The organism is Nocardia sp. NPDC005998 (genome assembly GCF_040614395.1).
Classification (GTDB): Bacteria; Actinomycetota; Actinomycetes; order Mycobacteriales; family Mycobacteriaceae; genus Nocardia.
The window spans coordinates 1-52,431 of record NZ_JBEXUI010000052.1 but is presented as its reverse complement, the minus strand read 5'-3'; the positions used below and the strand labels follow the sequence as shown (position 1 = coordinate 52,431).

At 67.1% G+C, this 52,431-nt stretch carries 44 protein-coding genes and 1 pseudogene; 33 read left to right on the top strand and 12 right to left on the bottom strand.

The window, feature by feature from the left end:
- The first annotated feature begins 409 nt into the window (after window positions 1–409).
- The 22 genes from mraZ (at window position 410) to ABZ293_RS38260 (ending at window position 26,836) form a co-directional block, all read left to right on the top strand.
- Window positions 410–841, top strand: coding sequence for a division/cell wall cluster transcriptional repressor MraZ (gene mraZ / locus ABZ293_RS38365; RefSeq protein WP_330253784.1), 432 nt, complete (start codon window positions 410–412; stop codon window positions 839–841).
- A 216-nt stretch (window positions 842–1,057) separates the two neighbouring features.
- Window positions 1,058–2,035 carry a 16S rRNA (cytosine(1402)-N(4))-methyltransferase RsmH gene (gene rsmH / locus ABZ293_RS38360; RefSeq protein WP_355188992.1) on the top strand — a complete coding sequence of 326 codons (978 nt, stop codon included), beginning with the start codon at window positions 1,058–1,060 and terminating at the stop codon, window positions 2,033–2,035.
- Window positions 2,032–2,835, top strand: a complete 804-nt coding sequence (locus ABZ293_RS38355) for a hypothetical protein (protein WP_355188990.1) — start codon at window positions 2,032–2,034, stop codon at window positions 2,833–2,835. Before rsmH ends, ABZ293_RS38355 begins: the two co-directional genes overlap by 4 nt.
- Window positions 2,836–2,984: 149 nt before the next feature.
- Window positions 2,985–4,745 (top strand): penicillin-binding protein 2, encoded by a 1,761-nt coding sequence (locus ABZ293_RS38350; protein WP_355189006.1) that lies wholly within the window; start codon window positions 2,985–2,987, stop codon window positions 4,743–4,745.
- 114 nt (window positions 4,746–4,859) lie between these two features.
- Window positions 4,860–6,587, top strand: a complete 1,728-nt coding sequence (locus ABZ293_RS38345; protein ID WP_355188988.1) for a UDP-N-acetylmuramoyl-L-alanyl-D-glutamate--2,6-diaminopimelate ligase — start codon at window positions 4,860–4,862, stop codon at window positions 6,585–6,587.
- Complete coding sequence (gene murF, locus ABZ293_RS38340) at window positions 6,584–8,173, top strand: UDP-N-acetylmuramoyl-tripeptide--D-alanyl-D-alanine ligase (RefSeq protein ID WP_355188986.1); 1,590 nt, start codon at window positions 6,584–6,586, stop codon at window positions 8,171–8,173. The genes ABZ293_RS38345 and murF overlap by 4 nt, the downstream gene beginning before the upstream one ends.
- On the top strand, window positions 8,170–9,246 hold the full coding sequence (gene mraY / locus ABZ293_RS38335; RefSeq protein ID WP_354958028.1) for a phospho-N-acetylmuramoyl-pentapeptide-transferase: 1,077 nt from the start codon (window positions 8,170–8,172) through the stop codon (window positions 9,244–9,246). The genes murF and mraY overlap by 4 nt, the downstream gene beginning before the upstream one ends.
- A gap of 49 nt (window positions 9,247–9,295) precedes the next feature.
- Window positions 9,296–10,741: a UDP-N-acetylmuramoyl-L-alanine--D-glutamate ligase gene (gene murD, locus ABZ293_RS38330; protein ID WP_355189004.1), complete on the top strand. Its 1,446-nt coding sequence runs from the start codon at window positions 9,296–9,298 to the stop codon at window positions 10,739–10,741.
- 86 nt (window positions 10,742–10,827) lie between these two features.
- Window positions 10,828–12,279, top strand: coding sequence for a putative lipid II flippase FtsW (gene ftsW / locus ABZ293_RS38325; protein WP_355189002.1), 1,452 nt, complete (start codon window positions 10,828–10,830; stop codon window positions 12,277–12,279).
- Window positions 12,276–13,388: an undecaprenyldiphospho-muramoylpentapeptide beta-N-acetylglucosaminyltransferase gene (gene murG, locus ABZ293_RS38320; protein ID WP_355188984.1), complete on the top strand. Its 1,113-nt coding sequence runs from the start codon at window positions 12,276–12,278 to the stop codon at window positions 13,386–13,388. The genes ftsW and murG overlap by 4 nt, the downstream gene beginning before the upstream one ends.
- Window positions 13,389–13,483: 95 nt before the next feature.
- Window positions 13,484–14,923, top strand: a complete 1,440-nt coding sequence (gene murC, locus ABZ293_RS38315) for a UDP-N-acetylmuramate--L-alanine ligase (RefSeq protein ID WP_355189000.1) — start codon at window positions 13,484–13,486, stop codon at window positions 14,921–14,923.
- A 111-nt stretch (window positions 14,924–15,034) separates the two neighbouring features.
- Window positions 15,035–15,634, top strand: coding sequence for an FtsQ-type POTRA domain-containing protein (locus tag ABZ293_RS38310; protein ID WP_355188982.1), 600 nt, complete (start codon window positions 15,035–15,037; stop codon window positions 15,632–15,634).
- Window positions 15,635–15,999: 365 nt separating this feature from the next.
- Window positions 16,000–17,238, top strand: a complete 1,239-nt coding sequence (gene ftsZ / locus ABZ293_RS38305; protein WP_354958024.1) for a cell division protein FtsZ — start codon at window positions 16,000–16,002, stop codon at window positions 17,236–17,238.
- A 195-nt stretch (window positions 17,239–17,433) separates the two neighbouring features.
- A complete protein-coding gene (gene pgeF, locus ABZ293_RS38300) occupies window positions 17,434–18,144 on the top strand; it encodes a peptidoglycan editing factor PgeF (RefSeq protein ID WP_355188998.1) in 711 nt (236 codons plus the stop codon).
- Window positions 18,145–18,206: 62 nt separating this feature from the next.
- Entirely contained in the window at window positions 18,207–18,926 is a 720-nt protein-coding gene (locus tag ABZ293_RS38295) for a YggS family pyridoxal phosphate-dependent enzyme (protein WP_355188996.1), read from the top strand.
- Window positions 18,927–19,061: 135 nt separating this feature from the next.
- Window positions 19,062–19,838, top strand: coding sequence for a cell division protein SepF (locus ABZ293_RS38290; protein WP_354958022.1), 777 nt, complete (start codon window positions 19,062–19,064; stop codon window positions 19,836–19,838).
- Between the two features lie 124 nt (window positions 19,839–19,962).
- Window positions 19,963–20,253 (top strand): YggT family protein, encoded by a 291-nt coding sequence (locus ABZ293_RS38285; protein ID WP_354958021.1) that lies wholly within the window; start codon window positions 19,963–19,965, stop codon window positions 20,251–20,253.
- A gap of 80 nt (window positions 20,254–20,333) precedes the next feature.
- A complete protein-coding gene (locus ABZ293_RS38280; RefSeq protein WP_355188980.1) occupies window positions 20,334–21,197 on the top strand; it encodes a DivIVA domain-containing protein in 864 nt (287 codons plus the stop codon).
- An 89-nt stretch (window positions 21,198–21,286) separates the two neighbouring features.
- Window positions 21,287–21,487, top strand: coding sequence for a hypothetical protein (locus ABZ293_RS38275; RefSeq protein WP_354958019.1), 201 nt, complete (start codon window positions 21,287–21,289; stop codon window positions 21,485–21,487).
- A gap of 295 nt (window positions 21,488–21,782) precedes the next feature.
- Window positions 21,783–24,947 carry an isoleucine--tRNA ligase gene (gene ileS, locus ABZ293_RS38270; RefSeq protein ID WP_355188978.1) on the top strand — a complete coding sequence of 1,055 codons (3,165 nt, stop codon included), beginning with the start codon at window positions 21,783–21,785 and terminating at the stop codon, window positions 24,945–24,947.
- A 306-nt stretch (window positions 24,948–25,253) separates the two neighbouring features.
- Window positions 25,254–25,823 (top strand): NlpC/P60 family protein, encoded by a 570-nt coding sequence (locus tag ABZ293_RS38265; protein ID WP_355188977.1) that lies wholly within the window; start codon window positions 25,254–25,256, stop codon window positions 25,821–25,823.
- A gap of 95 nt (window positions 25,824–25,918) precedes the next feature.
- On the top strand, window positions 25,919–26,836 hold the full coding sequence (locus ABZ293_RS38260; RefSeq protein ID WP_355188975.1) for a hypothetical protein: 918 nt from the start codon (window positions 25,919–25,921) through the stop codon (window positions 26,834–26,836).
- Window positions 26,837–27,063: 227 nt separating this feature from the next.
- On the opposite strand, the gene ABZ293_RS38255 is transcribed toward ABZ293_RS38260, so the two are convergent.
- Window positions 27,064–27,939 carry a UTP--glucose-1-phosphate uridylyltransferase gene (locus ABZ293_RS38255; protein ID WP_355188973.1) on the bottom strand — a complete coding sequence of 292 codons (876 nt, stop codon included), beginning with the start codon at window positions 27,937–27,939 and terminating at the stop codon, window positions 27,064–27,066.
- Window positions 27,940–28,298: 359 nt separating this feature from the next.
- On the opposite strand from ABZ293_RS38255, the gene ABZ293_RS38250 reads away from it, so the two are divergent.
- The 5 genes from ABZ293_RS38250 (at window position 28,299) to ABZ293_RS38230 (ending at window position 34,363) form a co-directional block, all read left to right on the top strand.
- On the top strand, window positions 28,299–29,846 hold the full coding sequence (locus ABZ293_RS38250) for a DNA polymerase IV (protein WP_355188971.1): 1,548 nt from the start codon (window positions 28,299–28,301) through the stop codon (window positions 29,844–29,846).
- A gap of 96 nt (window positions 29,847–29,942) precedes the next feature.
- Window positions 29,943–30,446 carry a hypothetical protein gene (locus ABZ293_RS38245; protein ID WP_355188969.1) on the top strand — a complete coding sequence of 168 codons (504 nt, stop codon included), beginning with the start codon at window positions 29,943–29,945 and terminating at the stop codon, window positions 30,444–30,446.
- A 161-nt stretch (window positions 30,447–30,607) separates the two neighbouring features.
- Entirely contained in the window at window positions 30,608–33,865 is a 3,258-nt protein-coding gene (locus tag ABZ293_RS38240; RefSeq protein ID WP_355188967.1) for an arabinosyltransferase domain-containing protein, read from the top strand.
- 97 nt (window positions 33,866–33,962) lie between these two features.
- Entirely contained in the window at window positions 33,963–34,130 is a 168-nt protein-coding gene (locus ABZ293_RS38235) for a type II toxin-antitoxin system HicA family toxin (RefSeq protein WP_355188965.1), read from the top strand.
- Window positions 34,131–34,141: 11 nt separating this feature from the next.
- Window positions 34,142–34,363 (top strand): type II toxin-antitoxin system HicB family antitoxin, encoded by a 222-nt coding sequence (locus tag ABZ293_RS38230; protein ID WP_355188963.1) that lies wholly within the window; start codon window positions 34,142–34,144, stop codon window positions 34,361–34,363.
- A 13-nt stretch (window positions 34,364–34,376) separates the two neighbouring features.
- Here ABZ293_RS38230 and ABZ293_RS38225 read toward each other — a convergent pair.
- Window positions 34,377–34,625 (bottom strand): annotated as a pseudogene (locus tag ABZ293_RS38225) (ADP-ribosylglycohydrolase family protein); the annotation flags it as partial.
- Window positions 34,626–34,632: 7 nt separating this feature from the next.
- Window positions 34,633–35,565, bottom strand: a complete 933-nt coding sequence (gene rarD / locus ABZ293_RS38220; RefSeq protein WP_355188961.1) for an EamA family transporter RarD — start codon at window positions 35,563–35,565, stop codon at window positions 34,633–34,635.
- Between the two features lie 34 nt (window positions 35,566–35,599).
- Between rarD and ABZ293_RS38215 the strand changes: the two genes are divergently transcribed.
- Together ABZ293_RS38215 and ABZ293_RS38210 are read left to right on the top strand one after the other, a co-directional pair.
- A complete protein-coding gene (locus ABZ293_RS38215) occupies window positions 35,600–38,023 on the top strand; it encodes an HAD-IC family P-type ATPase (RefSeq protein ID WP_355188959.1) in 2,424 nt (807 codons plus the stop codon).
- 79 nt (window positions 38,024–38,102) lie between these two features.
- Window positions 38,103–38,921: a PhzF family phenazine biosynthesis protein gene (locus ABZ293_RS38210; protein ID WP_355188957.1), complete on the top strand. Its 819-nt coding sequence runs from the start codon at window positions 38,103–38,105 to the stop codon at window positions 38,919–38,921.
- Between the two features lie 52 nt (window positions 38,922–38,973).
- On the opposite strand, the gene ABZ293_RS38205 is transcribed toward ABZ293_RS38210, so the two are convergent.
- The 3 genes from ABZ293_RS38205 to lspA all read right to left on the bottom strand — a co-directional run bounded on the left by ABZ293_RS38205 (window position 38,974) and on the right by lspA (window position 41,327).
- Complete coding sequence (locus ABZ293_RS38205; RefSeq protein WP_355188955.1) at window positions 38,974–39,639, bottom strand: hypothetical protein; 666 nt, start codon at window positions 39,637–39,639, stop codon at window positions 38,974–38,976.
- A complete protein-coding gene (locus ABZ293_RS38200) occupies window positions 39,632–40,558 on the bottom strand; it encodes an RluA family pseudouridine synthase (protein WP_355188953.1) in 927 nt (308 codons plus the stop codon). The genes ABZ293_RS38205 and ABZ293_RS38200 overlap by 8 nt, the downstream gene beginning before the upstream one ends.
- A 64-nt stretch (window positions 40,559–40,622) precedes the next feature.
- Window positions 40,623–41,327, bottom strand: a complete 705-nt coding sequence (gene lspA, locus ABZ293_RS38195; RefSeq protein ID WP_355188994.1) for a signal peptidase II — start codon at window positions 41,325–41,327, stop codon at window positions 40,623–40,625.
- Between the two features lie 77 nt (window positions 41,328–41,404).
- On the opposite strand from lspA, the gene ABZ293_RS38190 reads away from it, so the two are divergent.
- Both ABZ293_RS38190 and ABZ293_RS38185 read left to right on the top strand, forming a co-directional pair.
- Window positions 41,405–42,358, top strand: a complete 954-nt coding sequence (locus tag ABZ293_RS38190) for a hypothetical protein (protein ID WP_355188951.1) — start codon at window positions 41,405–41,407, stop codon at window positions 42,356–42,358.
- 124 nt (window positions 42,359–42,482) lie between these two features.
- Window positions 42,483–42,950 carry a VOC family protein gene (locus ABZ293_RS38185; RefSeq protein ID WP_355188949.1) on the top strand — a complete coding sequence of 156 codons (468 nt, stop codon included), beginning with the start codon at window positions 42,483–42,485 and terminating at the stop codon, window positions 42,948–42,950.
- A gap of 64 nt (window positions 42,951–43,014) precedes the next feature.
- Here ABZ293_RS38185 and ABZ293_RS38180 read toward each other — a convergent pair whose 3' ends face one another.
- The 4 genes from ABZ293_RS38180 to ABZ293_RS38165 form a co-directional block, all read right to left on the bottom strand.
- A complete protein-coding gene (locus ABZ293_RS38180; RefSeq protein ID WP_355188947.1) occupies window positions 43,015–43,461 on the bottom strand; it encodes a Rieske (2Fe-2S) protein in 447 nt (148 codons plus the stop codon).
- Window positions 43,462–43,483: 22 nt separating this feature from the next.
- A complete protein-coding gene (locus ABZ293_RS38175; protein WP_355188945.1) occupies window positions 43,484–44,068 on the bottom strand; it encodes a DUF6529 family protein in 585 nt (194 codons plus the stop codon).
- Window positions 44,058–44,714, bottom strand: coding sequence for a hypothetical protein (locus tag ABZ293_RS38170; protein WP_355188943.1), 657 nt, complete (start codon window positions 44,712–44,714; stop codon window positions 44,058–44,060). The genes ABZ293_RS38175 and ABZ293_RS38170 overlap by 11 nt, the downstream gene beginning before the upstream one ends.
- Before the next feature lie 386 nt (window positions 44,715–45,100).
- On the bottom strand, window positions 45,101–48,910 hold the full coding sequence (locus ABZ293_RS38165) for a BTAD domain-containing putative transcriptional regulator (protein ID WP_355188941.1): 3,810 nt from the start codon (window positions 48,908–48,910) through the stop codon (window positions 45,101–45,103).
- A 110-nt stretch (window positions 48,911–49,020) separates the two neighbouring features.
- Between ABZ293_RS38165 and ABZ293_RS38160 the strand changes: the two genes are divergently transcribed.
- Window positions 49,021–49,920: an alpha/beta hydrolase gene (locus ABZ293_RS38160; protein ID WP_355188939.1), complete on the top strand. Its 900-nt coding sequence runs from the start codon at window positions 49,021–49,023 to the stop codon at window positions 49,918–49,920.
- Entirely contained in the window at window positions 49,917–50,537 is a 621-nt protein-coding gene (locus tag ABZ293_RS38155; protein WP_355188937.1) for an NAD(P)H-dependent oxidoreductase, read from the top strand. The genes ABZ293_RS38160 and ABZ293_RS38155 overlap by 4 nt, the downstream gene beginning before the upstream one ends.
- Here the strand turns inward: ABZ293_RS38155 and ABZ293_RS38150 are convergent.
- Both ABZ293_RS38150 and ABZ293_RS38145 read right to left on the bottom strand, forming a co-directional pair.
- The gene (locus ABZ293_RS38150; protein WP_355188935.1) at window positions 50,534–51,478 is read right to left on the bottom strand and encodes a PHB depolymerase family esterase; all 945 of its coding nucleotides are present in this window, start codon (window positions 51,476–51,478) and stop codon (window positions 50,534–50,536) included. The genes ABZ293_RS38155 and ABZ293_RS38150 overlap by 4 nt on opposite strands.
- Before the next feature lie 116 nt (window positions 51,479–51,594).
- Window positions 51,595–52,431, bottom strand: an 837-nt coding sequence (locus ABZ293_RS38145; protein ID WP_355188933.1) for an AMP-binding protein, incomplete at its 5' end; no start/stop codon positions are given.

Here is a 52,431-nt window from a genome sequence, read left to right as displayed (position 1 = left end):
GCACCTAATAGGTGCGACGGCGCATTCGCATGCGTGAGCCATCCGGCTGCTGGGTGATCTCCGTGAGCGGTTCCCCACAACGCCCCACGATCTTCCTCCACCATGCCCCACCATCCACCCGCGCGGCCGCCCATGATCGGCCGGAATGGGGTGCACCAGGGCGTTTGCTGGTTGTTGTCGGGCGATCGTCTCGCCGTGTGGCGCGTGTCGCCAGAACACGGAAAAAGTTCTCCACCACCGTGATAGCTGGGATGACCTGCGTAATCGATGACGCGGGGAGCCAGATCACCCTGAGTTTCGATTGAAAGTGGGGGAAAGTGGGGTAATGTGGAGCGCGCACTAGAGGAAGGGCATACATCCGAGGTGATCGTGCTCCCCGCGCGGCGGGGTTCATCCAGGAGGTAGCGGGATGTTTCTCGGTACCTACACACCTCGGTTGGATGACAAGGGGCGACTGACGTTGCCTGCGAAGTTTCGAGACGATCTGGCGGGAGGGTTGATGGTCACGAAGGGTCAGGACCACAGCCTTGCCGTATATCCCAAGGAAGAGTTCACCGCGCTCGCTCGGCGAGCCGCGGCGGCATCTCGAAGTAATCCGCAGGCGCGCGCGTTCGTCCGGGCACTCGCGGCCGGAACGGATGAACAGCGTCCGGACGCCCAAGGCCGGATCGTGTTGTCGGCCGATCATCGTCGCTACGCGAACCTTTCGCGGGACTGCGTGGTGATCGGATCGGTCGACTTCCTCGAAATATGGGATAAGCAGGCGTGGGAGTCCTACCTCGCCGAGCACGAGGAGGACTACGCCGAAGCGAGAGACGAGTCGCTGGGCGGCATCTTCTAGCCCTGAGCGAACGAGTGCCACGCGGCCTCTGCCCGGACGCGCGGACCCTGACGTACTTCCCCGACGCCAGGTGCCGAGGCTCCGGTCAGAGACCCCGCGGCATTCGTATTTTCCAAAGCAGCTGTCTAACAAGGCGACCCGTGAGCGGGCGTAACGAGCGACCCATTGGCACGGCTCGGTGCGCGACGACGCGAGGCACGATTCCGGGAGGACGAGGTGAACCGTGAACAGGACGGCCCTCGCCATGTTCCGGTTCTGCTCCAGCGGGCAGATGCGCTGCTCGGCCCGGCATTGTCCGAACCCGGCGCCGTCTATGTAGACGCGACGCTGGGTTTGGGTGGCCACGCCGAACATTTCCTACGGACGTATCCGAACATTCGTCTCGTCGGACTCGACCGGGATACCAACGCACTGGCGCTGGCGGGTGCACGACTCGCCCCGTTCGCGGATCGAATCACCTTGGTGCACATCCGATATGACGGAATCGCCGTCGCGCTGACGCAGGCTGGACTGCCGACCACCGGTTCGGTGAGCGCCATCCTGATGGATCTCGGTGTTTCCTCGATGCAACTCGACGAGGCCGAGCGCGGATTCGCCTATTCCGTCGACGCGCCGCTGGATATGCGGATGGACCCGACCACCGGCATCACCGCCGCGGATGTGCTCAATACCTACAGCCACGGCGATTTGGCGCGCGTGTTGAAAACCTATGGCGAGGAACGCTTCGCGGGCAAGATCGCCGCCGCGGTGGTGCGCCGTCGGCAGCAGAAGCCGTTCACCACCAGTGCCGAACTCGTCGAATTGCTTTACGCGACAATTCCGGCCGCGACCAGGCGGACCGGCGGTCATCCAGCCAAGCGGACCTTCCAGGCGCTGCGGGTGGAGGTCAACGGCGAGTTGGATTCGTTGCGGGCCGCATTGCCCGCCGCACTCGACTCGCTGCGGATCGGCGGCCGGATTGTGGTCATGTCGTATCAGTCGCTCGAGGATCGGGTGGTCAAACAGGAGCTGTCGGCGCGGACCACATCACGGACACCGGTCGACCTGCCGGTCGAATTGCCCGGTATGGGACCGGAATTCAGGCTACTGACCCGCGGGGCCGAGAAGGCGACGGAACAAGAGATCGAAGAGAACCCGAGGGCGGCTCCCGTGCGGATGCGCGCGGCGGAGCGAATCGAGGAGGGGACAGCATGAGTGTGCGCACGCGTACCGCCGAGGCGCCGGGCCGGATCGCCCGCCGAGTTCAGGCCGCCGAGCGGGTGAAATCGGGTGCTGCACAACGGGCCTACGCCAAGCGCCGGATGCGCGCGGAACAGTCGGGGGATCACCAGGAGCTGCCGAAGCAGCGCGCCTCGGCGATGGCCGGGCGAATTCCGTTCGTAGCGGCCATCATTGCGATGCTCGGCTGCGGCCTCGCGCTCACCCTGCTGCTCACCACCCGCTCGGCGGAGGACAGCTATCAGCTCGGCGACGCCAGGGCGACCAACCGCAAGCTGGCCGACGAACGGGCGGCACTGCTGCGGGAAGTGGAGGCCGCCGATTCCCCGCCCGAACTCGCAGCGCGGGCCCGCGAACTCGGCATGATCCCGGCCAAGGATCCGGCCCGCCTGGTGGTCGGACCGGACGGCGGCGTGACGGTGATCGGCAAGCCGACGCCCGCACAGGGGGCGCCGGTGCCGCCGCTCAACCCCTCGCCGAGCGCGCCCACCACCACGCCGGCCAATAACGCGCAGGCGCGCGGCGAGCGGGTGATTCCGGTGACGCTCACGCCGCCGCCGCAGACTGCCCAGCCGACCACCGGTCAGCCCGCGAACACCGGTCAGGCGAATGCCGTCGCTGTACCGGGTAGTTCGCAGCCGAGTCCGACACCGGCCACTCCGCTGCCGACGCCGAGCCCGGTCGCGCAAACCCCGGTGGAGACACCACAGCCCGTGGCACCCCAGGCGGAAGCGGTGCAACCCGAGCCACCCGCCCCGGATGGGGGCGCCAGATGACCATGCGCCAGACCCGGCCCGCGTCGCGCCAGCGCCGCGGGCCCGCGGCGTCCAAGGCGGGTTCATCACGGGCGACCGGCGCCGCCAGACCACGGACGGCAGCTGACAACCGGCCGCTGCGCCTGCGCCTCGGTGTCGGCCGGGTGATCATGCTGGTCGCGCTGGCGGTCGTGGCACTCCAATTGCTCTGGGTGCAGAGTATTTCCGCGCCGAGCCTGTCCGCGCAGGCGGCCGACCAGCGCACCACCCGCAAGATCGATACGGCGACTCGCGGCCCGATCACCGACCGCAATGGCAAGTCCCTCGCCTTCACACTGAGCGCGCAGGCGCTGAACTTCCAGCCGCTGGTGGTGCGCAAGCAACTCGCCGATGCGAAGGCCAAATCGGCCAAGGCACCGGATCCGGAGGACCGGCTGAAGGCCATCGCGAAGGCCATTCACGACAAACTCGGCAAGGACGCGCCCGCCGAAGCCGAACTGCTCGACAAGATGAAGAGCGACACCACCTTCGTCTACCTCGCCCGCAATGTCGACCCGCGCATCGCCTCCGATATCACCGTGCTCTATCCCGAGGTGGGCGCCGAACGCCAGGATGTGCGCGAATATCCGGGCGGATCGCTGGCCGCCAATGTGCTCGGCACCACCGGCTGGGACGGACACGGCCAAATGGGGTTGGAATCGTCGCTGGACTCGCTGCTGGCGGGCACCGACGGCTCGCACACCTACGACCGCGGATCCGATGGTGCGGTCATTCCCGGCAGCTGGCGTGATAAGCAGCCCGCGGTGAACGGCTATGGCGTCGAGTTGACCCTGGATTCGGATCTGCAGTACTACGTGCAGCAGCAGGTCCAGCAGGCCAAGGAGATGTCCGGTGCGAACGCCGCGTCGGCCGTCGTGCTCGACGCAAAGACCGGCCAGGTGCTGGCGATGTCGAATGACAACACCTTCAACCCCGCACTGGGACCCCAGCATTGGGGCAATGCCGAGATGCAGAACCCCTCCGTGCAGGATCCGTTCGAACCCGGCTCGGTCAACAAGATCGTGACCGCGGCCGCGGCCATCGAATACGGATTGACCAACCCGGATGAGGTGGTGCAGGTTCCGGGTGAGATCCGAATGGCGGGTGTCACCGTGCACGACGCCTGGGAGCACGGCACCGCGTCGTATACCACCACCGGCATATTCGGTAAGTCCTCCAATGTCGGCACGCTGATGCTGGCACAGCGGGTCGGAGAGGACCGGTTCGCGGATATGGTCAACCGGTTCGGTCTCGGTCAGCGCACCGGTGTCGGGCTGCCGGGCGAGAGTCCGGGGCAGGTACCGGCGCGCGACCAGTGGTCCGGCGGTACCTTCGCGAATCTGCCCATCGGACAGGGCCTTTCGATGACCACCCTGCAGATGACCGGGATGTATCAGGCCATCGCCAATGGCGGCGTGCGGATTCCGCCGCGCATCGTCAAGGCCAAGACCGCGCCGGACGGCACCCGTACCGAGGAGCCGCAGCCCGAAGGCGTGCGGGTGGTCAGCGCGCAGACCGCGGCGACGCTGCGCACCATGTTCCAGGCGGTCGTGCAGCGCGATCCGATGGGCGTGCAGATGGGCACCGGTTCGCCAGCGGCGATCGATGGCTACCAGGTGGCGGGTAAGACCGGCACCGCACAGAAGGTCGACCCGAGCTGCCACTGCTATTCGACCTCGTCGTTCTACATCACCTTCGCCGGCATGGCGCCCGCGGACAATCCGCGCTATGTCATCGGCCTGATGCTCGACGCGCCGATTCGCAGCTCCGATGGCAGCGGCGGCGGGTCGGTGGCGCCCCTGTTCCACAACATCGCCTCCTGGGCGTTGCAGCGTGACCGGATCCCGCCCTCGCCCGAGCCTTCCCGACGATTCGTTCTGCAGGCTTCATAAGATTGGAGCCACGTTGTCCGGCCGTGAGCCGACGTCGGTAACCTGACTCGACGTTCCCTGCCTTCCCAATGATCTACTCAGCCCTTATCCGTGTCGATTCCCGAGAGGAGCCCTGTGCCCGCGCAGTCCAGCCAGCACGCGCTCCGGCCGACCCACCCGAGGTCGACGTCGTTGTCCACCGTGCTGGCACTGACCGGTGCCAGCTCGTCGCGCGCGGATCTCTCGCAGATCCAGGTCACCGGCATCGAGCAGCGCTCGAATGCGGTGCTGCCCGGTGATCTGTTCGCCGCGCTGCCCGGCGCGCAGTCGCACGGGGCCAGGTTCGCGCGCGACGCCGTCGAGCGGGGCGCCGTCGCAGTGTTCACCGATCCGGCGGGTGCCGAACTGATCGGTGAACTCGAGGTACCGGTGCTGGTCCGCGAGCAGCCGAGGTCGGTGCTCGGCGAGCTGTCGGGCGAGCTCTACGGCAATCCGTCGCAGCGGCTGCGCATAGTCGGCATTACCGGCACCTCCGGCAAGACCACCACCGCATATCTGGTGGAGGCCGGATTGGCGGCCGCTGGCCTTTCCACGGCGCTGATCGGCACCATCGAGACCAGAATCGGCGGTCGCCGGGTGCCGAGCGCGTTGACCACGCCAGAGGCGCCGCAGCTGCACGCGATATTCGCGCTGATGGTCGAGCAGGGTGTGGACGCGGTGGTGATGGAGGTCTCCAGTCACGCGCTCGCGCTGGGCCGGGTGGACGGGGTGCGCTTCACGGTGGGCGCGTTCACCAATCTCTCGCAGGACCACCTGGACTTCCACGCCGACTTCGAGGACTACTTCGCCGCCAAGCGCAGGCTTTTCGAAGCGGTGTCGCCGGTCGCTGCGCGCACCGCTGTCATCTGCGTCGATGACGAGTGGGGACAGCGCCTGGCGGCGGACCTCGCGGACCCGATCACCGTATCCACCACCGGTTCCGGCACCTGGCAGCTCACCAGCGAGGTAATCGCGCACGGCGGCGAGCAGGAGTTCAGCGTCGCCGGACCGGACATGAATGTCGATGTGCGCCTGCGACTTCCGGGCCGCTACAACGTCGCCAACGGACTGCTCGCGGTCGCGGTGTGCGCGGCCGCGGGAGCCGATCCCGCCGTCGCCGCACCCGCGCTGGCCACCGTCGACGTGCCGGGCCGGATGCAGCGGGTCGAGCGGGGGCAGGATTTCCTGGCGATCGTCGACTACGCGCACAAACCCGCCGCGGTGGAGTCGGTGATCGCAACGCTGCGGGAACATCTCACCGCGGCGGGCCCAGAGGCACCCGGTGCGGGCCGCCACGGCGATACCCCGCAACGAGGAATGCACGCGCACGCAGGGCACCGCGAGCGCAGCACCTCAGATACCGCCGGTCGGTTGGCCGTGGTCGTCGGCGCGGGTGGTGACCGGGATGCGGGCAAGCGAGCTCTGATGGGTGCCGCCGGTGCGCGTGGCGCCGATCTGCTGATCATCACCGATGACAATCCGCGCACCGAGGATCCCGCGGCGATCCGCGCCGCATTGCGCGCGGGCGCGCTCGGGGTTGCGCAGGCCGAACGCGGTGAGGTGCGCGAAATCGGGGACCGGGCCGCGGCCATCGCCGCCGCCGTCGACTGGGCTGGTCCCGGTGACGTGGTGCTGGTGGCGGGTAAGGGCCATGAGGCCGGGCAGGAGATCCAGGGTGTGAAGCATCCGTTCGATGACCGCGAGGTGCTCGCGGCGGCGTTGGAACGACGGCAGCGGGGCCTGCGTGGCGACCAGACGACGCAGGACGGCAACACTGAGCAGAGTCCGCAGGGGTCGGACGCGGAGGACTTGACGGTTTCATGATCGAGATGACACTGCGGGAGATCGCGGAGGCCGTCGGTGGCACGCTGCACGACGCCCCCGACCCGGCGGCGACGGTAACGGGTTCCGTCGAATTCGATTCGCGCCGAATCGGTTCCGGTGATCTGTTCCTGGCCCTGCCCGGCGAGCACGCGGACGGCCACGACTACGCGAAGGCGGCGATCGACGCCGGTGCGGTCGCGGTGCTCGCGGCCCGTCCGGTCGGCGTGCCCGCCATCGTGGTGACCCCGAGTCCGGGCACCGTGCCCGCGAAATCCGTTGCGCTGGCCGGTGATTCGGATGGGTCGGGGGCCGCGGTGCTGGCCGCGCTCGCTACGCTCGCCCGAGTGAGTGTCGAACGTCTTGCCGCCGCGGGAGCGACGCGCCCAGAGGCGGTAGCGGAGCCCAACCACGGAGGGCGCCGCGAGGGCGGCCGATCGGACACCGCGGCAGGTGGACTCACCGTCGTAGGGGTGACCGGCTCTTCGGGCAAAACCTCGACCAAGGATCTGCTCGCGGCCGTACTCGCGCCGCTGGGGCCGGTCGTTGCCCCGCCCGGATCGTTCAACAATGAACTCGGCCATCCGTGGACCGCGCTGCGCGCCGATGCCGAAACCCGCTTCCTGGTACTGGAACTGTCCGCACGCGGCCCCGGACATATCGCCGCACTCGCGCGGGTCGCACCGCCGAAGATCGGCGTTGTGCTCAATGTCGGCACCGCCCATCTCGGCGAATTCGGCAGCCGTGAGGCCATTGCGCAGACCAAGGGCGAACTCGTCGAGGCGCTGCCGCCGACCGGACTCGCCGTGCTCAACGCCGATGATCCGCAGGTGGCCGCGATGGCCGCGCGCACGAATGCCCGCGTGGTGACGGTCGGCCAGGCGGCGAACGCCGAAATCCGGGCCACCGACGTCCAACTGGATGCCGAGGCCCGCGCGGGTTTCACGCTGCACACCGGCAAGGGCAGCATTGCGGTGCAATTGGCCGTACACGGCGAGCACCAGGTCGGCAACGCACTGGCCGCGGCGGCGGTCGCGCTCGAATGCGGCGCCGACCTCGAAACCGTTGCGCGGGCACTGTCCGGTGCGCACGCCGCATCGGCGCGCCGCATGGATGTGCGGACCACCGCCGACGGCATCACCGTGGTCAACGATTCCTATAACGCCAATCCGGATTCGGTGCGCGCCGCCCTCAAGGCCCTGGTGACCATGTCCCGCGCGGGCGGCACTCCGCGCCGCAGCTGGGCCGTGCTCGGCGAAATGGGCGAACTGGGCGAGGAATCTGTCATCGAACACGACCGGATCGGCCGCCTCGCAGTGCGTCTGGATGTCTCCCGGCTGATCGTCGTCGGCACCGGAAGGCCATCCCACGCGATGCATCAGGGTGCGGTAATGGAAGGCTCTTGGGGCGAGGAGTCGATCCTCGTGCCCGATATCGGTGCGGCCATCGCACTGCTCGACAGCGAGGTCGGGTCGGGCGATGTGGTGCTGGTCAAAGCGTCCAAGGCGGTCGGCCTGTGGGAGGTCGCCGAACATTTGACCGGCGCGGAGCGTGCGGGAACTAGGGGTAGCACGGAGGCGCTTGGATGAGGCAGATTCTGTTCGCGGCGGGGATCGCGCTTGCGGTCTCCATTCTGCTGACGCCGCTGTTGATACGGATCTTCGCCAGGCAGGGCTTCGGCCAGGAGATCCGGGTCGACGGTCCGGCCAGTCATCAGGCCAAGCGCGGCACCCCGACTATGGGTGGTGTGGCCATCCTGGTCGGCATGTGGGCGGGTTACCTCGGCTCACATCTGATCGGCATCGGCTACGACGCCGACGGGCCGTCCGCATCGGGCATCCTGGTGCTCGGGCTGACCACCGCACTCGGTGTGGTCGGCTTCCTCGACGACTTCATCAAGCTGCGCAAACAGCGCAATCTGGGGCTGTCGGCCGCGGGCAAGTACATCGGTCAGATCAGCGCCGCGGTCATTTTCGGCGTGCTCGCCCTGCAGTTCCGCGGCGGCAACGGGTTGACTCCGGCGAGTAAGCATCTGTCCTACGTCCGCGATATCACCACGGTATCGATGGGCGTGATCATCTTCCTGTGCTGGGTCTGCCTGCTGGTCGTCGCCTGGTCGAATGCGGTGAACCTGACCGACGGTCTGGATGGTCTGGCTGCGGGTTCGATGAGCCTGGTGCTCGGCGCCTACGTGATCATCACGTTCTGGCAGTACCGCAATGCCTGCGCGACAATTCCGGAGGCGGGCTGCTACAACGTGCGCGATCCGCTGGATCTGGCGCTGGTATGTGCCTCGGCCGCCGCTGCGTGTGTGGGCTTCCTGTGGTGGAATGCCGCACCGGCCAAGATTTTCATGGGCGATACCGGTTCGCTGGCCCTCGGCGGCATGCTCGCCGGACTCTCGATCACCACCCGGACGGAATTGCTGATGGTCGTGATCGGCGCGCTGTTCGTCGCCGAGACCGCCTCGGTGGTGCTGCAGGTCGCGGTGTACCGCACTACCCGCAACCGGCTATTCAAGATGGCGCCGTTCCACCATCACTTCGAACTCAGCAAATGGGCCGAGACTACGGTGATCATCCGGTTCTGGCTACTGGCGGCCATGGCGTCGGCGGTCGGACTCGGCCTGTTCTATAGCGAATATCTCTCAGCGGTCGGGTGAAGTAGCGATGGTCGAACATTCTCCGAGGGCCCTGCGGACACCGGGGCCCATGCTCGAATTCCTGCGCGGCCGTGACGTTCTGGTGGCCGGATGGGGTGTATCGGGTCGCTCGCTGATCGAGCCGCTGCGCGATATAGGCGCGCACCCGGTGGTCACCGACGGCGGCGCGGCCGCACTGGCAGAGGCGGCCGGGCTCGGCCTCGACATCGCGACCTGCGCCGAACTGGAATCCGCGGACTGGAGCCGGTTCGCGCTGGTCATCACCAGTCCGGGCTGGCGACCGGACTCACCGGTGCTGGCCGCGGCGGTGACCGAGGGCACCCCGGTCTGGGGCGATGTCGAATTCGCCTGGTGGGTCGATCAGGCCAGAATCTACGGTCCGGTCCGTAAATGGCTGGTGGTGACCGGGACCAATGGCAAGACCACCACCACCTCGATGGTGCATTCGATCCTGCGCGCGGCGGGAGTCGCCAGTGTCGCCTGCGGCAATATCGGGCTGCCGATTCTGGACGCGTTGCGTCGCAATCCCGGTCCACAGGTGCTCGCGGTCGAACTGTCCTCGTTCCAATTGCATTGGGCGCCTTCGGTGCGGCCCGAGGCCGGTGTGGTGCTGAATGTGGCCGAGGACCATCTGGATTGGCACGGCGGCCTCGATGCCTATGCCGCCGCCAAGTCCAGGGCGCTGTACGGCCGCGTCGGTGTCGTCGGACTCGACGATCCGGTGGCCGCCTCGCTGGCCCGGCGCAGTAGGGCGCGCCGGACGGTCGGCTTCCGGATCGGCGTGCCCGCCGACGGCGAACTCGGCGTCGTGGACGGCAAACTGCTCGACCGCGCCTTCACCAAGGCCGCGATCCTCGCCGAAGTCGGCGATATCAGCCCCAAGGGACCGGCCGGTGTCGCCAACGCGCTCGCGGCCGCCGCGCTGACCAGGGCCATCGATATCGCACCGCAGTTCGTGCGGGAAGGTCTCATCGAGCACAAGGTCGGTCCGCATCGGTCCGCATTCGTCCGTGAGCTGGCCGGGGTCGAATTCATCGATGACTCCAAGGCCACCAACCCGCATGCCGCACGCTCATCGATTCTCGGCCACCCGCAGGTGGTCTGGATTGCCGGTGGGCAATTGAAGGGTGCCTCGGTCGAGGATCTGGTCGAGGAGATCGCCGACCGGCTCGCCGCCGCCGTACTGCTCGGCGCCGACGCGCCGGTGATCGCGGCGGCTTTGGCGCGACACGCGCCCGAGGTCCCGGTCATCGAGGTCCGTGCGGGAGACCATGCAGGCATGGGTGACGCTGGGACCGATGATGCCGCGAGCGCCGACGCCGTCATGGCGCGTGCCGTTCGCGCCGCGGCCGGGCTCGCCCGTCGCGGTGACACCGTGCTACTGGCCCCGGCCGCGGCCTCCTTGGATATGTTCGCCGACTACACCCACCGCGGGCGCAGCTTCGCCGCCGCGGTGGCCGCCCTGGAAGACGGTGACATCGGGCGGCAACTATGACCGAGACCCCGCGGCGGAGACGGCAGCGGAGCGTGACCACGGAGGGTTCCGGGAGCGCCGCCGATCGGACACCGCGGCGGAATCGGCTGGCCGCCACCAAATTCGGCGCCTGGCTGGCGCGCCCGCTCGCGTCCTTCCATCTCGTCGTCACGATCGCGACGCTGCTCACCGTGCTCGGCCTGGTCATGGTGCTCTCGGCGTCGAGCGTCGAGGCGTATGTCGTTGGTGGCTCGGCGTATTCGCTGTTCATCCAGCAGGCCATGTTCGCCGCGATCGGTGCGGTGCTGTTCTATCTCGCGCTGCGGATTTCGTTGCGGCGGTTACGGCAGTGGTCGTTTCCGCTGTTCGCGATCTCGGTGCTCGCGCTGGTGCTGGTCTTGATCCCGGGCATCGGCTCGCAGGTACAGGGCGCGCGTCGCTGGTTCTTCCTCGGCCCGATCTCGGTGCAGCCCTCGGAGATCGTCAAGGTGACCCTGGTGGTGTGGGGTGCGCATCTGCTCGCCTCGCGTCGCTCCGAACAGGCGAGCCTCAAGGAAATCCTGGTGCCGCTGGTACCCGCCGGTCTGCTGGTGTGCCTGCTCGTGGTGCTCGAGCCGAATCTGTCGACCACGATCGCGCTCGGCATCGTGCTGGCCGCGCTGCTGTGGTTCGGCGGGCTGCCGGTGCGACTGTTCGTCACCATCGCGATCTCGGGTGTTATCGCCGCGGGCGTACTCGCGCTGTCCGCGGGCTACCGCTCGGACCGCATGCGCGCGTTCTTCAATCCGGGCGACGATCCGCAGGGCATCAATTACCAAGCGCGCCAAGCGTTGTACTCACTGGCCGATGGCGGCATCTGGGGCCGTGGTCTCGGGCAGAGCCGGGCCAAATGGCAGTACCTGCCGAATGCGCACAACGACTTCATCTTCGCCATCATCGGCGAGGAACTCGGCTTCCTCGGCTGCGCACTGGTTTTGGGGCTGTTCGCGCTGTTCGTCTACACCGGCCTGCGGATTGCGAGCCGCTCGGTCGATCCGTTCCTGCGGCTGCTCACCGCGACCGCGACGACCTGGATCACCGGTCAGGCGCTGATCAATATCGGCTATGTGGTCAACTTGCTCCCGGTGACCGGGCTGCAGCTGCCGCTGGTCTCGGCGGGCGGCTCGTCGCTGGCGATCACGCTGTTCATGTTCGGCATCATCGCCAATGCGGCCAGACATGAGCCCGAGGCGATCGCGGCGCTGCAGGCCGGACAGGACGGCCGATTCAGCCGACTGCTGCGACTGCCCAAGCCGGAGGTGTACTCACCGGCCAAGGCGGATGCGGCGCGGGCGCGCACGGCCGCGGCCAAGGCCAAGGCCGCCGAACAGCGGGCGCGGGCCGAGCGGGCCAAGGCCGAGCGGGCGCGGGCGGCACTGCCGCCGAGCCGACGGCCGCAAGCCGACTCGGGGCGCCGCCGCGTGCCGGAGAGCCGGGGGACGAGTTCCCTGCGGGCGACCAGGGCGTGGGAGCCGAGCTATCCGATAAACCATGCGAGAGATCGGGGAAGATCCAGGTGAGTGACCCACTGTCGGTGATCGTCGCTGGCGGTGGCACCGCGGGCCATATCGAGCCCGCGCTGGCCGTCGCCGACGCACTGAAGCGACTCGACGATTCGATCCGGGTCACCGCACTCGGCACCGAACGCGGACTCGAGACCAAACTGGTGCCCGAGCGCGGCTATCCGCTCGAGTTGATCCCGCCGGTTCCGTTGCCGCGCAAGCCGACCGCGGATCTGCTGCGCCTGCCCGGTCGGGTGCGCGCCTCGGTGGCCAGGACCCGAGCGGTCATCGATGCGGTCGGGGCCGATGTGATCGTCGGCTTCGGCGGCTATGTCGCGCTGCCCGCCTACCTCGCCGCGGGCCGGGGCTTGTCGGGCCGCAGGCGCGCGGTGCCGGTGGTGGTGCACGAGGCGAATGCCAAGGCGGGCATCGCCAATAAGGTCGGCGCCAGGCGCGCCGCCCGAGTGTTTGCCGCCGTACCCGATTCCGGGCTCGTCAACGCCGAGGTCATCGGCATTCCGGTGCGCGGCTCCATTACGGCACTGGACCGGGCCGCACTGCGAGCCGAGGCCCGCGCGCACTTCGGGCTGCCCGCCGAGGGGCCGGTGCTGCTGGTCTTCGGCGGATCTCAGGGCGCGGTGTCATTGAACAACGCCGTCTCCGGCGCGGCGGCACAGCTGGCCGCCGCGGGTGTATCGGTACTGCACGCGCACGGCCCCAAGAACACCCTCGAAGTGCAGGAATCGGGTGAAGGAGGGGTGCGCTATCTCGCCGTGCCGTATCTTTCCCGAATGGACTTGGCCTATGCCGCCGCGGACGCGGTCGTCTGCCGCTCCGGCGCGATGACCGTCGCCGAAGTGTCGGCGGTTGGCCTGCCCGCGTTCTATGTGCCGCTGCCGCACGGCAACGGCGAGCAGGAACTCAATGCCAGGCCGATCGTCCGCCAAGGGGGTGGCAGAATCGTCCCCGATGCCGAGCTGACCCCGAAATACGTGATCGACGAGGTGATACCGCTGCTGACCGACCGCGCACGGCTGATCCAGATGGGCCTGTCCGCCGCAGGCGCCGGGCATCGCGATGCCGCCGACGAGCTGGCGCGCATTGTCGTGGAGGTGAGCGGCCGGTGACCACGGGTGCCGAGGCCACCGAATCCGGGGCGATCGAGTCCGGGGCCGCCGACGAGGCGCGCTCGGCTTTGCCGCCCGAATTGGCGCGCGTGCACATGGTCGGGATCGGCGGGGCCGGAATGTCCGGAATCGCCCGCATCCTGCTCTCGCGCGGCGGCTCGGTCTCCGGTTCGGATGCCAAGGAGAGTCGCGGTGTACTCGCGTTGCGGGCCCGTGGCGCCCAGGTGCGCATCGGTCACGACGCCAGTGCCCTCGATCTGCTGCCCGGTGGCCCGACCGCGGTGGTCACCACCTACGCCGCCATCCCGAAGACCAATCCCGAACTGGTCGAGGCGAATCGGCGCGATATTCCGGTGCTGCTGCGCCCCGCCGTGCTCGCATCCCTGATGCAGGGGCACCGAACCCTGCTGGTCTCCGGTACGCACGGCAAGACCTCCACCACCTCGATGCTGATCGTGTCGTTGCAGCACTGCGGATTCGATCCGTCCTTCGCCGTCGGCGGTGAACTCAATGAGGCGGGCACCAATGCCCACCACGGCACCGGTGAGATCTTCGTCGCCGAGGCCGATGAGAGCGATGGCTCACTGCTGCAATACGACCCGGATGTCGCGGTGGTCACCAATATCGAATCCGATCACCTGGACTTCTTCGGTACCGATGAGGCCTACGTCCAGGTCTTCGACGATTTCGCCGATCGCCTCGCCCCGGGCGGCCTGCTGGTGGTGTGTCTGGACGATCCCGGTTCCCGCGCGCTGGCCGAGCGGATCGGTCCGCGCTTGGCGCAGAAGAATGTCCGGGTGCTCGGCTACGGCTCGGGTGAACTGCCCGACGCGCCGGTGCCGGTCGGGGTGCGACTGCACAGCTGGGAGCCGCGCGATGTCGGCGGACTCGCGCAATTCCAACTCGCCGACGAGGCGGCCCCGCGCACGCTGCGACTATCGGTACCCGGTCGGCATATGGCACTCAACGCGCTGGCGGCGCTGCTCGCTGCGCGAGCCGCGGGTGCCGATGTGGACGAAATCGTCCAGGGGCTGGAGGGTTTCGGCGGTGTGCACCGCCGATTCCAGTTCGCGGGCCGGGAAAACGGTGTGCGGGTCTTCGACGATTACGCCCACCACCCGACCGAGGTGCGCGCGGTGCTCGGCGCCGCCGCCGAGTTGGTGCAGCAGGAGGCCCGCGACGGCGCCCGCTCTCGGCAGGGCCGGGTCATCGTGGTGTTCCAGCCGCACCTCTACAGTCGTACCGCCACCTTCGCCCAGGATTTCGGTGCGGCGTTGAGCCTGGCCGACGAAGTCGTTGTGCTGGATGTCTATGGCGCGCGGGAGAAGCCGCTGCCGGGCGTCAACGGCGCACTGGTCGCCCAGGCCGTCACCAAACCCGTGCACTACCAGCCGGATATGTCGCGGGTCGGCCGCCAGGTCGCCGGACTCGCACTGCCCGGTGATGTCGTGATCACCATGGGCGCCGGCGATGTGACGATGCTGGGCAGCCAGATCCTCGACGGCCTGCGAGCGCGTCCGCAATACGGCCGGTGACCCTCGGTGCGAATCGCGGGTGACTGGTTCGAACAGTGGGCCCGGCTGAGTCGTTCCGGCCGCTTCCGACTGGGGAGTTTGCTCGCCGTGTGCGTCGTTACAGTTCTTGCGGTGCTGGCTTGGTTCACCCCGGTGCTGTCGGTGAGCACCGTGGAGATCGACGGGCTGGCCACGGTGCCCGAACAGCAGGTGCGCGACAAACTCGAGATCCCCTCTGGGCGCTCGATGTTGCGCATCGACACCGATGCGATGGCCCAGCGGGTGGTGAGCATTCCGAAGGTGCGCAGCGCGCGGGTGCAACGGGTATTTCCGTCCAAGGTCAAGGTGACGGTCGTGGAGCGCACGCCCGTATTGTTCTGGGACAGCCCGCAGGGCGCGCATCTGATGGATGCGGACAGTGTCGAGTTCGCGATCGACGAACCGCCGATCGGTGTGCCGAAGCTCGATACCGCCGATCCCGGCGGCGGCGATCCGGTGACCCGCGCGGCGGTCTCGGTATTGTCGGTGCTGCCTGCGGCGCTGGTCATTCAGGTGGACGAGGTTGTCGCGCGGTCGATTTCGAATATTTCACTGAACCTGCGCGATGGTCGCACGGTACTGTGGGGTGGAACCAATGACGCGGAACGCAAGGCGGCAGTGGTAATGCCGTTGTTGACCCGCGATGGAACGGTGTTCGATGTTTCGAGTCCGAATCTGGTCACGGTAAAGTGATCGATACCCATTGTGCCCAGGGGATTTTCGATGGAACTGTGACCGCAGTGGGAACAGGCCAGCGAGACCGGGGGTTCGGGGGCAACCGTCCACGATACGGCGTGTCGTGCGGCGAGACGAGAGGGATCACACAAGATTCTGTCAGTCGTTTCGGCGCGCCTGCACGCCTATCGCGGCGGCTGCGAATAGCGTTCCGCAGCAGTCGGATACTTGACATAACGCTAACCCTATGGTTGAGGTTTAGGGTTTGCTCGGGCAGTGGCGCACCTCGCGAAACTGCCGGAGCAAAACAACCGGGGTTTCCACGGGCTGAATGTCGAGAATCCGAAAACGACAGACTTTAGATCGAAGGAAGGCGAGAGCCCATGACGCCCCCGCACAACTACCTTGCTGTGATCAAGGTCGTCGGTATCGGCGGCGGCGGTGTCAATGCCGTCAACCGGATGATCGAGCAGGGACTCAAGGGAGTCGAGTTCATCGCGGTCAACACCGACGCGCAGGCGCTGCTGATGAGCGATGCCGACGTCAAACTCGACGTCGGCCGTGAGCTCACGCGCGGTCTGGGCGCCGGTGCCGACCCGGAGGTCGGCCGCAAGGCCGCCGAGGATCACAAGGACGAGATCGAAGAGGTGCTCAAGGGCGCCGACATGGTCTTCGTCACCGCGGGCGAGGGCGGTGGCACCGGTACCGGTGGCGCGCCCGTCGTGGCCAGCATCGCGCGCAAGCTCGGCGCCCTCACCATCGGCGTGGTGACCAGGCCGTTCTCCTTCGAGGGCAAGCGGCGGGGCAACCAGGCCGAAGTGGGCATCAACCTGCTGCGCGAATCCTGCGACACGCTCATCGTCATTCCGAACGATCGGCTGCTGCAGCTCGGTGACGCCGCGGTCAGCCTGATGGATGCCTTCCGTTCCGCGGACGAGGTACTGCTCAACGGTGTGCAGGGCATTACCGATCTGATCACCACCCCCGGTCTGATCAACGTCGACTTCGCCGATGTGAAGAGCGTGATGTCCGGTGCGGGTAGCGCTTTGATGGGTATCGGTTCGGCGCGCGGTGAGGGCCGTTCGGTCAAGGCCGCCGAGTCGGCGATCAACTCGCCACTGCTCGAGGCATCGATGGATGGTGCGCACGGCGTGCTGCTCTCGATCGCGGGTGGTTCGGATCTGGGTCTGTTCGAAATCAATGAGGCCGCCTCGCTGGTGCAGGAGGCCGCGCATATCGAGGCCAATATCATCTTCGGTACCGTCATCGACGATTCGCTCGGCGATGAGGTTCGCGTCACGGTGATCGCCGCCGGTTTCGACGGCGGCGGCCCGGCCCGGCGCACGTTCGAGGCGGGCCGCGGCGCGATCGGGTCGGGCCGGGCCGGTGAGATCGGTCCAAGCAGCAGGACCAGCGAGATCGCCGCATCCGCGCGCACCGAAACCGCTTCCGCCGCAGGTCAAACCAGCTCCACCCGGGGCGCGGCGCCCAGCTACCGCGATACCGAGCGGCCCCGCACACTGGCCGAGCCGACAGTGGCACACAACTCGCGCTCGCATATCGAACCGCCCGATTCCGATGACGATGACGACGTCGATGTGCCCTCGTTCATGCGTCGGTAGGTCACGAGCAATCGATAGGCCGGACTGGCACACTGGGCGGTATGCCCACGCAACAACAGATCTCGTACGTACATGGGTAACTCGTCGGGCACGACCAGCACCCAGCCAAGCACACGACCTTCGGCCCGCGACGGCGCCGTCGACGCGCTCGACGACCGGCAAAAGTTCCGGGGAGGCGGGGGAGCAGCGCCGACTTTGACCGTTCGACGGGTGACCACTACGAGGGCGGGCGGTTTCTCGGCGCCGCCGTACGATTCGTTCAATCTCGGGGATCACGTGGGGGACGACCCGGCGACCGTGCAACGGAACCGGGACCGGCTGGCCGAGGGGATCGGCCTCACGCCGGATCGGCTCGTGTGGATGGAACAGATCCACGGGCGCAATGTCGAAATCATCGATGGGCCACGGGATGCGCCGGTGCCGGCCACCGACGCACTGGTGACCACGGTGCCCGGTCTGGCGCTGGTGGTGCTCACCGCGGACTGTGTGCCAGTTCTGCTATCCGATGATGAGGCGGGCGTGATCGCGGCGGTGCACGCCGGTCGGATCGGGGCGCGCATCGGCATTGTGCCGCGGGTACTGGACGCGATGGTTTCGGTCGGCGCTCGCCTCGAGCGCATCGGTGCCTTCCTCGGTCCGGCCGCATCGGGCAGACAGTACGAGGTGCCCGCCGCGATGCGCGCCGATGTCGAGGCGCATCTGCCCGGCAGCGCCACCACAACCGTGCGCGGCACTCCCGGCCTCGACCTGCGCGCCGGAATTCGGCGCCAACTCACCGAGGCCGGAATCGGCGGGGTCGCCGTCGACCCGCGGTGCACAATCGAGGACAAGACCTTGTTCAGTCATCGCCGCGGCGCGCCGACCGGCCGCATGGCCGGGGTGATCTGGATGCAGGCGGACGCATGAGCGAGCGCAGCGAGCGAACGATCGACGCGGCCGCGGCGCCGGAATCCGTTGCGGGCGAGAAGATGGACGGCCGGACCGCCGAATTGGCGGCGAACCTGGCCGAATTGAACAAGCGGATCGGAGCGGCTTGTCATGCGGCCGGGCGTGATCCGGGTTCGGTGCGGCTGCTTCCGGTGACGAAGTTCTTTCCCGCCAGTGACGTCGCGATCCTGTACCGCTTGGGCTGCAGGGAATTCGGCGAGTCCAGGGAGCAGGAGGCCACCGCCAAGGTCGCGGAGCTGGCCGCGCTGGCAGATGCACGCTGGCACATGATCGGTCGAGTGCAGCGCAACAAGGCGCGCACCGTCGCGCGCTGGGCGCACACCGTGCACTCGGTTGACAGCGAACGTCTGGCAACGGCCCTTGACACCGCGGCACGGGCCGCACTGGACGCCGGAGAGCGCAGTGAACCTGTTCGAGTTCTGGTCCAGGTGAGCCTGGACGAGGATCCCGGCCGCGGTGGCGTCGCCCCCGAAGATCTTGTGGCACTAACGGATCGGGTAGCCGCCGCGGCGGGACTGCAGCTCGCGGGCCTAATGGCGATCCCCCCGCTCGACGCCACGCCGGACGATGCTTTTGCACGCCTGGCAACTTTGCACGAGGTGATACGCGCAAATCATCCCGACGCCATCGAACTGTCCGCCGGAATGTCGAGCGATCTGGAATCGGCGATCGAACACGGTTCGACCTGTGTGCGTGTCGGTACCGCCTTGATGGGCGCCCGACCGATAACCTCGGCGTAGCAAAGAAACCTCATCAGTCACATTTGACACATATGCTGGGACTGGAGAGGGCTGAGCAAGACTTCAACACCCGGCCGCCACCGGGGCCGAAGGAAGGTCGACCGAAATGAGCGAACGCGACAGCGAGGTGCAGGCATGAGCACGCTGCACAAGTTCAAGGCGTACTTCGGCATGGTTCCGCTCGAGGATTACGAAGACGATTACGTCGCCGAACCTGCCCCTCGCGGCGCGGACGAGCGTGGCTCCCGTCGGCCCCGGCCCCGTGACTACCCCGAGCGCGCCGGATACGGCGCGGACCGCTATGCCGACGACCGCTACGACGATGAGCCGGATTACCCTGAGCCCGCGTACAAGTCGCCGTACAAGGCGGGCTATCCGATGTCTCGGCGCGACGATTACGTCGACGAGCCCTATGTGGACGACCGCTATGACGCGCGGCCGCGTCCCACCAGGATCGATACCGCACCGGCCGCCAGCCGATTCCGTGCGGGCGGTAATGCGCCGATGCTGCGGGGAGCCACCAGAGGTGCGCTCGCCGTCGATCCCGAGGCCGAGGAGCGGCGCATGGAGGAGCGCGTGCGCCCCGAGCCCGCTCCCGCACGTCGGCCGGGGATCTTCGAGGACGGAGGTCCCTTGTCCAAGATCACGACGCTGCGCCCGCGCGACTACAGCGAGGCCCGCATCATCGGTGAGCGTTTCCGCGAGGGCAACCCGGTGATCATGGACCTGGTCGATCTGAGCAACGCCGATGCGAAGCGCCTGGTCGACTTCGCCGCTGGTCTGGCCTTCGCGCTGCGTGGATCATTCGACAAGGTCGCGACCAAAGTGTTCCTGCTCTCACCGGCCGATGTCGATGTCTCCGCCGAAGAACGTCGCAGGATCGCCGAAACCGGCTTCTACAACCAGAAATAGCGTTGTGCTTCGGGGGTTCTGTTAGACCCGTTGCGTATGGGGCGGACCTATTCAAGCGGCTGACGAGCAGTCACCAGCGGTGTGGTCATTTTGCGCGACGCGGATTTTGGGGCAGAGTGAGGCGGTGGCCTTGTTCGCGGTGTTGTACTTCGTACTGTTCATCTTCTGGCTGTTGTTGATCAGCCGTGTGATCGTCGAGTTCATCCGTAGCTTTGCCCGGGACTGGCGCCCTAGCGGCTTCGTCGCTGTGATCCTCGAGGTGATCTTCACCATCACCGACCCTCCGGTGAAACTCCTGAGGCGGTTGATACCACCGGTGTCATTGGGTGGAATTCGACTCGATCTGTCGATTATGGTCCTGCTTTTCGTCGTCTTCATCTCGATGACGTTTGTGGGCAGCCACGCCGACGGGTAGCCCCAGTGTGACAGAATGAACCGAGAAGATAGCTTGCTAGATCTGCTAGATCTCCAAAAGACGCGTGAAGGGATCCTTCCATGCCGCTGACCCCAGCCGATGTGCACAACGTCGCGTTCAGCAAACCGCCGATCGGGAAGCGCGGCTACAACGAGGATGAGGTAGACGCGTTCCTGGATCTCGTGGAGCAGGAGCTCTCGCGCCTTATCGAGGAGAACGCTGACCTGCGGCAGCGGGTTGCCGAGCTGGATGCGGAACTGGCCGACGCCAAGAAGAATCGCCCCCCGGCGCAACCGAATCCGGTGAAATCGCCGGTGCAGCAGGTGCCGCCGCCGCAGCCCGAGCCCATCAAGCCCCCGGTGCAGCAGGCTCCGCCGCCGCCACCGATGCCTGTCGCTGCGCCGGTAGCCAAGGATGCGCCGAGTGCCGATGCGAACCTGCAGGCGGCCAAGGTGCTCAGCCTCGCCCAGGAGATGGCGGACCGGCTGACCACCGATGCGAAGACCGAAGCGGAGAATCTGCTCTCCAATGCGCGTGCCAATTCCGAGCGTCTGGTGGGCGATGCCAGGACTCGTTCGGAAGCGATGATCACCGATGCCCGCCAGAAGTCGGACGCGATGCTCTCCGATGCGCAGGCCCGCTCGGACAACCAGCTACGGCAGGCAAAAGAGAAGGCCGACGCGCTGCAGGCCGACGCCGAACGCAAGCACGCCGAGATCATGGCCACCATCACCCAGCAGCGCAGCGTGCTGGAGAGCCGGATCGAGCAGCTCAAGACCTTCGAGCGGGAATACCGCGTGCGGCTGAAGTCGTACCTGGAGTCGCAGCTCGAGGAGTTGGAGAACCGTGGCTCGGCTGTTCCGGTCGATGGCGGCGAGGCCTTCGTCGACGCCAATACCGCGAACAATCTCGCTCCTGCGTCGTTCGCCAAGGGCAGCAAGTAATCTCGTATTGGAGAGACATCTCCGCTGTAGTTGCTGTTCGAGTAGCTAGAGCTACCTGCCGAACCGCCTGGCATGCCTAGGGGGTCATCATGCTCGTCTTGACGCTCGTCCTTGCCGCGATCGGATTCGCCCTGCTAGTGGCCGCGCTGACCACCGGGTCGGTGCTGTGGGCCTGGGGTTGCATCCTCGTCTGTGTCATTGGCGCTGTGCTGTTGCTGGTGAGTGCGCTCTCCATGCGGAGTTCCGACAGCGACGCCGCGCCGCCACCCGGTCGGCATGCGAAACGGTGAAGTGTGGCCACAACCTAGTGGTTTGACCGCACTGGCTAGAATCAAACATGTATGCGGCGTCGATCCGGCCATCACCGGGGAGCCTTCGGAAGAACGGTGCGCCTCGCGCGCCCAGTAGAACCGAACGGGAGAGCCCGTTACAGCTCATAACGAGAGGTCCTGGTGGTTGCGCGGATCGTGCGCGGCTCCCGGGCAAGCGGGGTGGTACCGCGGTCTCGACGCAACGGGCGTCGTCATCGTCCCCGTGCTGACAGATACGCGCTACGGCGCGGCGGCACGAGGAGACGCATCCGCGATGGCGGACGAACCTTCCAGCAGCGCATACCCGCGCGTCGATCTGGGTGTTGGCGGCGGGGCATCCTTCCCGGACCTGGAACGTCGTGTGCTCGACGGCTGGGCCACCGACGACACCTTCCGCGCCAGCATCGAGAACCGCTCGGGCGCCGGAGAGTTCGTCTTCTACGACGGGCCGCCGTTTGCCAACGGATTGCCACATTACGGACATCTGCTCACCGGGTATGTCAAGGATCTAGTCCCACGTTTCCAGACGATGCGCGGGAAGCGGGTCGATCGGCGTTTCGGCTGGGACTGTCACGGACTGCCCGCGGAAATCGAAGCGGAAAAGCAGCTCGGTATAACGGACAAATCACAGATCGATGCGATGGGGCTCGCGGAATTCAATGCGGCCTGTAAATCCTCGGTGCTGCGTTACACGGGTGAATGGCGTGACTATGTGACGCGTCAGGCTCGCTGGGTCGACTTCGACAACGACTACAAGACGCTTGATCTCGACTTCATGGAGTCGGTGATGTGGGCGTTCAAGTCGCTGCACGAGAAGGGCCTGATCTACCAGGGCTTCCGGGTGCTGCCCTACAGCTGGTACGAGCAGACGCCGCTGTCGAATCAGGAAACCCGCCTCGACGACGCGTACAAGATGCGTCAGGACCCGGCCGTCACCGTCGATATGGTGCTGCGGGTGCCGGCCGACCATCCGCTGCACGCCCTCGACGGCGCCAATGCGCTGATCTGGACCACCACGCCGTGGACGCTGCCGTCGAACCTGGCGATCGCGGTGCATCCGGATGTGCGCTACACGCATGTGCGCGCCGCCGACGGCAAGCGCTATCTGCTGGCCGCGGAACGGGTGTCGCACTATGCCCGCGAATTCGGCGGCGCTGAATCGGCTGGTCGCTCCGCAGACTCCGCTTCTGTCGAGCTGCTCGGCGAGTACGACGGTGCCGCCCTCGCGGATCTGTCGTATGCCCCGCCGTTCGACTTCTTCGTCGGTCATCCGAACGCGCACCGCGTGCTGACCGCCGATTATGTGACCACCGACTCCGGCACCGGCATCGTGCACCTCGCACCGGCCTTCGGTGAGGAGGATATGGACGTCGCATCGGCCAACGGCATCGAGCTGGTGCAGCCGCTGGATCCGGGCGGCAAGTTCACCTCGATGGTGCCGCCGTACGAGGGCATGATGGTCTTCGACGCGAATCCGGCGATCATCAAGGACCTCAAGGCCGCGGGCAAGCTGCTGCGGCACGAGACGATCGAGCACTCCTACCCGCACAGCTGGCGTTCCGGCCAACCGCTGATCTACATGGCGGTGCCGTCCTGGTTCGTCGCGGTGACCAAATTCCGCGACCGGATGGTCGAGCTGAACAAGCAGATCACCTGGGTGCCCGAGCATATCCGCGACGGTCAGTTCGGCAAGTGGCTCGAGGGCGCGCGGGACTGGAATATCAGCCGCAACCGCTACTGGGGCAGCCCGATCCCGGTGTGGGTGTCCGATGATCCGGCCTATCCGCGCACCGACGTATACGGCTCGCTCGATGAGCTGGAGCGCGACTTCGGCGTGCGCCCGACCGATCTGCACCGGCCGATGATCGACGAGCTGACCAGGCCCAATCCGGACGATCCGACGGGTCGATCGACCATGCGCCGGGTGCCGGAGGTGCTGGACTGCTGGTTCGAGTCCGGCTCGATGCCCTATGCCCAGGTGCACTACCCGTTCGAGAACAAGGAGTGGTTCGACAACCATTTCCCCGGCGACTTCATCGTCGAATACAACGGGCAGACCCGCGGCTGGTTCTACACCCTGCATGTGCTCTCGACCGCGCTGTTCGATAGCCCGGCCTTCAAAACCGTTGCCGCGCACGGCATCGTGCTCGGTGACGACGGGCTGAAGATGAGCAAGTCCAAGGGCAACTACCCGGATGTGAACGAGGTGTTCAACCGGGACGGCTCCGATGCGATGCGCTGGTTCCTGATGAGTTCGCCGATCCTGCGCGGCGGCAATCTCATCGTCACCGAGCGCGGCATTCGCGAGGGCGTCGGCCACGCGCTGCGCCCGCTGTGGAATGCATGGACCTTCCTGCAGCTCTACGCCTCGAAACCCGGCGTGTGGCGCACGGATTCGCCGCATGTGCTGGACCGCTACATCCTGGCCAAACTCGCCGCGACCCGGGATGCGATGACCGAAGCGCTCGACGTCTACGACATCGCCGGTGCCTGTGAGGAGTTGCGCTCGTTCGCCGACGCGCTGACCAATTGGTATGTGCGCCGGTCGCGTTCGCGCTTCTGGGAAGAGGACCGGGATGCGGTCGACACGCTGCATACGGTGCTCGAGGTCGTCACCCGGCTGGCTGCGCCGCTGCTGCCGCTGATCTCCGAGGTGATCTGGCGCGGGCTCACCGGCGAGCAGTCGGTGCACCTGGCCGATTGGCCCAAGGAGGGCGAGCTGCCGGAGGATTCGGATCTGGTGGCTGCGATGGACGAGGTCCGGGTGGTCTGCTCGACGGTGCTGAGTCTGCGCAAGGCACAGAACCTGCGGGTGCGCCTGCCGCTGGCCGAGGTCACCATTGCCGCGCCCGACGCCGAGCGGATGCGGCCCTTTGCCGACATCATCGCCGATGAGGTGAACGTCAAGAAGGTCGACCTGACCACCGATGTTGCCGTGCACGGCCGCTTCGAACTGGTCGTGAACGCCCGTGCCGCTGGCCCGCGCCTGGGCAAGGATGTGCAGACGGTGATCAAGGCGGTGAAGGCGGGCGAATGGTCCGAGAACGCCGACGGTGTGGTCACCGCGGCGGGCATCGAGCTGCTGCCCGAGGAGTACACCCAGCGCTTGGTCGCGGCCGAACCCGAATCCACGGCGGCGCTGCCCGGCAATGCCGGTCTGGTCGTTCTCGATTCGCAGGTGACCGAGGAACTCGAGGCCGAGGGCTGGGCCCGCGATGTGATCCGCGATCTGCAGGAGACGCGAAAGTCGCTGGGGCTCGACGTTTCCGACCGCATCACGGTGGTGCTCGCGGTACCCGATGACAAGCAGGTGTGGGCGCAGGTGCACCGGGATCTCATCGCGGGTGAAATCCTCGCCACCGAGCTGAGTTTCGGTGATCCGGGCGCGGATGCCGCCGATATCGTCGGTGGCGTGCGGGTGTCGATCGCCAGGGTCTGACGCGGCGGAGTTCGGGGCGAGGCCATTGGCCTCGCCCCGAATTATGTGAGATAGATCACATGCTGAGAAATAGCTAATTCGCTGTCGTGGTTGCACAATGCCCGGCACAATCGGGCATGTTGCTGCTGATGCGCAGGCTCACTCCTGTGACGGCAGTAAACGTTCGTGCTTGAACTGCTCTACCTGAAATACCTTGCGCAGCACGTGGATACGTGCTGGGTGCAGGTGCTGTGATGTGCGGTTCCCACCCCCGATGTCGAGGTCGGTACCGCGCGGTAGCCGGGTCGACGGAAGGGGCGAGCACACATGATCAGCGAATGCAGAAAGGCATTGCGCCGGATAGCCATTGGTTTTCTGGTATCGACCGTCGTCGCGCTGGCCCTGGCCGGGCCGGTGCACGGCGATACCGGCAGCGCCTCCGGTTCGGGCGGCGCCGGTTCGAGCGGCACCGGTTCGGGTGGCACCGGTTCGGGTGGCTCGGGCTCGGCGTCCGGCAGTTCCAGCGGCTCTGCGGGACTACCGCTGCCGAGTGTTGCCGGACTCGGCGCCTTGGCCGCGGCTTACACCCAGATCGGCAAGCCCTATCAATGGGGCGGCACCGGACCGTTCGCGTGGGACTGTTCGGGTCTGGTGCAGTGGTCGTTCGCGCAGGTGGGAGTGCGGCTGCCGCGCACCACCTGGCAACAGGCCAGGGTCGGCGCCGCGGTCCCGTTGTCGGCGCTGTCGTTGGGTGATGTCGTCATCCTGAACGACGACGCATCCCACGTCGGCATCTACGCGGGGCGCGGCCAGATCCTCGACGCTCACGACTGGGGGATCCCGGTCGGCCTGCATCCGCTCGCCGACTTCCACATCTACACGATCCGTCGTTTCTGAGCCGAATCGACTACGTTTCCACCGAGCAGCGCGGTTGCGCGGAGACGGAAACGATGGGGAACGAGATGGCGATCGGTGTGGGTAGAGGATCGGCAGTGCGGGCGGCGGGTGCCGTCGCCGGGGCGCTACTGCTCGTCGCGGCGGTATCCGGCTGCGGCGACGATAAGAAGGACGCGGCGGCCTCGGCGCCCGGTGTGCTGGACGGCTTTTCGAAGCCGAAGAGTGTGCTGGTCGCCGGGGACAAGTGGTTCGTATCGAATATCGGTGCGGCGCAGGAGCCGATGACCAAGGACGGCGACGGCTTCCTCTCGCGGCTGGACTCGACCGGAAAGGTGATCGAGCGCAAGGCGATTCCGCGTGCGGGGGATCCGCCGCTGAACGCGCCCAAGGGGATGGCCTACGCGGACAACAAGGTGTTCGTCGCCGATATCGATCGCGTCGTCGGCTATGACGTCGACACGCTGGGACAGGTCTTCGAGGCCCCGCTCGGCGGCGATGCCGCGGCGCTGCTCGATGACATTGCGGTGCTCGACGATAAGACCCTGCTGGTCACCGATACGGTGCGCGGTGCGGTGTACAAGCTCGATATCGAGAGCAAGAAGTTCGGCACGCTGACCACGTCGATTCCGGGCGCCAACGGCATCGTGCTCGACAAGTCCACCAAGACCGCCTATGTCGCCGGACTCGGCGCGCATTTCGAGGGCGGCGATCTGTACAAGTTCGGTATCGAGCACGCTCCGGCCGCCGTGGGCAAGGTCGGTACGGTGCACGGCGTATTCGATGGCATCGCACTGCTGCCCAACGGCGATCTCGCGGTATCGGACTGGGTGTCCGCCGATAAGCCGGTGCCCGGCACGATCAAGATCTATCACACCGATGGCACCGAGGTCGCGACCGTCAAGTTGCCCCAGGATCTGCACGGACCGGCCGATTTCACCCTGGATGGGGCCGGGAAGAACCTGATCGTGCCCGCGGTGGCCGACGATAAGGTCGCCATCGTCGCGCTGCCCTGAGCCCGATCGAACCGGCCTGATCGAACCGGCCTGGTTGAACCGGCCTGGTTGAACCGGCCTGGGTTGGAGTGGCCTGGTTGGAGTGGCCTGGTTGGAGTGGCCTGGTTGGAGTGGCCTGGTTGAAGCGGTGCCTGGTTGAAGCGGGCCTGGTTGAAGCGGTGCCTGATTGAAGCAGCGCCTGATTGCGGTGCCCGATTGAACCAGCGCCTGATTGAAGCGGTGTCCGGTCAGTCGACGAGCTGGCGCAGCAGTGGCCCGTACTGCGGATGGGCCAGGGCCGAGGCGAATTGGGCGACCAGGTAGTCGGCCGGGTTACCGGTGTCGTACCAGCGGCCCTGGATGACCTGACCGAAGACCGGGCTGTCGGCGGCGTGCACATTGATCGCATCGGTGAGGTAGACCTCGCCGGTGCGGTGTTCGTACCACCGCTCGGTCTGTCTGCGCAGCTCGGAGATGATGCCGGGGGTGACGACATAGCCGCCGATCGCGGCGAAGTTCGAGGGGGCGTCCTCGGGCTTCGGCTTCTCCCGCAGACCGGTGATGCGCAGCAGGCCGTTGCCGTGGTCGTCGGCGACGACCGGGACACCGTAGCGCTGGGATTCGGACGGATCCATCGGCATCAGTGCGAGCACCGGGGCGCCCGTCGCCTCATAGGCGTCGATCAGCTGCTGCGCCCGCGGTACCCGGGCGACGAAGACGTCGTCGGGCCACAGCACCAGCATCGGCTCGTCGCCGAGATTGCGGGCGGCGTTGAGCACAGGGGTGCCGTTGCCGTAGGGACCGTGCTGGTCCAGGTAGGTGATGTGACCGAGCCTGGACAGTTCGCCGACCTCTTCCACTGCGTCGGCGTATGCGTCCTTGCCGTCGGCCCGCAGTTGGGCGACCAGCGCCGGATTCGGGCGGAAGTGGTCCTGGATCAAGGACTTTCCGCCGCTGACCACGATCGTGATATCGGTGATTCCGGATGCGACCAGCTCGCGGACGGTGTGCTCGATGACCGGCTTATCGCCGACCGGCAGCATCTCCTTGGGGATGGCCTTGGTCAGCGGCAGCAGGCGCGAGCCGATTCCGGCGGCCGGGATCACGGCCTTGCGGATCTTCATGATCCGATCATCACATACCAGGCGGGCTCCGAACGGCCGATCCCCAGGCTTCGGTAGTAGCGGCCCAGGTGGCAACACATTGGAATCGTGCCAGGTCACGGCCTGTCGGGCAGCGCTGAGCGCCGCGCGCACCCGGCCGCCCTGCCGTCGAGGTCAGCAGCAATTTCGCAGTAATTACGCGGCGGACGCACACCCGGCGCCCAGGTTGCCCGCCCGTGCACACAGGTTGGGTGCGCCGCGCACGAGTTCACCGGTGGATCCGGGCGCGGCACGCGATTCGAGGCGCGGCACCGTCGGCCGGTCGCCGCGGCTGGCGTTGGTGGGCCGACCTGTCGGTGGGGCGGCGTACATTTCCGTGCGTGAGCACTGATAACACCGTGCGGGCCGGGGCCTTGCACACGGCCCGGCGGTGGGTGCTGCACATCGATATGGATGCCTTCTTCGCCTCGGTCGAGCAGCTGACTCGGCCGACGCTGCGTGGCCGCCCGGTGCTGGTCGGTGGTACCGGTGGGCGCGGTGTGGTCGCGGGGGCCAGCTATGAGGCGCGAGTATTCGGTGCGCGCTCGGCGATGCCGATGCATCAGGCGCGGCGGCTGGTCGGGGTGACGGCGGTGGTGGTGCCGCCGCGTGGCGCGGTCTACAGCGTGGTGAGCGCGCAGGTTTTCGACGCGCTGCGCAGCCGCATTCCCGTGCTGGAGACGCTGTCGTTCGACGAGGCGTTCGGCGAACCCGCCGAATTGGCGGGGGCGAGTGTCGAACAGGTGCGCGAATTCTGTGAGGAGCTGCGCGCGCTGGTGCGCGAGCGGACCGGGCTGGTCGCCTCGGTGGGTGCCGGGACCGGCAAGCAGCTCGCCAAGATCGCGTCCGGAATGGCCAAACCCGATGGGGTGCGGGTGGTTTCGCCGGATGAGCAGCAGCAGCTGCTCGCTGGCTTGCCGGTACGCAAACTGTGGGGGATCGGGCCGGTGGCCGACAGCCGGTTGCGCTCCCTCGGCATCGAGACGGTGGGCGCATTCGCCGCTCTGCCGGAATCGGAGGCGGTCTCGATGCTGGGCGGCAGCATCGGCGCGGCGCTGCACCGGCTGGCCCGCGGCATCGATGACCGCCCGGTCGCCGAGCGTGCCGAGGCCAAGCAGATCAGCGCCGAGAACACCTATGAGACCGATATCGTCACGATGGCCCAGCTGCGCCCGGCCATCGAGGCGATGGCGGCGGCCGCGCACCGTCGCCTGGAAAAGGACGGACGGGCCGCGCGCACCGTGGTGCTGAAGCTGAAGAAATCCGATATGAGCATTGTGACCAGGTCGTTCACCCTGCCGTACGCGACGACCGAGCTGGCAACGCTGACCACGGCGGCGCAGCGTTCGGCCATCGATCCGGCCGAGCTCGGGCCGATTCGGCTGGTCGGTGTTGGCTATGGCGGGCTATCGACCGTGCGGCAGGAGTCGCTGTTTCCGGAGCTGGATCAGGCGCCGGTGGCGGATGCTGGCGTCGGGGAAGGCGATGCCGCGCAGTCCGATCGTTGGGGCGGATCGTCCGAGGCCGAACGCGGCCCATCGGCCGTCGTAGTGGCGCTCGATACGGGATCGCCGGTTGGGCGGGCAGGCGTCGGGACGGAGCACGCCGAGACCGCATTCGGGGCGGTGTCGGCGCAGCAGGTTTCTGTGGCCGCGCAGTCGAGCGTCGGTGCAGCTCAGGGCGATTCGTCACCGCGGGAGCCGATGCTGTGGTATCCAGGACTCGATGTCACCCATCCCGAATTCGGGCATGGGTGGGTGCAGGGTGCCGGACTCGGTGTGGTCACCGTTCGGTTCGAGACCAGCTCGACAGGGCCCGGTCCGGCGCGTACCTTTGCCGCCGACGACATCAGTCTGTCCCGGGCGGATCCGCTCGGCAGTCTCCGCTGACAGGTAGCCTGGGTCAGTCGTGCAGCGTCGCCGGTCCGGGTGACGGCTGCCGTTGGTGGAACGACATGTACCTACTCGAACGCAAAGGACGAGCAGTTGAAGCTTCGTAAGACTGGACGCATCGCCATCGCGGCTCTGGCCGTTGTCGCCGCACTCGGCATGACTGCCTGCAGCGATGACAAGGACAGCAAGCCGGCCGCGAAGACGAGCACCAGTGTCAAGGCCTCGGCCAGCGCGAGCGCGAACACCAACCTGCCGCCGGTCCCCTCCGCCGCGGAGCTGAACACCCAACTGCAGCGCGCGCTCGATCCGTCGGTGCCGAATTCGGAGAAGCTGGACGGCGTGCAGGGCGCGCAGGCCGACCCGGAACTGCCGAACCGCCTGGCCGAGGCCGCCAAGAGCGCCAACATCACGGTGACGGTCACCGATGTGACCAGCTTCGGCGATAGCGTCAACGCCAAGGCCAAGGTCGTGCTCAACGGCCAGGAGAACGTCGTCGACGTGCCGTTCGTCGCCGAGGACGGCAAGTGGAAGATTCAGAAGGCGTGGGCCTGTTCCATGCTGACCAACCTCGGCCAGCAGTCGGCGGCCTGCAGCTAGCCGTAGCTACCGCTTGCAGGTCGCTCGAAACGACCAGCCATGCTCGCGGCCGACCCCGGGCAGCACCCCGGCGTCGGCCGCGGCTGTGCGCATGCTGAGAATCAATGCTGTACACCAGCAAGAACTTTCGTTTGGAATAGTTACCGTTAGGATCAGGCCCCGTGGCTGACACGATGGTGTGGGCGGGGCAGCCGTCCGTCGAGGAATCCGAACCCGGGACGGCGCAATCGAACAGACGTGGGGGCTGGACCGGGCCGATCGCGCTGATCGCGGGCCTGTTGGGCGCATTGTTCGCGGTGGCAGTGCCGCTGCTGCCGGTGCGCGTGGACGCGGCGGCGCTGAGCTGGCCGCAGTCCGGTTCCGCGCGCAGTATCGAGGCGCCGCTGATCTCCTATGCACCACTGACTTTCGACGCGACCCTGCCGTGTACGGCGATCAACCAGCTGAGCGCCAAGGGCGGCACGCTGGTGGCGACCGGACCCAATGGTGCACCGGATCTCGAGCGATACGGATTCGTCGCGCGGGTACAGGCCGCGGCGGATGCCCCGGCGCGGCTGGATGTGGTGCTGCGCAACCAGGCATTGCTCAGTCTGCCGGTGGCCGAGTTGGTTCCGGGCTGTGAACTCACCGTGCACGCCGACAACACCACGGCCACGGCCACTTTGGTCGGATTCGAGACGCCCGGGTTCCCGGCAGTGCTCAATGGCGACTATCGGCCGCAGCTGGTCGGCATCTTCAGTGATCTGGCCGCGGCCGACGGTGCGCACGTCAGCGCTGAACTCGACACGCGATTCTCGTCCACGCCCACGCCGCTCAAGCGCGCGGCGATCTGGCTGGCGGTGCTGTGCACGATTGTTTCGCTGGTTGCGCTGTACCGACTCGATCGGCGCGATGGTCGGCGGGTGCGCCGCTTCCTGCCGCAGCGCTGGTGGACCGTCTCACTGCTCGACGCCGTGGTGCTCGGCACCATGCTGGTCTGGTACTTCATCGGGTCGACGACCTCCGATGACGGCTACCAGTTCGGTATGGCGCGCGCCTCGGGCGTCGCGGGCTATATGGCCAACTACTTCGCCTACTACGGGGTGCCCGAAAATCCGGTCGGCACACCGTATTACGACCTGATCCGGATCATGACGCAGATCAGCACCGCCAGCCCGTGGGTGCGGCTGCCCGCGCTGTGCTGCGGTGTGCTGATGTGGCTGCTGCTCAGCCGCGAGGTGGCGCCGCGGCTCGGCGTCGCGGTGCGGCGCAACCGCGTCGCGATGTGGACCGGTGCGCTGGGCTTCCTCACCATCTGGCTGGCCTATGACAACGGACTGCGTCCGGAACCGCCGGTGGCGCTGGGACTTCTGCTCACCTGGTGTCTGGTCGAGCGCGCCATCGCGACCCGGCGGTTGCTGCCCGCCGGATTCGCGATCCTGGTCGCGGCCTTCGCCTGTACCGCGGGGCCCTCCGGCGTCATCTGTATCGCGGCGCTATTGGCCGGATTGCGGCCGGTCGCCCGGATCATCATGGCCCGCATCGACACTCGGGGTTCGGCGCGCGTACTCGGTTACGCGATGCTGCTCGCACCGCTGCTCGCCGCCGGTGCTGTCGCGCTGGCGATCATGTTCGCCGATCAGCCGCTGGCGGCGATGTTCGAGATGAAGCGCATCCATCACATCGTCGGCCCGGATGTCGAGTGGTTCAACGACTATCTGCGCTACCAGTACCTGTTCCAGGGTGAGACCGACGGCTCCGTCGGCCGCCGGATCGGCGTGCTCGCGATGTTCGCCGGGCTCATCGCATGCGTACTCGTGTTGCTGCGCAAGGGCGGTCGCATCCCGCTGACCGCTGCTGGCCCGACCCGGCGCATTCTCGGTGTCACCGTCGGCGCGCTGCTGCTGATCATGGTCACGCCCACCAAGTGGACCCATCACTTCGGTGTCTACGCGGGGGTGGCCGGAGCCGTTGCGATGGTGACCGCCATGGCGGTCGCACCGCGGGTGCTGCGCGCGCCGCGCTACCGCGCCCTATTCGCCGCGGCGGTCGCGTTCCTGCTCGCGCTGGTGTTCTCCGGTCCCAATAAGTGGTGGTATGTCTCGTCCTACGGCATTCCGTGGTGGGATAAGCCGCCGGTGATCGCCGGGCTCGAGCTGAACAAGCTGTTCCTGCTCGCCACCGTCGCATTGCTCGCGGTGGCCGCGTGGTGGCATATGCACGCACCGGAACCCGGTACACCGCACAAGGTTTCGCGATTCGCCTGGCGGGTGTCGGTGCTGCCGCCGCTGACCATCGCGCTGGCGCTGCTCGTGGTCTGGGATGTCGGCTCCTTCGCCAAGGCGGCCGTGGCCCAGGGGCCGGCCTTCTCGCTGGCGCGCTCGAATATCGAGGCGCTGACCGGGAAGACGGCCGGTTTGGCCGGACACGTACTGGTCGAATCCGATCCCAATGCGGGCATGTTGCAGCCACTGACCGGCGACGCGGTGAGCACGCTATCGGGCACCGGGACCGGATTCGCCGGTGCGGGCGTGGCGGCCGATCTGCGTCCCGATGACGATTCGAGTCCGACCGGTAGTATCGCCGATGCGTTGAGCAGCAAGTCGGCCTCGGAGAACACCGCTGGAACCGCCTCTCCCGCCCTGCCTTTCGGACTGAATCCGGCGACCACACCGGTGCTGGGCAGCTACGGCTCCGGTGACGCGGGACCCGCCGACCTGACCACCGGCTGGTACCGGCTTCCCGACCCCGGCGACCGCACCGGCATTATCGCGCTGACCGCGGCGGGCCGGATCAGGTCGGTCGATGCCGACGGTATCGTCACGCCCGGGCAGACCCTCGAAATCGAATACGGCGCAACCGATTCCGCGACCACTGCGCAGCCGATGGGCAAGGTCACCCCGATCGATATCGGACCGGCGCCGTCCTGGCGCAATCTGCGCCTGCCGTTCACCGAAATCCCCACTGGCGCAGACGTTATCCGCATTGTCGCGATCGACCGCGACCGCAACCCCAAGCAGTGGCTGGCCGTCACCCCGCCCCGCGTTCCGCAGACCAGAACGCTGAATGAGGTTGTCGGCTCCCAGGTCCCGGTCCTCACCGACTGGATGGTCGGCCTGCAATTCCCCAACCAGCGCCCCTACGACCACCGTGACAATATCGCCGAAGTCCCTGCCTACCGCATCCTCCCGGACCGTCCCGGCGCCGAGATCACCACGCTATGGCAGAGCCATGACGGCGGCGGGCCGCTCGGCTGGTCCAATATGCTGCTGCGTCCACGCACCCTCGCCACCTACCTCGACCAGGACTGGCGGCGGGATTGGGGCGAACTGCAACAACTGACCCGCATCGACCCCAAGGCCGATAGCGCCGCACCCGAGATCACCCAGCAGGATCACTCCGGGCTGTGGACCCCTGGTCACATCAACACCGCCTACTGACCAGCGCCGCTGAACCTGTCGGTTCCCACGCGTGGCTTCTACTCTGACGGAGAAGTCACGACCGGGGGGTACTGCGATGCCGCTGAAGGTTCGGCAGATGCTGGAAATACTGGAGGCGGACGGATGGTGCGTGGTGCGTATGAAGGGCAGCCATCGGCAATTGCGGCACCCGACGAAGCTGGGCGCGGTAACAGTCGCAGGTAAGCTCAGTGCCGACATCCCGATCGGTACCGAGCGCAGTATCCGCAGGCAGGCGGGGATCTGATGGAGATGACAGTGAGTACTTACGCGATCATCATCGAGCGTGGCGAGACCGGTGGCTATGGTGCCTATAGCCCAGATCTGCCCGGCTGTGTCGCGGTGGCGGACGAGCAGGATGAATGTCTGCGACTCATGATCGAGGCGATCGAGTTCCATCTCGCGGGTTTGCGCGAGGATGGCAAGCCGATCCCGCATCCGAATACCGTGGCCGCGACGACCTTCACGACGGCCGCATGAGGTCGATTCGCGGCTAATGGTTGACGCTGTCGGTGGCGATTCGGGTAGCGAGGGCGGCCAGGTCATCGGCGGTGAAGCCCAGGTAGCCGTGCAGGATTTCGCGCCAAGGGGCGGGAATGGCGGTGGCGCCCCAGCGGGCGCCGAGCAGGCCGCCCGCGATGGCGGCGGTGGTATCGGTGTCCCCGCCCGCGCGGACGCAGAGTTCGAGAGCGCGGGGGAGGTGCTCGGGGCCGGCGGCGTCGGCGGTGGTGATGGCCCACCAGAGCCGGTCAGTCGCGATCTGCGAAAGTCGACGGTTCGGGTTCGGCGGCCCCGGCGCCCGGCCGCCCGCGCCGCCGCCCACGCACCAGCGCATCGGCGGTGAAGATCGCCAGTGCGGCCCAGATGAGCGCGAATCCGGCCCACCGCGACGCGGGCATGGACTCATGCGCGACGGCCACGCCCCAGGCCATCTGGAGCGCCGGAGTGAGGTACTGCAGCAGTCCCATGGTCGAGAGCGGAACCCGTTGAGCGGCAACGGCGAACAGCAGCAATGGCAACAGGGTGACCGGACCGGTCGAGATCATCAATCCGGAATGTCCTATGCCGCTGGCGAATTCACTGCGACCGGTCACCGCGAACACGATCACGAAGGCCAATGCGAACGGCGCGGCCACCAACCCCTCGGCAGCGATGCCGTGCAGCGCGTCCAGCGGCATCACCTTTTTCACCAGCCCATAGGTGGCGAATGAGCAGGCCAGTGCCAACGCGATGAGCGGCGGCCTGCCGTAGTCGACGGTGAGCACCACGACCGCCAGCGCACCGAGTCCGAGCGCCGCCCACTGCGCCCTGGCCAGGTGCTCACGGAAGATCAGCACACCGAATGCCACGGTCACCAGTGGATTGATGAAATAGCCGAGCGCGCACTCCACCACATGTTCGGAGGTGACGCCGTAGACGTACACGCCCCAGTTGATCGATAGCGCGGCGATGGCCACCGCGGCCATCCGCCAGGTCCGCGCGCCGATCCCACGCAGCCCACCCAGCTGGCCGGTCACCGCGAGCACGACCAGCACCAGCAGCACGGTCCACAAGATTCGCTGCGCCACCACCTCGGCCGGGTCGGCGAAGGACAGTAGCCCGAAGTATGCGGGGAACATGCCCCAGATCAAAAAGGCGCCGGTACCGAACACTACGCCGGGGACTGTTCCGCTTCGCTGCATCCTGCCGACGGTAGTTCTCGGTAGCCTTGCGGTCATGTCGATAACCGTGTCAAAGACGGCCGTCACCGGGCTGACCGCGGCGGAGGTCGAGCAGCGTCGCCGCGACGGGCGCACCAACGATGTGCCGGACCGGGCCAGCCGATCCGTGCGCGATATCGTCCGTGCCAACGTCTTCACCAGGATCAACGCCATCCTGGGCGTGCTGTTCATCCTGGTGCTCGCGACCGGTTCGATCATCGACGGCATGTTCGGTCTGCTGATCGTCGCCAATAGCGCGGTCGGCATCATCCAGGAGATCCGCGCCAAGCGCACCCTGGACCAGCTGGCCATTGTCGGCCAGGCCAAGCCGACCGTGCGCCGCGACGGCAAGGCGCAGGAGGTCATGCCGAATGAGGTCGTACTCGACGATCTGATCGAGCTCGGTCCCGGCGATCAGATCGTCGTCGATGGCGCCGTCGAGGAATCCGCCCTGCTCGAGGTCGACGAATCGCTGCTCACCGGTGAGGCCGATCCGGTGGACAAGCCGGTCGGCGCGGCGGTGATGTCCGGCAGCTATGTCGTCTCCGGTTCCGGCGCCTACCGCGCGACCAAGGTCGGCAAGGACGCCTACGCGGCCCAACTGGCCGCGGAGGCCAGCAAGTTCACGCTGGTGAAGTCCGAGCTGCGCAGCGGTATCGACACCATCCTCAAGGTCATCACCTACCTGCTGATCCCGGCCGGTCTGCTGAGCATCTACAACCAGCTGTTCTCCAGTAAGGAGTCCTGGCAGCCCGCGGTGACCGGCATGGTCGCGGCACTGGTGCCGATGGTGCCCGAGGGGCTGGTGTTGATGACCTCGGTCGCGTTCGCGGTCGGCGTCGTGCGACTCGGCCGGCGCCAATGTCTGGTCCAGGAATTGCCCGCCATCGAGGGGCTGGCCCGGGTGGACGTGGTCTGTGCGGACAAGACCGGCACACTCACCGAGAACGGGATGCGCCTGTCGGATATCAAGACGCTCGGCTCATTCGACGACGCCGAGGTGCGCCGGGCCCTGGCGGCCATGGCGGCCGACGATCCGCGCCCGAATGCGAGCGTGCAGGCGATCGGCGAGGAGCTGACCGATAAGCCGGATTGGCAGCACACCGCGGTCGCGCCGTTCTCCTCGGCGAAGAAGTGGAGCGGTTTCTCCTATGGCGAGCACGGCGACTGGCTGCTCGGTGCGCCCGACGTGCTGCTCGATCCGAGCTCCGAAGACGCCCGCATCGCAGAGGAACTCGGCTCGTCGGGTCTGCGGATTCTGCTGCTGGCGCGCAGCGACCGTCCCGTCGATGCCGCCGATGCTCCCGGCACCGTTGATCCCGCCGCGCTCGTCGTACTCGAGCAGAAGGTGCGTCCCGATGCCCGAGAAACCCTGGATTACTTCGCCAGCCAACAGGTTTCGATCAAGGTGATCTCCGGCGACAATGCCGTCTCGGTCGGCGCGGTGGCGTCCTCGCTGGATCTGCCCGGCGGCGATCATCCGGTCGACGCCCGCGAATTGCCCGAGGACCGTGACGCGCTCGCCGATGTGCTGGAGCACGAGACCACCTTCGGCCGGGTGCGTCCGGATCAGAAGCGGGCCATGGTGGCCGCCTTGCAATCGCGCGATCACACCGTCGCTATGACCGGTGACGGTGTGAACGATGTACTGGCGCTGAAGGATTCCGATATCGGCGTGGCGATGGGCTCGGGCAGTCCGGCCACCCGCGCGGTCGCGCAGATCGTCCTGCTGGACAACAAATTCGCTACGCTGCCGTATGTGGTCGGTGAGGGCCGCCGGGTGATCGGCAATATCGAGCGGGTCTCGAATCTGTTCCTCACCAAGACCGTGTACTCGGTACTGCTCGCCTTCCTGGTCGGTATCGCCGGTATCGGCTCGCAGATCTTCGATTACGATCCGATCGGATATCCGTTCCTGCCGCGGCATGTCACGATTGCGGCCTGGTTCACCATCGGCATCCCGGCCTTCATCCTGTCGCTGGCTCCGAACAATGAACGCGCCCGTTCCGGATTCGTCTCACGCGTTATGCGTTTGGCGATTCCGTCCGGTGTGGTGATCGGCGTCGCCACTTTCGTCGCCTACCTGATCGCCTACGCGGGGCCGCATGCCACCCCGGAGCAGAAGGAGCAGGCGGGCACCACGGCGCTGATCACGCTGATCATGATCGCGGTGTGGGTGCTCGCCATCGTCGCGCGGCCGTATGTGTGGTGGAAGGTGGTGCTGATCGGCGCCTCGATCCTCGCCTATGTGCTGTTGTTCACAATTCCGTTCACCAGGCATTTCTTCAAACTCGACCCGTCGAATGTCGGGCTCACCACCGCGGCGTTCATCTGCGGGGCGGTCGGCATCGTGCTCGTCGAGGCCGCGTGGTGGATCGCCGCCGCTGGTCGCGGCGAGAAGCACTCGCTACTTCCGAGCTCACCGGGCGGGGGTGCCTGAACAGCTGGACGGGTGACTCGCCGCGCTGCGAGATACCTTGTGCGAAGCGATCATTCGGGGTTGGAGTACCTTCTCGACTATGGAGGTATTGCTGCACCAGATCGACGCGTTCGCCGACGCACCGTTCTCCGGCAACCCAGCCGCGGTCATGCCGCTGCCCACCTGGCTGCCGGACGAGCTGCTGCAACAGCTGGCCGAGGAGAACAACCTCGCCGAGACCGCCTTCTACACCTTCCAATTACCCGTCGAGGCGGGCGGGCCACCGGGGGAATGGCCCGCCTGCCACCTGCGCTGGTTCACCCCGACGATGGAGGTGGACATGTGCGGCCACGCCACCATGGCCACGGCCGCGCAGATCCTCGAGGATATTCACCCGGGCGAGGATCGGGTGAGCTTCTTCACGCGCAGCGGCTGGCTGCATGTCGACCGCACCGATGACGACGAATACATACTCGACCTGCCCGCCTTGGAATCCAAGGAGGTCACGCCCGATCCCGCACTGGTGGACGCGCTCGGTGTGCGCCCGGTGCGCGCATACACCGGATTCGACGAGGTGATCGTGCTCGGCTCCGAACGTGAGGTGCGCGCGGCGCGGCCGAATTTCGCGGCCTTCCCGCCGCTCGCCTTCGACGCCGTGATCACCGCGCCCGGCGACACCGTCGACTTCGTCTCCCGGGTCTTCGGACCGGACCTCGGTGTGGTCGAGGATCCGGTCACGGGATCGGCACATGCCCAGCTGGTTCCGCTGTGGAGCCGCGAATTCGGTCGTACCCGACTCAGTGCGCGTCAGCTGTCCCGGCGCGGCGGCAGCCTGCGCTGTGAACTCGCCGGCGACCGGGTGCTGCTCATCGGACGGTGCCGTCGGTACCTGGATGGTGTTGTGACACTGCCGGATTGAAGTCGGCGGAGTCGATGCGCCTCGCCTACTGCACCGATAAGTGACACCATGACTACTGATCCGGTACCGCGCCGTCGTCCGGACCGGGCAGGGCGAGGTCCTGGTACTCGGGCAGTAGCGGGACGATGGCGAAGCTGGTGGCGACCGCGTCTGGGGGTAGCGCCTGGACAGCGCGGATCCCATTCTGGGCGGCCAGATTTCGGAGTTCCGAGAGTCGGCCACGAACCACGAGACCGACGGTGCATGCGCATCCGGCGCGCAGGCGGGCCACCGATACCGCGGTGATGCGGCTGGTGCGCTCGTCGGCGGGGTGTTCGGCCAGCAACTGCCAGGCGGCGTTATCGGCGGAGGCGACCGCGACGGAATTGCCAGCGGGGAGTTGGACCGTGACGATCGGGGTGTGCACGCGGGGGATCGACACGTGGTGGCTGGCCGCGGCGATGCGCAGACCGCCGCTGTGTGCCGGAATCTGGTTGGGGGTGAGCGGTTCGGTGAACGAGACCAGTGCCCAATGATCACTGGTGTCCGGGCCGGAGAGCGAATCCCGAGCCCGCGCAAGATAATCCGCGACCGGCTCGCCCCGTTCGGGGCCGAGCCGGTCGGTGGAGATGCCCGATGGACGTGGCGGGTTCAGCGCGCCGAGCAGCACGATGAGCACCGCGAACCCGACCGCCGCAATGGCGATCGCGATGCGGCGCAAGAGCATCGAGTCAGGCATTGCGCAGCACGTCGAGCGCGTGCTTCAGATCGTCCGGATACTCGCTGGTGATCTCCAGGTAGTGGCCGTCGACCGGATGGTTGAACCCGAGCGAACGCGCGTGCAGCCATTGCCGTTCCAGGCCGAGCCGCTCCGCCAACCGCGGATCCGCACCATAGGTGAGATCACCACAGCATGGATGCCGGATCGCGGAGAAGTGCACGCGGATCTGGTGGGTACGACCGGTTTCCAGATGAATATCGAGCAGACTCGCGGCCTGAAAGGCCTCGACGGTGTCGTAGTGGGTAATGCTCGGTCGCCCGTCCGCGGTTACCGCGAACTTCCAGGCGTCACCACGGGCCCGGCCGATCGGCGCGTCGATGGTGCCGCTGCTCGGATCCGGATGTCCCTGCACCAGTGCGTGATACCGCTTATCGACGGTGCGCTGCTTGAATGCCCGCTTGAGCACCGTATACGCGTGCTCGGACTGCGCGACCACCATCACACCGGAGGTGCCGACATCGAGCCGGTGCACGATGCCCTGCCGTTCGTGCGCACCCGAGGTCGAGATGCGGTAGCCCGCCGCGGCCAGTCCGCCGACCACCGTCGGACCGGTCCAGCCGACGCCGGTATGCGCCGCGACGCCGACGGGTTTGTCCACCGCGACGATGTCATCGTCGGCGTAGAGGATTTTCATCCCCTCCACCGGGACCGCATCGATGGTGAGTTCGCGCTTGGGTTCCGGAAACTCGACCTCGAGCCAGGCGCCCGCGACCAGGCGATCCGATTTGCCCGCGGCGACGCCGTCGAGCTGCACAGAACCCTCCTCGGCCAGGGTGGCAACGGCGGTGCGGGACAGGCCGAGCAGTCGGGACAGGCCGGCGTCCACGCGCATGCCGTCGAGCCCGTCGGGTACGGGCATGGTCCGCGTTTCCCTCATGCCGCCACCTCGCGGGCGCTCGGTACCGGCATCAGCGATGCCCGCTGTGACATGATTCGCTCGCTCATGCCGCCGTCCCCTTGCTGCTGGCCGTACCGTTGGCGCCATTGTCCGACGGTTCGTCCTCGGAGGTCGTGGCGGTCTCGGTCGCGGCCTCCTCGGAGCGGCCGTGTCCGGTGCGTGAGCCGTCGGGCTCGAAACCGAAGACCGTCAGCACCACCAAAAGGATCGCGCCGCAGACGATCGAGGAGTCGGCCAGGTTGAACACCGGCCACCAGCCGACCGCGATGAAGTCCACCACATGGCCCTGCAGCGGACCCGGCGCACGGAACAACCGGTCGACCAGATTGCCGAGCGCGCCGCCGAGCACCATGCCGAGGCCGATCGCCCACCACAGCGAGCGCAGCGTGCGGCCGATGCGGATCACGCCGATCACGACGGCCGCGGCGACCAGGGTCAGCAGCCAGGTCATGCCGGTCGCCATGGAGAACGCCGCGCCCGGGTTGCGCACCAGCGACAGCCGCGCGAAATCGCCGATGATCGGCACCGGATCGCCCGGGGTGAGCTTCGCGACGACGATGGTCTTGGTGAGCAGGTCCAAACCGAGCAATACCGCGGCGATGATCAATAGCGTGGGTAGCCGCAGCGGTGCGGCGGCCTTCCCGGAATCAGCGGTTGGCGTCGGTGTTTCTGTCTCGTCGCTGGGCGGCACCGCCCCATTGGCGGTGTTGTCCTCGGACGGCCGGTCATCACTCACGTCGACCATCATCTCTCGAGCGACGACCTGCCCTGCGCACGCGGTCACCTGCATGTCCCAGCTGACACTCAGGAAGCGGTCGTACTCTGATGCTCGTGACGGCATTGTCTTCCCCCCACATACCCCGAATGGCGCGCTCGGGTGTGTTGTTGATGGTGCTCGCGGTCGGACTGTCCGCGTTCGGCGTCGGCTGTAGTGACGGCTCCGATGCGCGCGTGGAAACCGACAGCACCGAGCCGCTCGGCATCGGAAAGGAAGTGACCGTGCCGATCTCGGCCGCGGTCGCCACCGTCATCTCGACGGGAGAGGAGCCGCGGTCGCTGCTGCGTCCCGGCTATCCGGTGGGCACGGTGCAGCAGGTGACGTTGCGCACCGATCATCACATCGAGCAGCAGATCAATGATCAGCCGCCGAGCGACTTCTCCTCGCCAGCGCTGACGATTCCGATGACGGCGCAGACCGATGCCGACGGTGTCGAACTGACCCTCGGCACCATCTCCACCCCGGATCCGTCGCTGGCCAAGGCGCTCACGGCCGCCGGTGGATCGCACGCTGGATTCGATATGAGCGACCTCGGTGCGATCACGGCGCTGCGGCTCGCCCCGTCGCCGGACACCTCCAATTCCGCCCGCGCGGCCCTGGAACAGGCCTTCTATCAGGCGGTCTACCGTTCGATCACCTTTCCCGACCAGCCCGTCGGCGAGGGCGCTGTGTGGACGGTGCGCCAAGAGGTCGACGGGGGTGTCGCGCTCGACCAGGTGACCACCGCGACGCTGACCAAGCGCGACGGCGACCGGCTGACCATCGAACTCGAGGTGACCCAGCAGCCGAAGTCGCCGGTGTGGACGCTGCCCAATAACGCGGGCACGCTCGACATCAAGGATTACGTCATGCAGGGCGCGGGCACGATCACCGTCGACCTCGGCTTGCCACTGCCGGTGGCCGGATCCATCACCGTCGGCGGGCATCAGGCCTACCGCGATCCGCGCAGCGCGAGCATGCTGCAGCAGACGATCAATACGCAGGTCACCTGGAACGAATGAGCGCGGCCTCCGGTTTGCGCAGCAGCCGCAGGTCGGGGGATCAAAGCGCCGATCCAGGCCTCTTTGTCGGATTCGAGGAATAGGCTCGCACCTGTCCGACAAACGCCTCGATCGGAGGTATTCCATGTCCGATGTCAAACCGATCCCTGACGGATATCCGGTGGTCTCGCCCGGGCTGGCGATTGATGGCGCGGCCGCAGCCATAGATTTCTACAAGCGCATCTTCGGCGCATCGGAGCGGATGCGCGTGCCGGGACCGGAGGGCAAGGTCGCGCACTGCGAACTCATGTTCGGCAATTCGCTCGTCATGGTCGGCGATCCGGCTCCCGATATGGATTTCCTCGACCCGAAGACGGTCGGCGGCACACCGGTCAACCTGTATGTCTACGTCCAGGACGCCGATGCCGCCTTCGCCGCAGCCCTCGCCGCGGGCGCCAAGGAACTCACCCCCATGACCACTCAGTTCTACGGTGATCGCAGTGGTGCGTTCGAGGATCCGTGGGGTCACCGCTGGACCGTGGCCACCCATGTCGAAGATGTTCCGCCGGACGAGATGGACCGGCGGATGGCCGAACTGTTCGGCGGCGTCTGACTTTTGCCCGGGCTGGTAGGCCGCGCGGACATATGCCGCGCGGCCGGACTCGAGGTGCGAGGACCTACCCGAGCGCGATCGAGTCGCCCTCGACGTGCACCGATTTCGGGGCGAGTGGCCGGGTGGCCGGACCGTTGACCACCGAGCCGTCGAGGCCGAATTTGCTGCCGTGGCAGGCGCAGTTGATAGTGCCGCCGGATACATTGGCGACCTTGCAGCCCGCATGCGTACAGGTCGAGTCCAAGCCGACGAATGAACCGGCAGTGGGCTGGGTCACCACCACATCGCCCTTGATCACACCACCGCCGACCGGCACCTCGGAGGTGGCCGCGATCGCATTTTGCCCGGCGGGTGCTTTCTGTCCGGGCGGTCCCGCGGCGGGTGCGGGTGCTTGGGGCGTGTTTGCCTTGCCGTAGGTGGTGCACGCGGTGAGCGCGGCCGCGGCGGCTGCGGCGCTCGCACCCGCGATCACGACGGTGCGGCGGTTGAGATGGGGATCATTGCTGGTCATAGCGAACTCCGATCAGAAAGATTCAGAACGTGATGCCGTTGTGCTGGAAGAACCACAGGGCCGAGGTGAGCCACAGCCCGGTCAGTCCGGTCAGCACCAGACCGCCGGCGGCGGGAATCATCCAGCCGGGCAGGCCCTTTCGGGTCAGCAGCAGCATCTTGGCGACGAACGCGCCGTAAAAGAAGCAGCCGAGCAGGGAATGGATGAGCACGCGGTTCTCGTAGTCTTGAAAACCCAATGCGTACAGGCAGTGCACGGCGACCGGAACGGTGACGAGTACGGCCAGGCGGCCGGACCACACATGGGCGGCGGCGATCCACGACGGGGTCTTGGCGAAGAGCGCGTCGAGTTTGCCGTACATGGCCAGCGCCGAAAGGAATTGGAACAGCGCGAGCGCGGTGGCGAGGGTGGCCAGCCAGGTCTTCACCGCAACTGGACTGGAGAATCCGGCCACATTGATCGAAAAGAACCGTGGCTCATGCTGTTTCGCGTATACGCCGAGCAGTACCGATATCGCCGCGCCGACGAGCAGCGGTAGGACGATGGCCGCCGCCGATGCCCGGCTCGGATTCGCCCGGATCGTCGGCGCTTCCCGATCAGCCGACACTGTCACCACCACTTATCTTGTTCGCCGTGATCTTCTTGCCATTGACGACGGCCGTCGCATCGGGCGCGAGGGTGACCGCCGGTGCGGTGGAGCCGTCCGGATTGCGCTGCACGCCGGTGACCCCGCCGTTGGCGTCGACGATCCAGCTCTGGCGAGTCCCGGCCTCGCTGTAGATATAGAGCCCGGCGGGCGGCTGTACCGGGTTAGCGGTGTAGTTCCACTGCTTGCCGCCGATCCAGAGGGTGCCCTGCACCGACTTGCCGTCGAAGGTGCCGGTCAATGTGGCGTCGTCCTTGCCGGTGAGCTGCAATGACCCATTCGTCGTGCTGCCACGTAGCCAGGATTCGATCGCTTTGCCGTCACAGGCGTAGGCGATGGCCTTATCGCCCGCGACGGTGATCTCCAGCGTGACGGTGCCGCCGGAGGCGAGCGGGATCTTGCCCACGTAGTCGGCCTTGGCCGGGAAGGGCGCGGCCGCGGGCGTCGTGGTGCTAGGCGGTGCCTGCGTCGTGGGTGCGGTGGTGGTTGCCGCCGTGTTCGTCTTGGCCGTCGACGGTTCGGTGTCCTTGGACATATTGATGACCAACACGATGAGGCCGAGTACGGCCACTGCCGCCAGCGTGAGCCACGGTCCCAGTCGTTTCATAGGGTCTCCTCGATGAGCGGCCGCAGGTGCCGCTGTTCGAATTGTCTACGTGGCAGACCCACCCAGCGGTTCAAACCGGCATCCGCGGCAATCGTCGAGCGGCGTGTCACCGAGCGTGTCGGTTCTTACTGATCGGTCAGTGAGGTGAGCCTGCTATCAGGGCGAATCCGTTGCGGTCAGATGCTGTCGGAATCCGCGGACCGCGACTGCCGAGCGGTACCAGCATCGGCGGTCGGAGCGTGGAAACCGCGGTGTGCGGAGGTCCGGTGGATCCGGCCACAATCGCCGATGTGGTTGCGCGCCTGGTGGATCGGTCGCTGGTACACGCGTCCGGACGGCGGTACCGACTGCTGGAATCGGTGGCGGCGTTCAGTGCGCAGAGGATGTCACCGGCCGGGCTGAGGTGTCGCTGTCATGCTGGTGATCGCGGCGGCGAGGTCTCTCGCTTGCGCTGGAGTCAGGTCGGCACCGGCGGCGTGGGCTGCGGTAAAGGCTGAATCACCCAGGGCGGCAATGATTTTGGTGGTGGGTCGGTCGATGTCGTGGCGTTCGGCTGGCAGCAGGGGGATGCCGTTGGTGATGCGTACGGCCTCGGAGGTGCCCAAGAGGGTTGCGGCGGTTTCGTATTCGCCCAGTTCGGTGGTCGCGGCGGCCAGGGCGGCGATGGCGAAGGTGGTGTCGCGGGGAGCGGCGATGCGCTGGGCGCCGTCGAGGGCGGACAGGTGCAGGGCGAGGGCGGCGGTCGGGTCGCGTTGTTCGAGGACGTAGCCGAGTTCGACCTGGAGCATGGGCAGGAACAGGGGTGTTTCCGCGTCGCTGGTGGGGGTCGACTCCAGCAGTTCGCGCAGGATGCGTTCGGCCAGGTCCGGATTGCCGTCGCGACGGGCCGTGCAGGCCGCAACGATGGAGGCGAACAGGCGACCGGGAGCGTAACCGTGTTCGGCGGCGACGCGCAACGCCTGGTCGGCGAGGGCCGCGGCGCGGTTGAATTCGGTGTGCTGCATGCAGATCCAGCCGAGCCAGCACAGATGGGTGCAGACCTGCCCCCACAGCTCCAATTCCTGCGCCAACCCCAGTGCGTCGGTGTGGATTTCCATCGCGCCGCGCAGATCGCCGGTCAATTCGGCCAGCCCGCCGAGCCATTCGGCCGCCTGCAGGCGACCCCAGCGGTCATCGATTTCGGCGAAGATGTGGGCGGCTGCGCGGGCATGCCGCGCCAAGGCGGGCAGGTCGACGCGGCTGTGCGCCGCCTTGGCCAGCGCCACATGCGCGGTCGCGACGGCCCACCGGTCACCGAGCTGTGCACCGACCGGCAGCGCCTGTTCGATGACCGCCTCCAGCTCGGGGAGATCACCGGATTCCAAGGCGGAGAAGGCAACGAACAATGCCGCCCGCGCGCGCCCCACCGGATTGTCGACGCTATCGAAGGCGGCGAACACCTCCGCCCGCCGCGCCGCCCCATCGGCGAATTCACCCTGCTGGAAGGCGAACCCGAGATCCCACGCCAGTGCGCGGGCCCGCAATTCGGCCGAACTGCTCTGGGGCGACTCGCCCTTGCGCGAATCGTTCTGGCGCGAATCGAGCTGCGCTGAATCGTGCGGGGCTGAGTCCCCGCCAGCCAAGTCGCTGTGGGGCGAACCGCTGCCCTGGGCTGCATTGCCGTGCGCCGAACCGCTCTGCTCCGAATCATCCTGGGGCGCACCGCTCTTGGGCGTGTCGTTCTGCCCCGCAATGTCCTGCGCCGAAGCTCTTTGCGCCGTATTGCCTTGGGGTGAACCGCTCTTGACCGGATTCCTCTGCACTGAACTGCTCGGCGCCGAATTCCTCTGGCCGGAGTCGGACAATGCCAGGGCGGCGGCGAGCCAGCGGCGCGCTTCCCCGAATCGGCCGCGCAGGAGCCAGTACCAGGCAAGGGCATTGACCAGGCGCAGGGCGTGTTCCGCGTCCGCCACGCGCACGAATCCATCCAGTGCGGTGCGCAGATTCGCGCTTTCGCTGTCGAGTCGGCGTAGCCAGCGTTGCTGGTCCGCGCCGTAGAGTTCGGGTTCGGCCTGCTCGGCGAGGTGCAGGTAGTACAGGTGGTGCGCGCGGTACACCGCCTCGAGTTCACCCGCCTCCGCGAGCCGGTCCACACTGAACGCCGCTACCGATTCGAGCAGTCGGTACCGCCGTCCGGACGTGTGTACCAACGACCGATCCACCAGGCGCGCAACCACATCGGCGATTGTGGCCGGATCCAGCCGGACCGGTGGGAACGCGGTGTGACCGCCATCCGCCGTAGTGTCGACATCGATCCGGCGGGCGATAGCGCCCGCGTCGCGGATGGCCGAGTGCGGCCCGGTCGCCTCGTGTTCGGCGGGGCGGGTGCTGGCCGCGCGATCGTCGTTCGGCGCAGGAGGGGCGAGACCGGCGTCGGTACCGCCGCCATTCGCCCAGCCGAGACCGGTTGCCGGGGTCCCGTCGGCACGCGATCGGGTGCCACCAGCGGGGAATGCTGCGGTGCGGCCGTGCGCGGTGGCTATTGGGTTTGCGGCGCATACGGTTTCGGCGGCATCGAGGGTGCAGCTGCCCGTGTGCACCGCCAAGCGGCGCAGCACCGTACGTTCGGTGTCGTCGAGCAGCCCCCAGCTCCAGTCGATCATGGCGGTGAGTGTCTGCTGTCGCGGCGGGGCACCGCGGTGCCCGGTGGCCAGCAGGCGGAAACGGTCGTCGAGGCGGGCCACCATTTCGTGCACGCCGAGGGCGCGGACTCGGGTTGCGGCCAGTTCCAAGGCCAGTGGAATGCCGTCGAGTCGACGGCACAGGATGGCAACGGATTCGGCGGTGTCGGTGTCGAGGTTGAAATCGCGGTCGCTCGCTCGGGCACGTGTGACGAAAAGCTCTACAGCACTGGACTTTTTGACTTCGGCGAGCCCGACATCGGCAGCGGGCACGGCCAATGGTTCGACCGCGACGATGTCCTCACCGGGCAGCCGCAATTGTTCGCGGCTGGTCGCCAGGATGTGCAGCTTCGGTGCCGCGCCGAGTAGCAGTTCGGCGAGGTCGGCCGCGTGGTCGACGACGTGTTCGCAATTGTCCAGGACCAGCAGCAATTCCTGATCGGCCAATACCTCGCACAGCAGGTCCGTCGGATCGGCGCCACCGGTGGCGCGGATACCGAGCACCTGCGATACCGCCTCGGCCAGCCAGGAGGTGGCGTCGGTCGAGGTCGGCTGCAATGGCGCGAGCTCGATCAGCCAAGTGCCGTGTGGGAAGCGCTCTTTCAGCCCGGCGGCGGTCGCCAGCGCCAGGCGGGTCTTGCCGACGCCGCCCGGTCCGGTCAGCGTTACCAGCCTGGTCTCGGATACCGCCTCGCGCAGTCGCGCCACCTCCTCGTCCCGCCCGATCAATGCGGTGCGCTGGGCCGGGATATTGGAGCTGCGCCGCCGGACCACGTGCTCCGGTCGCGGCGCGGCGACCTCCAGCTCCTGACCGAGGATCGAGCGCTGCAGCGCAACGAGTTCCGGGCTCGGATCCAGACCGAGTTCATCATCGAGATGGCGGCGCAGATCCTCGTAGCTCGCCAGCGCCTCGGCCTGGCGTCCGGCACCGTAGAGTGCACGCAGTAGTGCGGCCCGAAGTCGTTCGCGCAGTGGATGTTCGCGCACGAATACCGCGAGATCGCCAGCGACCTCACGATATTCACCGAGCGAAAGCCGTGCCTCGGCCAACTCCTCGACCGCGACCAGGCGCTGCTCCTCGAGCTGTGCGATGACCGGTCCGGCGAATTCGGCATCGCGGAAATCGGCGAATGCGGGTCCACGCCACAATCCCAGCGCCTCGGTGAGTGCCGCGACGCGGGCGGTCGTATCGGTGGCGGCACGCGCCGTGGCGATCAGCGAGCGGAATCGCAGCGCGTCCACCTCGGTACCGACCAGCCGGTACCCGGGCGGCGGTGACACCACCAGATCGCGTCCGCCGGGTTCGGCATCCTCGAGCGCCCTGCGTAATTGTGACGCCTTCGCGGCCAGCGTGCCCGCCGGATTGCCCGGCGGATCCGCGGCCCAGATGTCATCGACGAGCCGATCCGCCGACACCGGCTGACCACCCGCGACCAGCAGATCCGCCAGGAGTGCACGCACCTTCGCACCGGGAATCGGCACCACGGTGCCGGCATCGGTCCACACCGTCAACGGACCGAGCACACCGAAACGCATATGCGCAGCTTAGCGGGGGCGTCGCTGTCCGGAATCGGACCGTAAACAAACCGGAAGGCCACGCGCCCAGAGTTGGTGACAACGCAGGAACACCGACCAGGGAGCCCGATATGAAACTCACCACCGCGATCGCCACGTCCATCGCAGCCACCGTGACCGCACTGGTCACCGGCTGCGGATCCGAGAGCGCGAAGGCCCCGGCGCCCGGCGCCTATGCCGACGTCAACGGCCTGCACATGTACTACGAGGTGCACGGCCCCGCCATCGATCAGCCCCCGCTGGTCCTACTGCACGGCGCGCTCTCGGGCATCGGCACCGATTTCGGCCAGCTGATCCCGGAACTGTCCAGGACCCGGCGCGTCATCGCGATCGAACAGCAGGCGCACGGCCACACCGCCGATATCGACCGCCCGCTGGGCTATGAGCAGATGGCCGAGGATACCGTCGCCCTGCTGCACAGCATCGGCGTGCAGCGCGCCGATATCCTCGGCTACAGCATGGGCGGTGGCGTCGCACTGCAGATCGCGCTCACCCATCCGGACCTGGTGCGCAAGCAGATCATCGCCGCCGCCAGCCTCGATGTGAACGGCATCAAACCCGGTCTGATGGAGGGCATTGCCGACATTCAGCCCGAAATGCTTTACGGCACACCGTTCCACAATGACTACCTCGCGAATGCGCCTCGCCCCGAGGACTTCCCGCGGTTGGTCGCCAAGGTCGGCGAACAGGATAAGAACGCGACCCCGACCTTCCCGGTCGAGGCCGTCCGCCGGATCACATCGCCGACATTGACGATGGTCGGTGACGCCGACATCATCCGGCCCGAGCATGCCGTCGAAATGTTCCGCGTCTTCGGCGGTGGCGCGATGGGCGACACCCCGGCGGGCCTGCCGAACGCACAGCTGGCGATCCTGCCCGGCACCTCGCACATCACCCTGGTACACCGCCCCGACCTGCTGCTGTCCATCATTCCGGCATTCCTCGACGCGCCGATCAAGGCCGCACCGTGACCGAGCGCGCGATCGGGGCGCTACCTCATGCGCAGTCCGGGGTAGCGCATCAGCGCCTGCGCATCGCGATGATCATCGGCTCCACCCGCACCGGCCGCTTCGGTCCGACCGTTGCCGAATGGGTCGCGGGCCGTATCCACCACCGCCGCGACCTCGACCTGGACACCATTGACCTCGCCACCGCCGGACTGCCCGATCAGCTGACCGAGCCGACTCCCACGCCGGTGCGCGAACTCGGGCAGCGCCTGGCCGCTGCCGACGCCTTCATCGTCATCACTCCCGAATACAACGGCAGCTTCCCGGCCGCGCTGAAGAACGCGATCGACTGGTTCGATGTGGAATGGGCGGCCAAACCGGTCACCGTCGTCAGCTACGGCCGCGACTCCGATGGCAGCCGCGTCACCGCCCAGCTGCGCCAGATATTCGGAGAACTCAACGCCGTCCCGATCCGCCGCACCGTCCCGGTCGCGCGGGCATGGCAGCGCTTCGCCGCCGACGGCAGCTGGCCCCGCCGCGATCCCGAACTCGATGCGGCGATGGGTGTCACGCTGGACCAACTCACCTGGTGGGCAACGGCTTTGCGGGCAGCCCGCCTGCGGGACGCCTTCGTCGTCTAGCAGGCCTGGTGCGGTGCGGGCATGCGGTGGGCGAGCAGAAAGCGCATCAGGTTGCGCTGGACCTCGATGCCCCCGTCGTCCTGAACGATGCGCGCCCCGATCACGTGCTCGGAGAGCAGCGGTGTGGTGAATTGCGCCAGCTCACATCCGCGCGGACTGTCGTAGTGCTCGGCGGTGAGTGGGATCGGGAGACCCGGTCCGGCGGCGAGAGCCTCCTGACGCGTCGGCACGGTCGGCACCGAACCCGGATCCGCGAGGTTATCGGCCTCGCGCCACTGCGCGAGGTTGCTGCGGCCGATCACGTAGTTGCTGATCTCGTCGAAGAGGGACTGTAGAAAATACGTCGGCATCGTGCGGGCGCGAGTATCCATCGCGTCGATGATCAGCTGGCCACCGAGCTCGGATCGGTAGGGCGCACCGGCCATCGGCGCGATCGCCGCATAGAGGTCCGGGTAGGTGGCGCCCAAATTGGTGGTCATCGCACCACCCGCGGAGTACCCGCCGAGATAGACGCGCGAGCGATCGAGTTGGAATTCATCGATGAGCGTGGTGGTGATGCCCGCGATGATGGACGGCTCGCCCTGGCCGCGTTCGCGGTTCTCGGCTTTGTCCCAGTTCCAGCAGAATTCCTTATTGGCCGCCTGGTCCTGGATCGGATAGGCGAGCACGAAACCCATTTCGTCGGCCACCCGGGTGAGCGAGAAGCCGGTCGGCTGGCCGTCGGTGAGCGGGTCGCTGCAGCCGTGCAGGTACACCATCAGCGGCCTACCCGCACTGCTGCCCGGCGGTACATGCAGGTAGTAGCAGCGGGTGCCCGCGGCATTGGTGTAGCAGCGTTTATCGATCTGGGCTTGTGCGCGCGGTGCACCGAGCAGCAGCGAAGTGGTGGCGATCAGAAAGGCGCCGACGACAGCGCAGAGACGGGTCGCGGCAATTCGCACGTCGGGAATACTAGCCGGGCGCTGAACTTCGGCGGCAATCGTGTGTCCGCCGACGCGGCGGGGCGGACCCGGTCCCCCTCATCATTGCGGTGGCCGGGTCCGCCCGGGAGCGTCGCCTAACTGCGCGCGATGGCCTCGAAGACCTTCGGATCGACGAGGGTCGACGTATCGCCGAGTTCGCGACCCTCTGCGATATCGCGGAGTAGGCGGCGCATGATCTTGCCGCTGCGGGTCTTCGGGAGTTCCGGGACGATATGGATTTCCCTGGGGCGGGCAATGGGGCTGATCTCCTGGGAGACAGCGGCTTTCAGTTTACCGATCAGCACATCGCCGGAATTGTGCGCACCCGCGGTGAGGATGACGAAGGCGACGATGGCCTGACCGGTGGTGGCGTCGTTCGCACCGACCACCGCGGCCTCCGCGACCGACGCATGTCCGACGAGCGCGGATTCCACCTCGGCGGTGGAGATCCGGTGTCCGGAGACATTCATGACATCGTCGACGCGGCCCAGTACCCAGAGATCGCCGTCGGCGTCGAGCTTGGCGCCGTCACCGGCGAAATACCAACCGCGCTCGGCGAATCGGTCCCAGTAGGTCTCGCGGAACCGATCCATATCGCCCCAGATGCCGCGCAGCATCGAGGGCCACGGCTGATCCAATACCAGCAGTCCGGAACGGCCGTGTTCGAGTTCGACGCCGTCGTCATCGACGATCTTCGCGGAGATACCGGGCAGCGGTGTCATGGCCGCACCCGGTTTGGCGGCGGTGACGCCGGGCAGCGGGGAGATCATGATGGCGCCGGTCTCGGTTTGCCACCAGGTGTCCACAATCGGAGTCCGGTTGCCACCCAGCACCTCTCGGTACCAGCGCCAGGCCTCCGGATTGATCGGCTCGCCGACGCTGCCGAGCAGCCGGATGCTGGACAGATCGTGGGCGCCGGGAATCTCCTTGCC

Excerpts from the sequence above, each read along its gene's own strand:
- ftsZ (WP_354958024.1), top strand. The coding sequence starts at position 16,000 with ATGACGCCCCCGCACAACTACCTTGCTGTGATCAAGGTCGTCGGTATC.
- murD (WP_355189004.1), top strand. The coding sequence starts at position 9,296 with ATGCTCGAATTCCTGCGCGGCCGTGACGTTCTGGTGGCCGGATGGGGT.
- ABZ293_RS38180 (WP_355188947.1), bottom strand. The coding sequence starts at position 43,461 with ATGACCAGCAATGATCCCCATCTCAACCGCCGCACCGTCGTGATCGCG.
- ABZ293_RS38160 (WP_355188939.1), top strand. The coding sequence starts at position 49,021 with ATGAAACTCACCACCGCGATCGCCACGTCCATCGCAGCCACCGTGACC.
- murC (WP_355189000.1), top strand. The coding sequence starts at position 13,484 with ATGGTCGGGATCGGCGGGGCCGGAATGTCCGGAATCGCCCGCATCCTG.
- ABZ293_RS38215 (WP_355188959.1), top strand. The coding sequence starts at position 35,600 with ATGTCGATAACCGTGTCAAAGACGGCCGTCACCGGGCTGACCGCGGCG.
- murF (WP_355188986.1), top strand. The coding sequence starts at position 6,584 with ATGATCGAGATGACACTGCGGGAGATCGCGGAGGCCGTCGGTGGCACG.
- ABZ293_RS38200 (WP_355188953.1), bottom strand. The coding sequence starts at position 40,558 with ATGAGGGAAACGCGGACCATGCCCGTACCCGACGGGCTCGACGGCATG.
- ABZ293_RS38355 (WP_355188990.1), top strand. The coding sequence starts at position 2,032 with ATGAGTGTGCGCACGCGTACCGCCGAGGCGCCGGGCCGGATCGCCCGC.
- ABZ293_RS38210 (WP_355188957.1), top strand. The coding sequence starts at position 38,103 with ATGGAGGTATTGCTGCACCAGATCGACGCGTTCGCCGACGCACCGTTC.
- ABZ293_RS38205 (WP_355188955.1), bottom strand. The coding sequence starts at position 39,639 with ATGCCTGACTCGATGCTCTTGCGCCGCATCGCGATCGCCATTGCGGCG.
- ABZ293_RS38235 (WP_355188965.1), top strand. The coding sequence starts at position 33,963 with ATGCTGGAAATACTGGAGGCGGACGGATGGTGCGTGGTGCGTATGAAG.
- rarD (WP_355188961.1), bottom strand. The coding sequence starts at position 35,565 with ATGCAGCGAAGCGGAACAGTCCCCGGCGTAGTGTTCGGTACCGGCGCC.
- ABZ293_RS38165 (WP_355188941.1), bottom strand. The coding sequence starts at position 48,910 with ATGCGTTTCGGTGTGCTCGGTCCGTTGACGGTGTGGACCGATGCCGGC.
- ileS (WP_355188978.1), top strand. The coding sequence starts at position 21,783 with ATGGCGGACGAACCTTCCAGCAGCGCATACCCGCGCGTCGATCTGGGT.
- ABZ293_RS38290 (WP_354958022.1), top strand. The coding sequence starts at position 19,062 with ATGAGCACGCTGCACAAGTTCAAGGCGTACTTCGGCATGGTTCCGCTC.
- ABZ293_RS38185 (WP_355188949.1), top strand. The coding sequence starts at position 42,483 with ATGTCCGATGTCAAACCGATCCCTGACGGATATCCGGTGGTCTCGCCC.
- ABZ293_RS38275 (WP_354958019.1), top strand. The coding sequence starts at position 21,287 with ATGCTCGTCTTGACGCTCGTCCTTGCCGCGATCGGATTCGCCCTGCTA.
- ABZ293_RS38350 (WP_355189006.1), top strand. The coding sequence starts at position 2,985 with ATGCTGGTCGCGCTGGCGGTCGTGGCACTCCAATTGCTCTGGGTGCAG.
- mraY (WP_354958028.1), top strand. The coding sequence starts at position 8,170 with ATGAGGCAGATTCTGTTCGCGGCGGGGATCGCGCTTGCGGTCTCCATT.
- ABZ293_RS38190 (WP_355188951.1), top strand. The coding sequence starts at position 41,405 with ATGCTCGTGACGGCATTGTCTTCCCCCCACATACCCCGAATGGCGCGC.
- ABZ293_RS38170 (WP_355188943.1), bottom strand. The coding sequence starts at position 44,714 with ATGAAACGACTGGGACCGTGGCTCACGCTGGCGGCAGTGGCCGTACTC.
- ABZ293_RS38295 (WP_355188996.1), top strand. The coding sequence starts at position 18,207 with ATGGACGGCCGGACCGCCGAATTGGCGGCGAACCTGGCCGAATTGAAC.
- lspA (WP_355188994.1), bottom strand. The coding sequence starts at position 41,327 with ATGATGGTCGACGTGAGTGATGACCGGCCGTCCGAGGACAACACCGCC.
- mraZ (WP_330253784.1), top strand. The coding sequence starts at position 410 with ATGTTTCTCGGTACCTACACACCTCGGTTGGATGACAAGGGGCGACTG.
- ABZ293_RS38255 (WP_355188973.1), bottom strand. The coding sequence starts at position 27,939 with ATGAAGATCCGCAAGGCCGTGATCCCGGCCGCCGGAATCGGCTCGCGC.
- ABZ293_RS38265 (WP_355188977.1), top strand. The coding sequence starts at position 25,254 with ATGATCAGCGAATGCAGAAAGGCATTGCGCCGGATAGCCATTGGTTTT.
- ABZ293_RS38280 (WP_355188980.1), top strand. The coding sequence starts at position 20,334 with ATGCCGCTGACCCCAGCCGATGTGCACAACGTCGCGTTCAGCAAACCG.